Source organism: Stenotrophomonas sp. GD04054, assembly GCF_029836955.1.
GTDB classification, from domain to species: domain Bacteria; phylum Pseudomonadota; class Gammaproteobacteria; order Xanthomonadales; family Xanthomonadaceae; genus Stenotrophomonas; species Stenotrophomonas maltophilia_A.
Genome location: NZ_JAOECR010000027.1, coordinates 1 through 57,228 on the forward strand (window position 1 = coordinate 1; position 57,228 = coordinate 57,228).

Below are 57,228 nucleotides of genomic sequence, written 5' to 3' on the forward strand. Positions count from 1 at the left end.
TACTTGCAGCGTCCTCGCACTCCGACACCACCCCGCCATCCCATGGAAAGCCCGCTGTTGCTGTTGTTGCTCCTGAGGTTGCCGGCCAGCGGCCGGCACTACCGCAGGTGCAGGGCTGCAAGCCCTGCCGAACAACTCCCTAATCGTGACCGCTGTCGTCCAGGCTGATGATCCCGCGCCGCAGCGCCTGGGTCACCGCATGCGTGCGATCACCCACGCCCAGCTTGTCCATCAGGCTCTTCATGTGCGCCTTCACCGTCTGCTCGGAAATCTGCATGCGCTCGCCGATGCGCTTGTTCGACAGGCCCCCGGCCACATGCCTCAGTACCTCGGTTTCGCGCGGCGACAACCGGTCTTCCACCACATGCGCGGCGATGCTGGCCGCCACCGCCGGGGGAATCGGTGCGCGGCGGCCGCCAGCGACCAGGCGGATCGTATCGACCAGCTCATGGCGCAGCATGTCCTTCAGCAGATAGGCGCTGGCGCCGGCCTGCAGTGCCCTGACCGCACGTACGTCACCGCGGTAGGTGGTCAGCACGATGATGCGCGCGCGCGGGTCCATCGCGCGGATCCGCACGATGGCTTCCACACCATCCAGCCGTGGCATCTGCAGGTCCATCAGCACCACGTCGGGCTGCAGCCGCTGGTAGCAGGCGATGGCTTCCTCGCCATCGGCGGCTTCGCCGAGCAGGCGCAGATCGGGTTGTGCGCCCAGCAGCGCCGCCAGGCCGTCACGCAGCAGCGGGTGGTCGTCGACCACCAGCACGCCGATCAGGGCAGGGGACTCAGTCATGGTTTGCTTTACTCCAGGGCCAGCGCCAGCGCGATGGGCGGCGGTGATACAGGCGCCGGGCGGGAACCGCCAGCGCGACTTCGGTTCCCAGTTCGGCGCGGGTCCACAGCTGTAGTTCCGCACCGAGGCGCTGCGCGCGCTCACGCATGCCCTGCAGGCCCCAATGACCATGGCCGGCATTGTGGTCGGCGATGCCGACGCCATCGTCGCGCACGTGCAGCAGGAAGCACCGCGTGCCGTAGGACAGCTCCACTTCGATGGCGCTGGCGTTGGCGTGACGCAACGCATTGCGGATCGCCTCACGCCCGATCAGGAACACTTCTTCGGCCGTGTCGGCCTGCAGCGGTGGGGTTGCACCTTCCACGGTCAGGCGCAGTGGGTTGGTGCCATGCCCGGCGTACTCGGCATGCACATCGGCCAATGCCGAAGCGAGGTCGCGGCCAGCGAACGGTCCCTCACGCAGGGCATTGACCCGCTCGCGGCCCTCGGCCAGGTTGCGCTCGGCCAGTTGCATCGCCGATTCCAGCTGGCCGCGTACCGGCTCCGGGGTCTGGGGTGACTGGCTGATCGCGTGCAGGCGCAGGATCAGGCCCTGGCTGCCCTGCAGCAGGGTGTCGTGCAGGTCGCGTGCGATGCGTTCGCGCTCGCCATTGCGTTCCTGCAGGCGCGCGCGGAACAACGCCGCGAGCTGCCCGCTGCGGATGCGCACTGCCATCACCAGCAGCGCGAGGATCGCGGCCGCGCACAGCAGCTTGAACCACACGGTCTGCATGAAGGTGGGGGCGATGCGGAAGCTGCGGCTGGCCGGCGCGGTGCTCCAGATGCCGTCTTCGTTGGCCGCTTCCACTTCGAACCGGTAATTGCCCGGTGCGAGGTTGGTGTAATACGCGCGGGTGCTGCTGCCGGCATCCTGCCAGCCGTCGTCGACGCCGGACAGGCGATAGCGGTAGCGGTTGCGCTCCGGGCGCGCCAACGACAGCGCCACGTAGTCGATCTGCAATTGGCTGGTGCCGGCCGGAAGGCGCAGGCCATCGCGCAGTGGCTCGTGCTCACTGCCATACAGCACTTCGCCGATGCGCACGCTGGGCGCCATGGTGTTGACGTGCGAGCGGGTGGTGTCCAGCCAGGCCAGGCCCTGGTTGGTGGCCAGCCACAACAGGCCATCGTTGGCCAGTGCGGTGGTGGTGATCGGTCCGCTCTGCAGGGCGATGCCCGGCATGCCATCCACCGCATCGAACAGGCGCGGCGTCACCGGCTGCCCGCTGCGCAGGGCGCGCCGCAGCTGATCGCTCCCCAGCCGGACCAGGCCACGACTGCCATTGAGCCAGAGGTAGCCCTTTGCATCGGCGACCATGCCGGTGATGCCTTCCATGACGCCGGCCATGTCGGTGCTCACCTGGACGAACCGGCCATTGCCCAGGCGCACGGCCAACCCGGCCTCGCCAGCAACCAGCAGCAGGTCCTGATGATCGAGTAGCGCCGTGATCGGCCCGACCGACAGACCGTGGCCGGCGTCGAAGGTTTCGATGCGCGTCGCTCCCATGCGGCGCAGCCGGCCATCTGCATAGCCGAGCAGCAACTGGCCATGGGCGTCCAGCGCCAGTGACGAGCAGGCCTGCTCGGGCAGGCGGCGTTCGCGTTGCCACTGGTCGTGCTGGTAATGCAGCACCCCCCGTTCGCCGGTGCAGACCCAGGCCTGCTCGTCGTCGGGGAACAGCAGGGCATGCAGTGGCTGCCCGGTGAAGGGCGCAGGCAGCGGAATCCGCGTGGTGCGGCCGGCCACGGTGCGCGCAAGGTTGACCCAGTCGAACTGCCAGATCGGGGTGGGTGCCTGGCGCGCGGCGGCCTGCAGCTGCGGGGCACTGCCATCCAGCAGAGTGCGCCGCAGATCGTAGGGTTTGAGGTCTTCGCCATAGCCATACACGCGGCCATCGCTGGCCCGCACCAGCGAGCGGTAGGGATCACTCGGGCCCACTGCCAGGGTGTGCACGCTGCGTGCGCGGAAGCGGTTGAGGCCGAGATTGGTGCCGACCCAGAGATTGCCTTCGCGATCGACGATGATCGGCACCGCGGAGGTGGCGGTCAGCCCGTGCGGCGAATCGAAACGCTCCATGCGCACGGCGCGGCTGCCGTCGAAGGTGATGCGGGCGACGCCGCCGTGCGGGCTCATCGTGGCCCACAGCGCGCCATCGGCAGTGAACTGCAGGCGTGCAGCAACCAGTTCCGGAAGACGCCGCGCTTCACGTTCGCTGGCCGCCAACAGGCCCTGCGCGTTGGCCAGGGGTGAGGTGCCGCGCACCCGGTCGGCCAACCACACTTCACCCTGCTGGCTTTCGGCCAGCGTCGCCATCTGCGAGACCGCGATGCCGGTGTCCTCGAACGTGGTCTGGCCGGCCGCACGCATCCAGATCTTCAGGTCGGCCAGCACCCAGAACCTGCCCCGGCTGTCGTGCAGCACCCACTGCACACGGCGTTCGGGCAGGCCGGCTGCGGCCGGCAATGGCTGCCAGCGCTGTCCATCAAAGCGGCGCAGCCCGCCATTGATCGCCGCCCACAGCTGGCCCTGGTGATCCTGGCTGAAGCGTGGGACCACGCCGACCGGCACCCCCTGCTCGCGGCCGTAGTTGTGCAGCCTCCCCTGTGCGAACCGGCTGATGCCGGCCTGGAAGTAGCCGATCCACAGGGCACCGTCGGCGGCATGCGCCAGCGTGACCATGTTGGTGGACGGGAACTGGCTGCCGACGGGCGCTGCCTGCCGTTCGAAGCGACGGCCATCGAAGCGGTAGAGGCCCGAGCCGGTGGCCAGCCACAGCAGGCCGTCGCGGTCCTGGGTGATGTCCCAGATATCGCCGGGTGCACCCTGGCCGACCCGCCACGCGGTGTGCTCGTAACCGGGCAGCCCGCCGCTCACCGGCGGGCGCTGCACGGCAAGAGCGGGCAGAGCGGTCCACAGCAGCAGGCACGTCAGCAGCGTCGGCAGGCGACGCAGGAACGGGAAGGGGCGGCCACGCATGGCGCGCATTCTGGCAGGTGCGGGGCAGTCCGGGGTGACCCGAACGGGGTAGGCGGCGGCCGCCGCGGTCGGTTATCACGCCGGCATGCCCTGTGGAGCCCGGCCATGCAGCGCCTGTTCGTGATGTTCCCCGACCGCGGGCCGGGCATCGGCCTGCTGTGGTTGCGGCTGTGCCTGGCCGCCGCATTGTGCACGCCGGGTACGCATGCAGGCTGGCTGTCGGCGCTGTGCCTGCTGGCGGTGGCGATGCTCGCGCTGGGCGTATTGACGCCACTGGCGGCGCTGCTGGCGGCCGCGGCCATGTATGCGCAGCAGGTGCCCTGGCCGCTGGTGGCGTTGCCGCTGGCGCTGCTGATGCTGGGGCCGGGCGCCTACTCAGTGGATGCGCGCCTGTTCGGGCGCCGCCTGCTCGGGCGTCGGCCTCCCCCATTCGGGTAGGTGCTGGCCTCGACCGACGGGGGTAGGGCATCGTGCGGCGGCCACGCACCATGGGGCACCCCCTCGCGGCGTCCCGCATGGCCACCGTCTTTTCGCCCGATCCGCCCGCCGTGGCGCTGGCACCGCAGCAGGCCGCCGCATTGCAGCGCGCCCTGCGCTATGTCGATGAGCACCTGTCGCAGCCGCTGCGGGTGACCGAGCTGGCCGCAGCCGCCTGCGTCAGCCGCTTCCATCTGGTGCGCCTGTTCAGGACCGGTACCGGCGCCAGCCCGCTGCGCTACGTGCGCCGTCGCCGCATCGAACGTGCGCGCCAGTTGTTGCCGGTCGCGCAGCTGCCGATGTCCTGCCTGGCGCAGCAGCTGGGCTTCTTCGACCAGAGCCATTTCGTCCGCAGCTTCCGCGCCGAGACCGGCTGCAGCCCCGGCCAGTACCTGGCCGGCGATGCGGCCCTGTTGCTTCCCCCTGATCGTGTTTCCAACGGAGTCCAACCATGAGCCTTGCCACCGCCACGCCCGCCCCGGCCCTCTTGTCGCCCACCGACCATGCCCTGGTGCTGATCGACTTCCAGTCGCAGATGGCATTTGCCACCCACACAATCGATATCTCCGCGCTGCGCAACAACGTGTCGCTGATCAGCAAGGGTGCCAAGGGCTTCAACGTGCCGGTGCTGCTGACCACCGTTGCCGAAGCGTCGTTCTCCGGCCCGATGTTCCCGGAACTGCCGGAGATCTTCCCGGGCCAGCCGGTGTTCGACCGCACCTCGATGAACACCTGGGAAGACCAGCCGGTGATCAATGAGATCAACCGCATCGGCAAGCGTCGGCTGGTCGTTGCCGGCCTGTGGACCAGCGTCTGCATCGTGGGACCGGCGCTGTCGGCGCTGGCACAGGGCTTCGAGGTGTATGTGATCACCGATGCCTGCGGCGATGTCAGCGAAGAAGCCCACGAGCGTGCGATCACCCGCATGGTGCAGGCCGGTGCAGTGCCGATGACCAGCGTGCAGTACCTGCTGGAGCTGCAGCGTGACTGGGCGCGTGGCGAGACCTACGAGCTGACCACCGGCATTGCCCGCGACCATGCCGGCGGCTATGGCATCGGCATCCAGTACGCCAAGCGCATGTTCGGCGCGCAGGAAGGCGGGCACTGAGCATGCTGGCTGGCCATGGCCTCGACCTGGCCCTGCTGATGCTGCGCGTGGCAGCCGGGGGATTCCTGCTGCCACACGCGCTGGGCAAGCTGTTCGGTTGGTTCGGCGGTCCTGGGCTGGCCGGCTTCGCCACCGAACTGCGCGGCTTCGGCCTGCCAGCGGTGGCACCGCTGCCGCTGCTGCTGGCCCTGCTGCAGGTGCTGTCAGGGCTGGCTGTGCTGCTGGGCTGGCAGACCCGCGTCGCCGCGCTTGCAGCGGCGGCCTTCATCGGCTTCACCGTACTGTTGGCCCTGCCCAAGGGCTGGTTCTGGATGCGCGGCGGCAGCGAGTACCCGTTGATGTGGACCACGGTACTGCTGGCCCTCGCGCTGACCGGGCCCGGCGCCTGGGCACTGGACGGCCAACGCCTTCCGGGAGACCTCGCATGAGTCACGATCCACTCGATCACGGCCGCCGCAACGTGGTGCTGGCCGGCAGCGCCGCGGTGGCGCTGGGCCTTGCCGGCCGTGCCGGTGCCGCACTCGATTCCACTTCCAAGGAGCGTCGCATGAGCACGCTGGTCATCCGCAATGCCCGCATCACCACCCTTGACCCACAGCAGCCGCATGCACAGGCACTGGCCGTGCAGGAAGGGCGCATCGTCGCCGTCGGCAGCGACGAGGAGATCATGCGTGGCTGGGGCAATGAAGCGACCCTGATCGACGCCCAAGGCCGGCGCCTGCTGCCCGGCCTCAACGACAGCCATACCCACCTGATACGTGGTGGCCTGAACTACAACCTGGAACTGCGCTGGGACGGCCTGCGTTCGCTGGGCGATGCCTTGGACATGCTGAAGGCGCAGGTCGATCGCACGCCTGCACCGCAGTGGGTGCGCGTGGTCGGTGGTTTCACCGCCACCCAGTTCAACGAGAAGCGCCTGCCCACGCTGCAGGAGCTCAACGACATCGCGCCGGACACGCCGGTGTTCCTGCTGCACCTGTACGACCGTGCGCTGCTCAACCGCGCCGCACTGCGTGCCTGTGGCTATACCAAGGACACCCCGGATCCGCCGGGCGGCCAGATCGTGCGTGATTCGCTCGGCAACCCGACCGGGCTGCTGCTGGCCAAGCCGAATGCGCTGATCCTGTACGCGACGCTGGCCAAGGGGCCGAAGCTGCCGATCGAGTACCAGGCCAATTCCACCCGTCATTTCATGCGTGAGTTGAACCGTCTCGGCATCACCTCGGTGATCGACGCCGGCGGTGGTTTCCAGAACTACCCCGAGGACTACCAGGTCATCGAGCAGCTGCACCGCGATGACCAGCTGACCGTGCGCATCGCCTACAACCTGTTCACCCAGAACAAGGGCAAGGAAGTGGATGACTTCCGCGGCTGGAGCGAGATGCTGCAGCCGCGGCAGGGTGATGACCTGCTGCGCCACAACGGTGCCGGCGAGATGCTGGTGTTCTCGGCGGCCGACTTCGAGTTGTTCAACGAGCCGCGCCCGGAACTGCCGCCGGAGCTGGAGCCGGAACTGCACGATGTGGTGAAGCTGCTGGTCGAGAAGCGTTGGCCGTTCCGCATCCATGCGACGTACGACGAGAGCATCACCCGCATCCTCGATGTGTACGAACAGGTCAACCGCGAGGTGCCGTTCGATGGCCTGCACTGGTTCATCGATCACGCCGAAACCATCACCCCGCGCAACATCGAGCGCATCCGTGCGCTGGGTGGCGGCATCGCCGTGCAGCATCGCATGGCCTATCAGGGCGAAGCCTTCGTCGAGCGCTACGGCGTGCAGGCCGCGCGGCATACGCCGCCGGTCAAGCGCATGCTGGCCGAAGGCGTGCCGGTCGGTGCTGGAACCGATGCCACCCGTGTGGCCAGCTACAACCCGTGGGTTGCGTTGTCCTGGCTGGTGACCGGGCGCACCGTCGGCGGGCTGGCCCTGTATGGCGATGAGAACCTGCTCGAACGCGAGCAGGCGCTGCGCCTGTGGACCCAGGGCAGTGCCTGGTTCTCCGGCGACGAAGCGGTGAAGGGCACGCTGAAGGCCGGCCAGCTCGCCGACTTCATCCTGCTTTCGGCCGACTTCTTCCGCGTGGATGATGCGCAGATCGCCGACATCACCAGCGTGTTGACCGTGGTCGGTGGCCGCATCGTGCATGCCGACGGCGACTACGCAGGGCTTGAGCCGCAGCTGCCGCCGGCGATGCCGGACTGGTCGCCGGTCAACCGGTTCGGTGGCTACCACGTCGGCGGTACCGCCACCGGGTTGGCCGCCGCCCATCGTCACCATCACGGCGTAGCCTGCAGCACTCACGGTGCTCATGGTCATGCTGCACGGCACGCGGCGCCCACCGATGACCTGACCGCGTTCTGGGGTGCGATGGGATGCTCGTGCTTCGCATTCTGAGCCTGGCACTGCTGGCCGTGCCATCGCTGGCGCTTGCCTGCGAGGGGGGCCGCTGCAGCGACGCCGGTGACGGCCAACTGCAATGGGATGCGTCGCTGCGTGTGCGTGGGCTGTACTACGACCCGACCCGGTTCGGCATTGGCGGCAGCGAGGATGGCTATGGCCTGCTGCGTGCCTTGGCATCGGCCACCTATGTGGAAGACACCTGGCAGGCGAAGCTGCAGCTGGGTGTGCATGGTGAGAGTGGCAAGGCCGGCGGCCCGGGTCGCACCGACCGCAGCGCGCTGGATGTGCAGCAGGCGTACTGGCGCTGGCAGCGCGATGGCTTCCATCTGCAACTCGGCCGGCAGGAAGCCGGCTATGGCAGTTCACGGCTGCTGTCGGTGCGCGACGGGCCGAACATTCGCCTGGCGTTCGACGGTGCGCGTGTGGGTTGGAAAGGCCGCCAGGGTACGCTTGATCTGATGGCATTGCGGCCAGTGGAAAACCGACCGGGTGCCTTCGATGATCGCGGCGAACACGGCGCCCATCTCTTTGGCGCGTATGCCACGACGGCGCGCGGGCAGCGGGCGGGCCAGTGGGATCTGTATCTTCTGGACTACCGCCGTGAGGGGGCGCGCTTCGCTGGCGGTGTGGGTACCGAACGTCGGCAGACCGTGGGCGCGCGCTGGTTCGGCCAGGCCGGGGCGCTGGACTGGAACAATGAGCTGGTGGCGCAGGGCAGTGAGCTTCGGACGACCGCCGGCACCCTCGATATCCGCGCCTGGACGCTGGCGACCGATACGGGGTGGCGCTGGACGAACCTGCCGCTGCAGCCGCGGCTGGGGTTGAAGGCAGACATCGCCAGTGGCGATGGCAACCTGCATGACGGCCGCCTGGGAACCTTCAACGCTTTGTTCCCGAAGTCGGCCTATTTCAGCGAGGCCAGCCTGCTGGCCCCGGCCAACCTGATGGACCTCCAGCCGACCCTGACCCTGCGCCTGCACGACGCGGTGACGACGGAACTGGGCGTACAGATGGCCTGGAAGCATCGTCGTGCCGATGCGGTCTACACCACGCCGGCACCGCTGGTGGCGTTGCCAGGCAGCGCCGGTGGCGCGCGCCGCATTGGCAATCAATACAAATCCGAAACACGCTGGCAGGCCAGCGAACACTGGCAATGGCAGCTTCAGCTGGCCTGGGTCGATGCCGGTCCTGCACTGAAGCAGGCCGGAGGCCAGGACACGCTGTTCGCCTCGATCGTTGGAGCATGGCAATGGTGAACGCAACCGCGTCGCAACCTTCCGCACAGGCCGCAGGCGCCTGGTCCCCGCTGAAGATCCGGATGTTCCGCTCGATCTGGCTGGCGATCCTGGCCAGCAACATCGGCACCTGGGTCAACGATGTGGCCGCCGCCTGGGTAATGGCCGAGCGCACCGGCTCACCACTGATGGTGGCGCTGGTGCAATCAGCCACCACGGTGCCGATCGTGCTGCTGGCGCTGGCCGCCGGCACCCTGGCCGACATCGTCGATCGCCGCAGGTACCTGCTGGCCACCCAGGGCTGGATGCTGCTGGTCGCCGCGGTGATGGCGGCCCTGACCGCGATGGACATGCTGACGCCGCAGCTGCTGGTGCTGCTGACCTTCTGCATGGGCTGCGGTGCGGCGATGGCGATGCCGGCACAGGCCGCGATCGTATCCGAACTGGTGCCGCAGCCGATGCTGGCCTCGGCGGTGGCGCTGAACTCGATCGGCATCAACATCGCGCGCTCGATCGGCCCGGCCATCGGTGGTGTGATCGTCGCCCAGCTCGGTGCGGTCTGGGCCTTCGGTTTCAACGCCATCACCTTTGCCGCGATGCTGTTCGTGGTGTGGGGCTGGAAGCGCGACCCGAAACAGTCCAGCCTGCCGCCGGAAGGCTTCGGTGCCGGCCTGAAGGCGGGCCTGCGCTATGCCAGCCGCGCCGGGCGCCTGCAGGCGGTGTTGATCAAGTCGGTCGGCTTCTTCTTCTTTGCTGCAGCAATGAATGCACTGCTGCCGGTGGTGGTACGCGGCCAGATGCAGGGTGGGGCGGGGCAGTACGGCATGCTGCTCGGCTGCATCGGGATCGGTGCCGTGGGTGGTGCGTTGTTGCTGCCGAAGCTGCGCGCGCAGATGGATCGCGACCTGCTGGTGCTGCTGGCCACGCTGTTGCTGGCGCTCAGCCTGGTCGGGCTGGCGCTGACCCGCAGCTGGTACGTGCTGCCCTTGGTGATGCTGATCAATGGCTTTGCCTGGATCACCGTGCTGTCGTCGCTGCAGATTGCCGCACAGACCGCAGTGCCAGCGTGGGTACGGGCGCGTGCACTGGCGCTGTACATCATGGTGTTTTCCGCTGGCATGGCGGCTGGTGGCCTGAGCTGGGGTGCACTGGCGCAGCGCACCTCGCCGGAGCTGGCCTTGCTGGTGGCTGCCGCGGGTGCGGTGATCGGCGGATTGCTGGTGTGGCGCGTGCGCATTGCCGGTACTGAAGACCTGAACCTGCGCCCGGCGGGACACTGGCCGGCACCGGAACTGTCGGTGCCGGTATCCAACGATCGCGGCCCGGTACTGGTCACCCTGGAGTACCGCATCGACGAGGCTGACCGCGCCGCGTTCCAGGCGCAGATGCGCGCGCTGGGCACGATCCGCCGCCGCGATGGCGCGGTGGTCTGGGGCGTGGTGGAGGATGTGGCCAGCCCGGGCATCCACCTTGAGTATTTCGTGACCCCGTCGTGGCTGGAGCATCTGCGCCAGCACGAACGCATCACCGCCGATGACAAGGCGATCCAGGAAGTGCTGCGCGGGCTGCATCGCGGTGAGCGTGCACCGGTGGTGCGCCACTTCGTGGGCGGGCATGACCCGCTGCCGAAGACCGGGGTTCCGCACCACCACAGCGATATCTGACAAAAAAGGGGACGGAGGGGATTAAGTCGTTTGTGCACAAACGACTTAATCCCCTCCGTCCCCTTTTTGCGCGATCAATCCATCCCGATCCTGCGCAGCCGGCCAGCGGCCGGCTCTACCACAGGGGCGGCGGCGCTGGGTGGCGCCGCCGCAGTGCCTCACCCGCGTGCGAACGCCAGCAGGTCGGCGTTGAACCGGTCGGCGTGGGTGACGGTCAGGCCGTGCGGCGCACCGGCGTACACCTTCAACTCGGCGTCCTTGATGATCTGCGAGGACAGCTTGGCTGAGGCATCGAACGGCACGATCTGGTCGTCATCGCCATGCACCACCAGCGCTGGCACATCGATCTTCTTCAGGTCCTCGGTGTAATCCACTTCCGAGAATTCGTGCACGCAGTCGTACTGGCCCTTGACGCCACCGAGCATGCCCTGCAGCCAGAACGAATCACGCATGCCCTGGGTAACGCTGTTGCCGTCGCGGTTGGCGCCGAAGAACGGCGTGGTCAGGTCCTTGAAGAACTGCGAGCGGTCACCGCCGGTGCCCTTGCGGATGCCGTCGAAGACTTCCAGCGGGGTACCGGCCGGGTTGGCATCGGTCTTCAGCATCAGCGGCGGCACGGCGCCGACCAGCACCACCTTGGCCACGCGCTTGCTGCCGTGGCGCCCGATGTAATGGGTTACTTCGCCGCCACCGGTGGAGTGGCCGACCAGGATCGCGTCCTTCAGGTCCAGCGCCTCGAGCACGGCGGCCAGGTCATCGGCGTAGGTGTCCATGTTGTTGCCGTCCCAGGTCTGGCTGGAGCGGCCGTGGCTGCGACGGTCGTGAGCGATCACGCGGAAGCCGTTCTGGCCCATGAACAGCATCTGCGGGTCCCAGGCATCGGACGACAGCGGCCAGCCGTGCGCGAACACGATCGGCTGGCCGGTACCCCAATCCTTGTAGAAGATGCGCGCGCCGTCGGCGACGGTGACGAAGTTGCTCATTGTGGTTTCCTTGACGGAAGGGAGGGAAGGCGCTGGCGTGGATGCCGGTGCCTTCGGCAGTACAGCGCAGCGCCAGACCGACGACTTGCACGGCTGTGCTGGATTACGCCGGATGTGACGTGTATCGCTCTGGCACGAAGCCGTGCCGGCATCGAGGATGGCGGCAGCCCTGACGAGGAGCCTGCAATGTCGAACGCGTGTTGGAGCCCGCTGTTGTACCTGCTGCTGGCCACGGGGGCGCATGCTCAGACCAACGTCTACAAATGTGTGGACGGGCCGCATCCGGTCTACCAGCAGACGCCGTGCCAGGGGCGCGCGGAATGGCGCTGGGAGGTGCCGGCGGAGCCGCCCTCGACAGGTACGAGCGCGGCCAAGGCAGCGAGCCCAGCTTCAATGCGTCCGCGTGTGGTGCAGCAGCGGCGTGCGCGGGCTGCAGTGATACCGATCAGCGCGGATCCCGCCGCTTGTGAGCGCGCGCGGCAGCATCGTGGGAAGGTGCTGGCCAATGGCAAGCGCATGGACTTCGTGCAGCGCCGGCAACTGGACGATGCCGTGCATGAGGCGTGCCGTTGAAATGGAATGGTGCCGGAAACGACAACGGCGCCCGTAGGCGCCGTTGGACGGCACGCCAGGCGCTGGACCTCAGCGACCGTCGCTGGCGGCCGCCGGTGCCGGCGAGGGCACGCTGTCCGGCTTGGGCAGGCTCAGCTCCGGGTTGCCCTGTTCGGCCTGCAGGATCTGGATGCGGCGCTGCAGGGAATCCAGCTGGCTGTTGGTGCTCTGCACGTCGCTGCTCAGGCTGACCGCCTGCTGCTGGGCCTGCTGCAGGGCAGCGCTGACCTGGGCCGACTGTGCCTGCTGCTGTTCCATTTCCTGCTGCAGGGTGCGCAGGCGCTCCTCGTTGTAGGCCACCAGGCGCTCGGTATAGCGCTTGCCGGCTTCCAGTCGGGTGGTGTCGATGTAGACCTGGGCCAGCTGCTCTGACTGCTGCGCGAAGGTGCGGTAGACACGCTCGGCGTTGTCGACGGCATCGGTCTTGATCACCCGCCAGAAGTTCTTCTCCTGGAACAGGGCGACGTAGTAGGTCAGGGTGTTGGCATTGAACAGCAGGCTGGCGCCGTAGTTGCCGTTGTAGGTGGTGCGCAGCTCGGTCAGCTGGCGGGCATCCATCAGCTGCTTGAGCTCGTCAACGGTGTTGCGCACCACCGGTGCGGTACGTGCGGCCGGCTCTGCGGCTGCTTCGCGGTCGCCACGGGCAGCCATCGCCGCCGGTGCCACCAGCATCATGGCCACGGCCAGCAGTGCCGCGCCGCGCGCGTGCCGGGCGAAGACCGCGCCCCCTGAAGTTTCTCGCATGTCTAGACCATCCACGGATGAGTGTGGGTTGAGATGAAGGTGGTTCCCCGCCGGGAGTCTAGCATGTGCGCGGGCGCCGCCAAGGGCGCCCGTCACGGGTCAGTAGACCAGCTGTGCGGGCGTGCACTGGATGGACTGGACATGCACATCCGTACGGCCCAGTTCCAGGCCCAGCACCTGCGCCAGCAGCGAGCGCAGCAGGGAGCCGACGCTGTTGAGCAGCGGCTTCAGGACGTCCAGGGCGGGCTTCAGCAGGAAGCACAGCAGGCCCGAACAACTGACCGGGCCATTGCCGGGGGCGGTGACGCCGTCGCCGGCGAACTGGTCCAGGAAGCCGTCGTGGGCGGTCTGCAGGTAAGACGCGAGGTTCTGCGTCATGCAGTTGTTGTAGGCCTGGTCGCTCAAGGAAATCAGCAGGCTTGCACACCGGTTGACGGTCAGTCCGCCGAGCAGGCTACCCAGCAGTGCCGGCAGCACGCCCAGCCCTTCGCCAGTCACAGCCGTGCGATAGCCTTTCCAGACCGAGCCATCCTCCCAGCATGTGAGCAGGCCCACCAGGCAGGGTTTTGGAACACCCTTGGGTACATCCCACGCGCCCAAAGGCTTCAACCCCCGCGTCTGGTCGCCAAGTTCAAGCAGCTTGATGGACGCATCGACGTCGTAGCGATTGCGACCAACGTTGGCTGCTTTCAGGTAGCGATCGGCCAACTGCGCTGCGGTCGAGCCCTGGCTCATGCCATCGTCGCGCGGATCGAGCATGCCGGACAGTACGCGCAGCAGTTCGCTGACCAGCTCGGACACGGCGGTGCCCACCTCCAGGGAGTTGACCTGGGTTGAACCGGTCGCGCCGGCGGGGAGGGTGAGGCTTTGCGTGTCGGTCAGCGTATTGACCTTGATGCTGTCATTGATCAACGGGGCGCCGAGCAGTGTGAGCATCTGTTCCTTCTGCAGGGTGTCGCCACAGACATTCTGCTTGGAGAACCGCTCGCTGTCGGCCACCTTGCCGACGCAGGCGCGCAGCACGGAAGACTCGACCTTGATCGTCGCCGTGGGAGGCGTGCTGCCACATTGCAGGCTGGTCAGGGTCGCCATTGCATTGGTCACGTCCGCATGGACCGGCAGCTTCAGGCGGATGCCCAGCAGTGAAAGCACGCCGCCTGCAACGGGAATGTTGTTGGTGTCGATGTCGAGGAAGACACGGATCTGCGCGTTGTAAGCGCGCGAGCCAACGCCACCGATGGCGATGGAAGGCGGTTCCACCACAGCGGCTTTGGCATTGACCAGGCCCAGCAGGTTGAGTTCATCGACCGAGACCGCACGGCCGCCATTGGCGATGCTGATGCTGGTGCCGATCAGGTCCAGCACATTGACATCGGCCTGCAGCGCGCTGGAAATCGTTCCATCCGGCGCGACCACGCGTGCGAACAGGCCGCCACCGCTGTCATCGGTGCCGAGTTTCACCTCCAGCTGCTTGAGGTCGATGCCCTTCACGACCAGGGCATTCTCCAGGGCACTCAGGTCCACGTGGGCAACGCCCTGCTGGGTGAGCAGGTCAACGGTCGCCTGAAGGATCTTGCCCAGCTTGACCTTGCGGCCGGCCAGCAGATTGTTGAACTCCGCCACGCCCATGTTGACGTCGATCGGAATGCCCAGTGCCTGCAGCAGTCCGTTCGGGGTGATATGCGCCTGTGCAAGGCCGTCGTAGCCGAGCAGGGTGGTCTTGTCGAGGTCGGCACCCACCAGTTTCAGGACATTTCCCAGTGGCGTGTTGCCATTGATGCGCAGCAGTTGCGAGCCGACACTGAAAACCGCCGTCGGTTCTGCACGGCGCGCCACCGCCTGGGCGGTCACGGTCGGCAGGCTGCTGTTCTGCCCGAAGAAGGGAAGCACCGCGCGGCGGGTGATGACACGGACAGCATTGCGTTGATTCGCTGCATCGACGACCGGGCTGAAGTGCCCTTCGGTGGCGCGGGTCACGTTCCAGTTTCCGCAGCGGATTTCCAGGCTTCCTGCGAAGGTGTTCTGGGTGAGTGCGCTCTGCCGCGCAGCACTGTTGTCGCTGTTGTCCGAGGTGCACAGTTCCAGTCGCTGCGCTCCGGCCAGTGCGGCCAGATCAGCGACTTTCTGTGCATCGCGCTTGGCCCAGAACAGGTAACCGATCTCGATCAGGCCCAGCATCGCCAGCAGTGCCAGCATGACCAGCATCATGGTGATCGACATGCCGCCCCGTGGGCGGCTGAAACTGAACTGGCGTGGGCGTTTCATGGCCTACCTCAGCGTCCGGATGAGGATGATCCCTTGGACTTGGCGACATCGGCTTCAAAGAAGTCCGGGATCTCGTGTTCGAAACTCTTCATGTAGCGGGCGTAGCTCAGCGTCGCCTGGTCGCCGAGGATCGGCAGGTGCTGTCCGGCCTGTTGGCCCGATGCCTGCAGGCGGAACAGATTGCGCGTGGTATCGCCGATCTGGCTGCGGCCGGGCCGCGGGGCTGCAGTGCTGCCGTCGGTGTTGGCCACTGCTGCAGGCGCCGCCTGAGGCACCGGTGCTGGCGGGGCCGCCAGGTCCACGGTGGGCAGTGACTCGGACTGCCGCGGCTGCGAAGCCGACGCAGCCGGCGTGCTGCCGCCAAGCATCTGCCCGGTCAGCGGCTGTTGCTGCGCCTGCACGGCGGCGGCTGGCAGCAGGCAGATCAGAACGGGCAGCAGGCGTCGGGTCAGGGGCGTCGCGGTCATGGTGTGTTCCCGTTCGGGTGGTCGGAGGCGCTGAAGCGTTCCAGCATCGAGGGCGGCAGGCGCTGCGGATCGCGTTCATCGCGGCTGTCGCGGCGCGGTTCCGCCGCCAGTCGCGTGGCGCCGGGCGGGTTGCCGGCGGCATCGCTGGCGAGAGCACGGGCAGCGGCCGGCACGACTGCGGCGGCTGCCGCTGCGGCCTGGCGCTGCTGCAGGCGGGCACGGATGTGCGCCGCCTGCTGCTGGATGCTGAGCCGGGTCTCTTCGTTGAGGTTCGCTTGCTGGGCGAGGCGTTCGGCAGTGGCGGTGTCGCCCCGCAGTACCGCCCAGAGGGCGAGGTTGGCGGTGGCCTTGGCATTGCCCGGCGACAGCTCCAGCGCCTTGGCCAGGGGTTCGCGCGCGCGCTCGAACTGCCCGGCGCGCAGCCGCGCATAGCCCAGGTCGCCGAGATAACTTGTATTCAATGGCTGCAGTTCGGTCGCCCGCGCCAACGCCTGCTCACTGCCGGCGTCGTCGTCGCGGCGCGCGGCAATCAGGCCCAGGCCATGGGCGGCCGCGGCGGCCTGGGGGCCACTGGAAAGATCGCGGTACAGGGTGACCGCGGCATCGGCCTGGCCGGTCTCGCGCAGCGCGTCGGCCTGCAGCAGGCGCAACGCCGGCGGATCGCCGTAGCGCTGGCGGAAGGCGTCGACGTGGGCGAGCGAGGCATACCATGCGCCTTGCTGCTGCATGCGCTCGATCAGCTCCAGGTAGGCATTGCGGCTGTCCTGCGGTGCCGGTTCGGGCGCGGCCAGGCTGGGCGCGCGCAGGTACTTCGGCGTGGTCGATGCACAGCCGCTGGCGCCGGCAACGGCAGCCAGGGCAACAATCAGGCAGGAAGTGCGCAGGGCAGGCATCAGGGGGACCCCATCTTGGACATGGTGGTGGCCAGCGCGACCAGCGCCGGACCGGCAAGGACCAGCATCAACGCTGGCAGCAGGGTCAGCATCATCACCACGGTCATCTTCACCGAGAGCTTGCCGACCTTTTCCTTCAGCGTGTTGCGACGCTGCTCGCGCAGGCGGATGCTGAACTGCCGCAGGGGCTCCTGCACCGCGCCGCCATGGGCGTGCACCTGCAGGATCAGCTGCATCAGGCTGGTCAGGTCATCGTCGGCATAGACCTCGCTCAGCCGGCGCAGCGACTGTGCGCGCGTGCGGCCGTGGGTATAGGCGATGTTGGCCTCCTGCAGCTCGCCGCCGAGGACCGGCAATGCATCGCGCAGCTTGTCGCCGAGCGTCTGCAGGCTCTGGTCCATGCTGAAGCCCACGCCTTGCAGCAGACGCAGCAGGTCGATCAGCAGCGGCAGCTCGTTGTCGACCGCTCGTCGGCGTCGTTTCACCCAGGAGGAGAGAACGAACTTGGGCAGCAGCAGGCCGGCGGCGAGGGCGCCGATGATCACCATGATCCTGGCCAGCCCGGTGACGCTGCTGAATGTCAGCACCAGTACCAGCACCAGCACGGCCAGCAGCAGGCGCAGGCCGAGGTAGATGGCCGTACCGCGGCGGGTGTTCCACCCGGCCAGATCCAACAGCAGCCGGTCTTCATTGGCCAGCAACGCCGTTTCCAGCCGGCCGCCGCTGAGGGCACGGCCGAAGCGTTCCAGCCAGCCCAGCGAATCGTGCCGCGCAGGCTCGGTGTCACGGGACGCCTCGCGCGGCTGCAGGGCGGTCTTCAAGGTGGCCGTTGTACGTTGCTCACGATGGCTGCGCACCCAGCCGCCGATACCGAGCAGGGCGATACCGGCGGCCAGCACGAGCAGGGAGAGGGCGAACCAGGCGCTGGCGCTCATCGGTTGTCTCCGGCGGGGCGAAGGGGGTTCATAGCGACTTGGCCAGGCGATACAGCAGGAAGCCACCGACAAGTTCCATGCCCAGTGCAAGCAGCAGGATCTTGTGGCCGAGCGGATCGTGCAGCACCGGCTGGAAGAAGTCCGGGCTGGTGATCGCCATCAGTACCGCGCAGGCCGGTGGCAACAGGCCCAGCACCCACGCTGACATCCGCGTCTCCGAGGTGGTCGCTGCAAGCTCCTGCTGGGCCTGTTCCAGATCGCGCATGAAATCGCCCATGCGCTGCAGGATCTGGTCGGAGCGCCCGCCGATGCGCACGCTGACACCGATCACCACCGACAACACCTTCAGCACATCCATGCGATAGGGATGCGAGGCCTGTGCGAGTGCACGGTCCAGCTCCATGCCGCTGCGTGCAAAGCGCACCGTGGTGTCCAGCAGCCCGCGCAACGGCGCGCTCGTCTGCATCGACGCAACCTGGAACGCGGCCTGCAGGCTGTTGCCCAGTGCGGTCAGCCGCACCAGGTTGTCGAGGAAGTCCGGCAGCTGATGCAGCAGTTGCGCACGCAGCTTCGTGGTCCGCCGCATCACCCACAGCCAGCAGCCAAGCAGGTACAGCAGCAGGGTCAGCGGAAACATCCATGCGGTGCCCAGCCGCAGCATCGCCACCACCGACAGTATCAGCCCCGGTATCAGCAGCATGATGGGAATTTTCCAGCCGGTCTGCAGCCCTGCGCGCTGCAGCAGGCCATCCAGCGGCAGCACGCGGCGCCCGGCGCTGGCGGGCCGCGCCGGGTCGTTGGCAGCGGTGACGGACGGCCCGGCGGGTGCTCCGCTCGTGGCGCTTCCGCGCGAAAGCTGCTGCTCGGCGTGCCGCATTGAAACCTGGCGCTGCTCACGGCTGCTGGCCGTGCCCCACAGCCAGGCTGCCAGCGCCAGCAGCACCGCGATGATGCTCAGCATGCCCAGCAGCGCGCCGGTTCCCATGCTCAGAAGTCTCCGTAGAGCGATTCGCGCAGCTGCTGGCGGAACGGCTCCAGCTTGTGCGAGTGCGGATGGAAGCCCAGCCCGACCCAGCGATCGATCTCTTTGCCGTTGCCGTCGATCTGCAGTTCGTGGCGGAACATTTCCTGGGTGGTGATCAGGTTGTCGCTGACCCCGGTGATCTCGGTGATCGAGACCAGCACGCGGCGGCCGCTGCCCAGGCGCGAGATCTGCACGATGAAGTCGATGGCACTGGCGATCTGCCGGCGCAGGCTGTCCTCGCTGCCCTGGAAGCCGGCAAAACCGGCCAGCATCTCGATCCGGTACAGGCAGTCGCGGGGCGAATTGGCGTGGATGGTGGCCATCGAGCCGTCGTGGCCGGTGTTCATCGCCTGCAGCATTTCCAGCACCTCGGCACCGCGCACTTCGCCGACGACGATGCGGTCGGGGCGCATGCGCAGGCTGTTGCGGACCAGATCGCGGATGCTGACCGCACCGTGCCCTTCGGCGCCGCCGATACGGCTTTCCAGGCGAACTACATGCGGGTGGTTGAGCGAGAGCTCGGCGGTGTCTTCGACGGTGATCACGCGCTCGTTCGCGGGGACGTAGCTGGCCAGGGCGTTCAGCAGCGAGGTCTTGCCCGAGCTGGTGCCGCCGGACACCAGGATGTTGCAGCGACCCAGTACCATCGCCTTCAGCAAGGCCTGCATCGGCGCATCGAAGGTGCCCTTGGCCAGCAGTTCATCGGGGGTGAACGGGTCCTTGCGGAACTTGCGGATGGACACCATCGGTCCATCCACCGCCAGTGGCGAGATGATCGCGTTGAGACGGCCGCCGTTGGGCAGGCGCGCATCGACCATCGGATTGGAGTCATCCAGGCGGCGTCCAAGCGGGGCGAGGATGCGGCGCAGGATGCGCAGCAGATGCGTATCGTCGGTGAAGCGCTGGGTGGCCCGCTTGAGCTGGCCGCCCTGGGACACGTGCACATCCTTGAAACCGTTGATCAGGATGTCTTCGATGGACGGGTCGTGCAGCAGGTCGTCCAGCGGGCCGAAGCCGGTCAGCTCCTTGACCAGGCCGTCGGCAACCACCTGCATCTCCTCTTCGTTGATCGGGATGCGCCACTCCTGGATGAAGCCCACCGTCTGCACCTGCACCCAGCGGGCGATGGTGTCGGGGGCCCAGGAATCGATGTCGATGCGCTCGTCCTCGATGCTGTTGAGCAGGTGCTCATGCGCGGCCGACAGCACCTTCTGGTACTGCTCGGTCTGCGCGAACGGCTGATGGCCCGGCGAGCTTTCGGGCAGCACCGGCCGGGCAACGGCATGCGGGAACGGGGTTACCTTGTCTTCCATTGCGATCCACCCAGGGCAAGGGAGAGTCTTTCCCGCAGGCCCTGCGCCTGGACCGGGCAGGCAGCCGGATCCAGGCGCGAAACCAGCGGGGCGAGGGCACGCAGGTAGGGGTCGCGCGGCGCATCCTGCAGCAGCAGGTGGCCCTGGCTGGCAGCCAGGCGCACGCGCGGTCGTTCGGGAAGCGTGGCCAGCAGGGGAACCTCGAAGCGGCGCGCGATCTGCTCCGGGCTCATGCCGCTGCTGTCATCGTGGCGGTTGATCACCAGCTGCAGGCGCTTCTCGCGTTCGCGCTGGCCGGCAAGATGCTTCAGTGCCTGGTCGAGCGACACCAGTGTGGCAATGGAGGCATCGGTGACCAGCCAGATCTCGTCGGCCTGGTCCAGCAGCAGCGGCGGCAGCTGACGCAGCGGGCAGCCACCGGCATCACACAGCACGCTGGCGAACACGGTGCGCAGGCGCTGCAGCAGCGCACCCGGATCGGACGGCGGTACCGCATCGCTGCCGCTGGCGCGGTCCAGCAGCACCAGCCCGGAATCGTGACGGGCCATGGCCGTACGGGCGAGGGTGGCGTCGATGCGACTGGCGTTGCGCAGCGCGTCTTCGTAGTGGAAGCGGCTGTCCAGGTTGAGGTACAGGGCGAGGTCGCCCGAAGGCTGGGCCAGCTCCATCAGCAGGCCATCCTGCTGCAGTGCCTCGCCCTGTGCCAGCGCACGGGTCTGCTGTGCCAGCACCGAAAGATGCGCGGCCAGCGTACTGGTGCCGACCCCGGCGCGCACGCCCAGCAGGACGATCAGGCGGGCCTTGTGCGCCTGCTGCGCGGCGGCAGCCGGTCGTGGTGACAGGGCGCGACGCAGCGCGGCCTCGATGCCGACGTTGTCGCTGTCCAGGTCCAGCACATCACGCAGGCCCGCCCGCAATGCGATGACAACGCCTTCCACCTGGCCGGCACTGGTGGCACCGACTGCAACCAATGCCAGATCCGGCTCGGTCTGCTGCAGTTGCTGCGCCAGCACGCTGGAGGCGGCCGCATGTTCCGGGCGGAAGTCGAGCAGGACAAGGCTCTGCGGCCCGCGTTGCAGGTCCTGGGCGGAGGTCGGCGTGCTGCTGTCCTGCCAGTGCAGGGTGGTGGTTGACGGCAGTTTCGCCGCCAGCCGGGGCAGCAGTTCGCGATCCATTCCGTACAGGACCAGGTTCATCGGCGGTCCTTGCGGATGCAGCGGCTGGGCAGTGGCGTAGGGCATGGGCGTGGTATCGCAGGCATCATGGAATCAGCGTGAGAAGCCGGGCACCGGGTCCTGGCTGATAGGACCCAGCAGCCAGGCGCCCCATTCGGGCATGTGCGGCTTGGCCTCGCGGTCGCCGGGCAGCGGCAGCTCGGTGTTGCGTGCCAGCGGCTTCACCAGGCGTGGCGTGACGATGATCACCAGTTCCTTGTCCTGGCGCTTGTAGTCGAAGTTGCGGAAGAACGAGCCGATGATCGGCAGGTCACCCAGCAGCGGGATCTTGCCGACGCTGGAAACCACGTTGGAACTGACCAGGCCACCGATCACGAAGCTCTCGCCATCGCCCAGTTCGACCGTGGTATCGGCGCGGCGGGTGGTGATGGAGGGAATCTGCACGCCGTTGAGCGCGATGGCGTTGCTGTAGTCCAGGTCGCTGGCTTCCGGTGCGACTTTCAGGGCGATGCGGTTCGGTGCCAGTACCGTCGGTGTCACGGTCAGGCCGATGCCGAAGGGCTTGTAGGTGATGGTGGTGGTGCCCAGTCCCTGCGGTTCCAGGATCGGCAGCTCGCCGCCGGCCAGGAAACTGGCACTCTGCCCGGACAGCGCGACCAGTGTCGGCTCGGCCAGCACACGCGCCATGCCATTGCTCTGCAGCAGGTCGACGTCGGCATTCCACAGGCCCTTGGTAGAGCCGAACACCAGGCGGAAGGCCGAAGAAATGGGCGATTCGGCTTCGTTGCCGGAGTTGCCTTCCTTCATGCCGGGCAGGATGCCGGTATTGCCCGGCAGCTGGCCGCCCGGGCGGGCGAAGCCGTAGGCGAAGTTGCCATTGCGGTTCTGGAAGCTGATGCCGATCTGCTTCAGTGCGGTCTTGTTGAACTCGACCACCTTGACCTCGACCTGGACCACGCCGCCGCTGCTCACCGTGGATGCGTCGGCAAGCAGGCCATCCTTGCCCAGGGCCATGGCAGCAGTCTTCTGCGCCTGCATGTGCGACAGCACGCTCTCGGTGCTTCCCTGCAGCAGGCCCTGATTGTCCTGCTGGGTGAATACCAGCCCGTTCGCGCCGGCATCGGCCGCACCCTGCACCGCACTTTGTACCCGCACCTGCAGGCGCTGTGGTTCGGTCTGCTTGCGGTGCCAGAGCAGGAGCGTGGTGGTGCCCGGCGCCTTGCCGACCAGCAGGGCCTGGCGTTGGCCGCGCAGCATCACGATATCGGCCACGCCCGGATCGGCAATGGCGACCCGCTCCAGATCACCCGGCAGGGTCCAGGGGCGCTGCTCACGCGCCTGCAGCACCAGGTCGTCGGCGGCCACGCTTGTCGCCGGTGCCAGCAGCACCAGCAGCAGGGCCAGCCAGCGCTGGCGGGGGGAAGGGCGTGGACTGCGGCGACGTTCGGTCATGGATGCGCTCGATGCAGGTCAAAGGGAACCACGGGGGGCGGAGCTGTCACCTCGGATGATTTCGATGCCCGATGCGCGTGGGGCGCTGCGCCGTGGTGCGGGTACGCGTGCCGGGGCATCCTGGGTGCTGCGCGCGGTTGCGTTGCTGCGGCCGGCTAATGCATCGCCGTCGATGCCGGCGAAGGCGTGATTCTCTGGCCGCTGCAGCGCAAGCTGCTGTTCCGCATCCAGGCCACGCAGGGGATCAATCACCCCGCGTGCCTGCGGGAACAGCGCCAGATCGGGCTGGCCGGAATCGGCAGGGTTGCGCAGGGCGAGGAACAGCTTGCCCTGCTGTGCACCCAGCAGCAGCCGGTTGGCATCGGCCACCGGCACCGCCAGTACCGCGCTGCGTGCCGGCTGGGCGGTCCCGCTGCCCGTGCTCTGGGTGCTGCTGCTTCCGGTGATGTCGGCGGCGCGCGGATCGTTGCGGCCATCGGCCTCGTTGCTGGCAACAGCGTCATGGTTGGCCGGGGCGATGTCCTGCTGGCCATAGCTGAGCACGCGCAGGCGCGACAGCAGCAGGCGCGTCTGTGCTGCGTCGGCCGGGCCGCTGGCAGTGGATTGGGCATTGCGCAGGTTGAGGAACACGTCGACGAAATCACCGGGCAGGATGCGGTTGCCGGCCCCCACCAGCTCGTCGACCGGGACCGCCAGTGCGCGTTCCCCGGGGCGCAGCTGCAGCGAGAATCCCTGCGCGAGTGCGTTGCTGCTGATCGCCGTGCCTTCGGCGATGTCCTGCACCGGCACCTTTCCGACCACGGCGGAAATGCTGGTGGCGGCACCGGCAACCGGGGCGCTGCGCTGTGCGAGACGCAGTCCGTTGGCAGAGATCGGTTCGCCGGCCGGCAGTCGCGCCACCGCTTCCACCACGGTGATCGCCTGGGCTTCGCTCTGCGTCATCGGGGCAACCGTTGCCGGTGCGGCCTGCTTGCGCCCGATCATCAAGGCGATCACCGCCAGCAGCACGGCCAGCCCGATCAGGGCGACGGCAGCAATGCGGGTCAACTTGAGCATGGAACCGTCTCCTGTACCGAACGTCAGTTGCCGCTGCCGAGGTCGAGCTGAGCGACCGCGACGCTGCGGATGGGAGCCCGCATCACCCACTTGTAAAGCGTGGCGGTGCCGGGCAGGAAGGGATGGCTTGCGTAGTCGTAGCTGACCGTCACGGTCATGCACTGGGCGCTGGCCAGTCCGGCGCAGGGGGCCTGCGCGGAAACCAGAATGGCGTTGTTTCCGCCATTGCTGCAGTCGACCGGCTGACCCGAGAAGTTCAGCAGCCACTGCATCGAACTACGCGCTGCAACGCAGGCGGCAGTACGGCGTTCGTTGGCGCTGCCATAGCGCAGCGATGCACGTGCACCCTCGGCCGAGGCGGTTGCCAACGTCTGCTGGGCCGCCATGATCATTACGCCGGAGAACGTGAACAGCAGCAGCGGCAGCAGGCCCAGCATCAACATCAGCGCGAACTCGATGCTGGCCGCGCCACGTTGCCGGCGTCGGTTGTGGATGTTCATGCCACACCTCCGTACGTGCTGATGAGGACCCAGGCGATGGCGGATACCGCCAGGTAGGCGGCGTAGGGAATGCCTTGGCGTCCCTGGCGGGCGCTCTGCATCCCGCGCAGCGCCGGGTGCGAATGCCATTGCGAACTTGCCCGATGCATATGGGCTTGAAGGCCGATGGGCAGTACTGGACCCAACCGTCGCGATACCAGCACCAGTGCGGCATGTGCGCCCGCTGCCAGGCTGGCCGCGATCCAGATCGGCAGCAGTGCCTGCCAGCCCAGCATCAATCCCAGTACCGAAAAGAATTTGACATCACCGGCGCCCATCCAGCGCACTGCATGGAAAGGCAGCAATGCGACCAGGCCGAGCGCCGCGCCGGCAACGTGGGAAGCCCACGGCAGGCGCGGCGCGTTGAACTGTCCGGCGATGAGCACGACAACGGTGATCGCGCATGCGGACAGCAGCCAGGCGTTGGGCACCCGACGGGCGTACAGATCGCTGATCGCGATCCGCAGGCACACACCGATGGCCAGCAATCCCAGCAGTGTCATCGCACCCTCCATTGTCCGTCAGTGGACGCTCAGCAGTTGCTGTCCCTGATCAGCCTGGGACGCGGCTCAGGCCGGCGTGTTGCCCGATGCCTTGTCGGCAAGCTTGGTGAGATTCTCAAAGAGCGTTTCGAAGAAATCCTTGATCTGCGTGCTGCCCAGTGCGATCAGGACACCCGCAATCACAGCCGCCAGCAGGCCGTACTCGAGTGCGGTGACGCCATCTTCTTCCTTCAGGAACTTGCGGATCGATGCGTTCATGACGTTTGTCTCCCTCTACCTGTCTGCTACAGGACACCTGTTGGGCGGTGGCCCGGCTCCGCCGGGATCGTCCGTGGACCTCCGCACGTCCTGGCGGAGGAGGCACGGCGGGATGGACCCGCTGTGCTCAAGCAGGGTGATCGTTTCCAGGCGGGACGCCGTTCGCGCAACCGCGACCGCGCGGCGCGGGGCCGGTGGTCGACGTGTCGAGCGATACGTGCATGGTCATGCTGTCCCCCTGGGTGCGGTCATTATCAAAGACCGGATCACCGTGTTATCGACTTTGCCTGAATGGCGGCCGGCTGCAACCGGAACCTATATGCAAATTCGGCAGAATCCCATTGGCCCTTAATTTTAAAGCCGGGTTCTGTGACGGAAATCCGTTCGTCCGCACAACGATTCATCGACGTGCAGATAATGTGAGGCAGGCTTCAGGTCGCATGCGAAAACTGTGCCAAACGCGACAATCTGATTTTCACCTCTGTATCCATCTTATTCAACGCGGTGCAGATGTTTACCCCGTTGAATTATCGGGCATACTCGCATTCAAGTACTCGCGTTTCTTTTGGGGTGCGCACCTTGGCGGCGCGCATCCCGGTGATGGAAGAGATTCCATGAGAGGTGCGCGCCCTGTCAGGCAGTGGGGGCCGTGCCGCACGGCGGATAATCGGGGGGACGACACTGTCATGGTCGATGGTGGGGTAGGAGACAGCGACGACAGCGGCCTGCGGTCGATCGACCTGGCGACGCTGAGCGGCGTGCTTCGTGTATGTGATGTCGAACTGCTTCTGCTCGATGGCAATGGGCCGCGGGCGGCCTTCGCGTCACGCGTGCACGAGGAGGCGTTGTTCTGCAGCATCAGCTGTGGATTCCATTGCCGTGGACGTTTCATGCTGCCGCCGGACTGGGCGATGCTGGGGTATCTGCATGCGACCGATGAAACCCTGAGCTGGTGCCATGGCGTACCGCTTGCCCCTGGGATGGCGCTGACCGTGATGCCCGAGGGCATCAGCGAGTTCACCCTGAGCCCGGGCACGCACATGACCCTGATGCTGGTGCCGGTGGCACGGGTGCAACGCAAGCTGACCGAACTGAGCCTGCGCAGCACGCCGCCGGCCGGACAGGCGCTTTCACTGTTCAATCTCGCCAGCGAGGCCGCCCCGCTGGCACAGCATTACCAGCAGCTGCACCTGCAGCTGGGCCAGGGCGCGGGCCTGCAGCCGGAAGAAACCGAGCGGCTGCTGCACGAACACGTGCAGGCACTGCTGGGTGCGGGTTCCGCCGAACGCCCGGGTTGCAGCCGTGCGCGGCGCACGCATTATCTGATCGCACAGCGGGCGGAAAACTTCATGCGCCTCAACCTGCGCCGCAATATCTACATGAATGAGATCTGCGACGCTGCCGGTGTCAGTGAGCGTGGGCTGCGCTACGCGTTCGAGGACCTGTTCGGTACGTCGCCCAATCGTTACCTGTCGATGCTGCGCCTGTGCGCAGCCTGCCGCAGCCTGTCGATGGCCGATTCCAGCCGCCGTTCGGTCAAGGCCATCGCCCTCAGTTGTGGCCTGTGGGACCTGTCGCGTTTCGCCGACAACTACCGCAAGGTCTTTGGTGAACTGCCGCGTGACACGCTGATGCGCGCACCCGCGCAGATCGGCCAGCCCGCCTGATCCAGGCCCCATAAGGGTTTCCCGGCGGTTCCTGCCGGAATTGCATATCCGCTTGCCGATATGGTTGCCGCTTCTGCATAACCGGCTGCCGATTCCGACCGTGGATTTGCCGGAATGCGCGATTGCCGTGCCGGAATGAAGTGCGCAGCCGCCGTTGCAAACGCTGAAATGTCAGTCACCTGCCTAACGGCAAGTCCACTGACATTCCAGTTGTTCGCCTACGGGGGAAATGCTCATGAACCGCATCTACCGGCGTGTATGGAACCGCCAGCTCAATGCTCTGGTTGTGGCCTCGGAACTGGCCACCGGCGATAGCGGCGGCAGCGCCGCCCGCGATCCGCGCAGTGTCCTGCTGATGCCGACCGCACTGGCCCTGGCCCTGCTGTGTGCGCTGGCCAGCGGGCATGCAGGAGCATCCGAATCCAATCAGTCGCTGCGTGATCTGCAGGCACTGGCCGCGAAGTACGCGCAGCCGATGCCGGTCAAGGTCGACGCAGAAGTCGCGCTGGCCGCGGCATCGCGCCAGGCGCAGAGCAGTCCGGCGATCAGCGCAGACGCGCGTGTGGGCCTGCAGCTGAGTACGACCTCGCTGCCGATCGTGCGCGACGTGCTGCCGGCTACCGTACAGGTGAAGCTGGCGGCGAACGCCGCGCCGAAGCAGGTCGCGGTTCCTGCACTGGCCGCCGATGTTCGCGCCAATGTCGGGCTGGGGCACGCAGCGTCCAATGTGGCGAAGATTGATGCCTCGCTGGCGGCCAACGTTGCGCCGTCCGCGCATGCGCCGCTCGGTGTGGCTGCGGATGCGCAGGCGAAGGCCAGGGTTGGCATCGCCGGTGCCCAGGTGGCCTCGATCGATACCGGTGCCAAGGCGGCCGCCGCTGTTGCTGGCGCATCCGCTGGCTCGCTGTCCGGCCTCAAGGCGTCCGTTGACGGTAAGGTGGATTCGCAGCTGAAGCTGGCGGGCCACCAGATCGACGGTCAGGGGCAGGTCAAGGCGACGGCAGCGGTCACGTTGCCGGCAAAGGAGGAGCTGCCAGGCGAGACCCATGATCGTGCGATCACCGCAGCTTTCGATACCGGTGTTGCCGGCAAAGTGCGCGTGCAGGCGCCCGATGGCCAGGAAGTCGTGGCCGACCGCAATCTTAAGCTGGCCGGCCAAGCGACTGTGGCAGCGCAGAACAGCGCACTGGGCGTGGGTGGCCTGGTGGGCGGCGTTGTCGGCGCGGCAGGTGGCGCCGTGGGTGGCGTGCTTGATGGCACCGTAGGCAACACGGTTGGTGCGGTGGGCGGAGCAGTGGGCAGCACGCTCAATGGCGCGGTTGGCACGGTTGGTGCAGTCGGCGGCACTGTGGGTGGTGCACTCAACGGCACGGTCGGTTCGGTCGGCAGCACCGTCGGCGGCGCACTCAACGGAGCGGTTGGCACGGTTGGTGCAGTCGGCGGCACTGTGGGTGGTGCACTCAACGGCACGGTCGGCTCGGTCGGCAGCGCCGTCGGCGGCGCACTCAACGGTGCGGTTGGCATGGTTGGTGCAGTCGGCGGCACTGTGGGTGGTGCACTCAACGGCACGGTCGGTTCGGTCGGCAGCACCGTCGGCGGGGCACTCAATGGTGCGGTTGGCACGGTGGGTGCAGTGGGTGGCGCCGTGGGCGGCACGCTCAACACTACAGTGGGTGCGGTGGGCAGCACCGTCGGCGGTGTACTCAATGGCGCTACAGGTGGCAGCACCGGCGGCCTCGGTGGCCTGCTGGGCGATACGCTCGGCAATGTCGGCGGCGCCGTCGGTAACCTGCTCAACGGCAACCTCAATGGCACCATCGGCAATCTCGGCAGCGCCGTGGGTGGCCTGGTCGGTGGCACGCTGAGCGGCCTCGGCCTGACCAAGCCCTCGGCGATTCCGCCGACCAGCCCGAAGGCGCCGGCTCCGGCCGATCCGAACGCGGGCCTGATCATCGGCACCGGTGGCCTGGTCGGCAATGTCGGGCAGCTGATCGGCCCGACCACCACCAGCCTGTTCGGCGGCAACGGCTACCTGAGCAACGGCAACCTCAAGCTCAGCAACGCCAACGTGATGCAGACCTACTCGACGGTCAATGTGCTGGGCCTGCCCGTGGTCAACCTGTCGCCGGTCGGCAGCACCCTCAATGGCCTGGGCGGCGCCGTCACCGGCGGCAGCTCGCACCTGACCCTGATCGGCGGTGTCACCTCCGACAGCTACATCTACAACATCAACAACGGCAATCCCGGCGGCCTGCTCGGGCTGCTGCTGCCGAAGGATTCGCCGGCATGGGCGGCCAAGTGCCTGGATATCGTCCTCGCCGACATCTCCTGCTGGGCCGTCAACGCCGCGCAGGACTACCAGGTGCTGATGGGTGACGGCGCCTTTGCCAACGGTTCTAAGGAAGTGGTGATCGGCGCCAATGCCCGCCACGAACTGCCGAAGGTCGATGCCAACGTGGCCTTCCCGGGTGCAGGCACCAATGACCCGAGCAACCCGACCGGCGTGCCGACCGCGGACTACGCCGCACGCATGGGCCATTCGGTGATCGTCGGCGACAGCGCGGTGGGCACGGCCAACGGGCAGACCCTGCTCGGTGCCGAGGCGACCTCCAACCAGGCCAATTCGGTTGCACTGGGCTACCGTTCGGCCGCGCTGCGCGGTGCCCAGGCCAGCTACAGCGCCTATGGCCTCACTGCGCCGCAGGTCTCGGCCGGTGAAGTGTCGGTGGGTACCGCCGGTGGCGGTGAGCGCCAGATCACCAACGTGGCCGCCGGTAGTGTCAATACCGATGCGGTCAACGTGGCCCAGCTGAAGGGTGCCATCAGCCTGATCGATGATGTGGCGGCCGCTGCGGTGACCTACGATCTGGACGGTGCCGGCAATCCGAACTATCGCCGCGTCACGCTCGGTGCGGGCACCGGCACTACCACCATCGGCAACCTGGCCGGCGGTGCGGTCACCGCCGGCAGCCTGGAAGCGGTCAATGGCGGCCAGTTGGCGGCGACCAATGCGGCCATCGCCAGCTTCTTCGGCGGTCGCGCAGCCTTCGATCCGGCCAGCGGTGCCTTCACCGCACCACTGTTCGAGATCAGCACCATCTCCACCGGCGGTGCGATCGCCAAGGGTCTGTATGAGAACGCCACCGATGCCTTCGCCGCGGTCGATGGTTCGCTGGTCAATCTCAACACGCAGATCACCGACATCCGCAACGGTGGCACCAAGTACCTGCGGGTGAACTCGACCGGTACCGAGGCACTGGCCAGCGGCGCCGACTCGATCGCGGTCGGTACCAACGCCCGCGCCACCACCGCCAACAGCATCGCGGTGGGTGCCGGCAGCCTGGCTGACCGTGCCAACAGCGTGTCCATCGGTGCCGCCGGTGCCGAGCGTCAGGTCACCAACCTGGCTGCGGGTACCGCAGCGACCGATGCGGTCAATGTCGGCCAGCTGCAGGCGTCGGAACAGGGGGCACTGCGCTATGACCTCAATGGCGATGGCAGCGTCAACTACGCCAGTGCCACGCTCGGCCAGACCGGCACGGCCACCACGCTGCGTAATCTCGGCCCGGGCCAGGTCAGTGCCACCAGCAGCGAGGCCATCAACGGTGCCCAGCTGTTTGCGGCCAACCAGGCCGTGGCCACCCACCTCGGTGGTGGCGCGGCGGTCAACGCCAGCGGCGTGCTGACCGCACCGACCTACTCGATCAACAACGTCGCCGCCAACGGCACCGTGACCAAGGGCAGCTACAACGACGTCGGTACCGCCTTCGATGCGGTCAGCAACTCGCTGGCCAACGTTGCCGACCAGACCGATGAGATCGACAAGCTGGCCGTGAAGTACGACGTCGATGGCAGTGGCAACGTGCTCAACAGCGTGACGCTGACGGGTACCGGCACCGGCGCGGTGAAGATCACCAACGTCGCCGCCGGCAGCATCCTGGCCGGCAGCAGTGATGCCATCACCGGCGACCAGCTGTTCAGCACGAACAGCACCATCGCCAACTACTTCGGTGGCACCACCGCGTACAACGGCACCACCAACGTGTGGACCGCGCCGAAGTTCAGCATCTCCAGCATCGCCACCGACGGCACCTTTACCAGCGGCGACTACAACAATGTCACCGCCGCCTTCACTGCGGTGGACGGCTCGCTGAAGGTCCTCAACCAACGCATCACCAACAACAGCGGTGGCAGTGCCTACCTGGCAGTGAACTCGACCGCAGCGCCTGCAACGGCTGCCGGTGCGGAAGCGGTGGCGGTCGGCCCGCAGGCCAGTGCGGCCGGTGCCAACAGCGTGGCGGTCGGCAACGGCGCCAGCGCCAGTGCCGGCAACAGCGTCGCCCTGGGTGCCGGGTCGGTGGCCAGCGTCGGTGCGCAGAGCGGCTACACCGGCGCCTATGGCCAGACCGGCGCCAGCAACTCGGCCGGTGAGGTTTCGGTCGGCAGCACCGGCAGCGAGCGCAAGATCACCCATGTCGCCGACGGTTCCGATACGTACGACGCAACCAATGTCGGCCAGCTGAAGAACGGCGTGAACTACGCCATCGACGAATCGAAGAAGTACACCGACCAGAAGATCCAGAACATCACCAACGTGGCCGGCAGCTTCCGCGCCAACAACACCAACAACCTGGCCGATCCGTCCGCCAGCGGTGCCAACTCGGCCGCAGGTGGCGCAGGCTCCACCGCCGCCGGTGCCAACTCGACCGCGCTGGGCAATGGCTCGCAGGCGCAGGCCGACAACTCGGTGGCGCTGGGTGCGGGTTCGGTGGCGAACCGGGCCAACACGGTCTCGGTCGGTGCCGCCGGTGCCGAACGCCAGGTGGTCAACGTGGCCGACGGTTCGCAGGCTACCGACGCGGTCAACGTACGCCAGCTGCAGGCCTCGCAGCAGGGTACGATCCGTTACGACACCACGGTGAACGGCGCGACCAACTACAACAGTGTCACGCTGGGCAGCACCAACAGCGGCCCGACCACGGTGCGTAACGTCGCCGCCGGCACCGCCGGTACCGACGCAGTCAACGTCGACCAGCTGAAGTCGGGCATGGCGCAGACCCTGGACTGGTCGAAGGCCTACACCGACGAGCGCATGGGTGGCTTCGAGCGCGACCTGCGCAAGACCGACAACCGCGCCTCGGCCGGTATCGCCTCGGCTATGGCCACCGCAGCACTGCCGCAGCCCAGCGAAGCGGGCCGCAGCATGGCCTCGGTCGCCGCCGGCAGCTACAACGGCGAGTCGGGCGTGGCGGTTGGTATCTCCGGTGTCTCCGAAGGAGGGCGCTGGATCTACAAGTTCAGCGGCTCCACCAACAGCCGTGGCGAGGCCGGTGTGGCCGTCGGTGCCGGCATCCAGTGGTGATCCCCGCCGCCGGGCCGCACGCGCGGCCCGGCATCGCGGAAACGTCCAAAGGGGGAATGACATGAAACAGCATCGCATCGCCCGCACCGGCCAGATGGCCGCAGTGCTGGGCCTGGTCCTGGGAATGGGCCTGCTGGCCGCCTGCCGCAGCCATGCGCCGGCCGCCGAAGGTCCTGCCGAAACCACCGCCGTGCAGTTCCCGGAGGCCTCGAAGGCCTCGTTGAAGGAAGGCATCTATCCCGACGTCGCCGACCTGCGCCGCTTCGCGCCGGGCATGAGCAAGCGCCAGCTGTACACGCTGCTGGGCACGCCGCATTTCAACGAGGGCATGTGGGGCGTGCGCGAGTGGAACTACCTGTTCAACTTCCGCACCGCACAGGGGGCCGAATACTTCACCTGCCAGTTCCAGGTCCGCTTCGACAGCAAGGGCATTGCCCAGGGTGGCTACTGGAAGCCTGAATCATGTGCGGCGGTGCTGGACCCGCCGCGGCCGCCGGCCCCGCCTGCACCGGCGCCGTTGCCGGAGCAGCCGTTGCGCCTGTCCGCCGATGCGCTGTTCGGTTTCGACAGCGCGGTGCTCAGTGCCGAAGGCCAGCAGGCCGTGCAGGGCGTACTGGCGCAGGTGCGCGAGGCCAGTCAGGTGCAGTCAATCCGGGTGACCGGGTATACCGACCGTATCGGCAGTGCCAGCTACAACCAGGCCCTGTCGCAGCGACGTGCCGAGGCCGTGCGCAGCGCGCTTGTGCAGGGCGGCGTGCCTGCAGCCAGCATCAGTGCCGAAGGACGCGGCGCGGCCGAGCCGATCGTGCAGTGCGAGCAGCGCAACCGTCGCGAGCTGATCGCCTGCCTGGCGCCGAACCGGCGCGTGCAGATCGCGGGTGTGGCGCAGCCACGCTGAGAATCCTGCGCCGGGGCAAGTCCCCGGCATCCCGAGTCCCCCCTGACCGCCGGCAGGACGTGGCCACGTCTCCCCCGTTGTCCACGCCTGCCGGCGGCTCAGGTTTTCCATGGTGCACGCGATGAACGCCCAATTCCTGCCTCTTTCCATGAAGACGGAAACCACACTGAGTGTGTACGGCCAGCTCGGCAATCATGCGGTGGTGCGCATTCCCGGGCGGCGACTGCCGGGATTGATCCTGCAGGCAGACACCGTGGCCGGCTTCCTGGCCCAGCTGCAGGAAGCCCAAGCCTGCCTGCGCAGTGGGCGCGCGCAGCGCACCGACGCCGAGCTGGACATGCTGATCGACGTGCTGCAGCAGTGGTATGCGCTGATTGAATCGCGCCTGGCGGACGCCGGCGAGGCGCTGTAGTAGAAAAAGGGGACGGAGGGGATTAAGTCGTTCTTGCCCCGGCTGTGCCGGAAACGACTTAATCCCCTCCGTCCCCTTTTTTGTATCAGGCGCGGGCGCGGACCAGCCAACAGGCGGCATCGACGCGCACACGGTCGCCTTCGATGAAGGGCGCGAACGCGGCCAGCGCCTTGTTTCGAAGTGCGTCGGCGCGGTCTTCGGGCAGGTTCCGCAGCGCCAGTCCCAACGGGCCCAGCTGGCCGACATAGGTCGGCAGTTCATCGCGGGCGATCGAGCAGGGCAGGTCGACCGCGACCATCTCCACATCCTTCCAGCCGGCGGCCTGCAACAGGCGCTGCACGCGCTGGCCATCGGCAAAGGCGAACTGGCCGGGTGCTCCTGGCGCGCGTGGGGGTAGATCGAGTTCATCGCCAATGGCACGCTCGGCCGTCGTCATGAATGGGTTCTCCTCTGCGCTGCGCCAGGCGATGAAACGCAGGCCGGCGCCTGGCGTTGCGGCACGATGCAGGTTGGCGAAGGCCGCGCCGGTATCCTCGAAGAACATCACACCCAGCCGCGACTGGATCCAGTCGAAGTGCGCGGAGGGCAGCGGATGCTGCTGCGCATCGGCCACGATGAAGTCCGCGTCCAGTCCTGCCGCCTCGGCGCGCTGGCGGGCCAGTGCCAGCATCGGCGCGGAGATGTCCAGGCCGGTACTGTGTGCCGCCGGGCGAGCGGCGGCTGATGCCAGCAGGCTGGCGCCGGTGCCACAGCCGATATCGAGCAGTTGCGTGACGGTTTGCGGAAGCTCGGCCACCAGCAGGTCGGCCATCGGCTGGAACAGGCCGTCGAGGATGGCCTGCTGGGCGACCCAGATCTGGCCGCCAGGGCCATTCCAGAGCGCATTCTGATCAACGGGGGATGTACTGGCCATGGCCTTGTCCTGCCGGGAAGTTGCCCATAGGTTGATGCTTGAAGGCGACTTGAGGTCAAGCCCATGCGTGAACTGGATATCGGCGAGGTGGTGAAGCGCAGCGGCGTGCCGGCCTCGACCCTGCGTTACTACGAGCAGCTCGGGTTGTTGCAGTCGCTGGGCCGTCGCGGCCTGCGCCGGCAGTACGACGAGCAGGTGCTGGAGCGCCTGGCGTTGATCGGCCTTGGCCAGTCGGCCGGGTTGTCGCTGCAGCAGATCGGGTTGTCGCTGCCGCCTCAGCGCGGATGCATTACGCTGGATCGCGAAGCCCTGCTGGCACAGGCCGATGTGCTGCAGCAGCAGATCACCCAGCTGCAGCGGGTGCGCCGCCATCTACAACGCGCGGCGGCCTGCCCGGAAGCGCAGGATGCGCGCCAGTGCGGTTCGTTCCGCAAGTTGCTGCGGGCCCAGCAGCGCCTGGCGGGTGGGTGAGAGAAGCGCATCCACGCATGGCGTGGATCTACTGCACCACGACCTCGGTAGATCCACGCCATGCGTGGATGAATCAATCGCGGGTACTGACTTCCCAGGTGGCGTGCAGCACGCCCGGCACATGCTCCATCCGCGCCAGCACCACGTCCAGCTCATCGGCACTCACGGCGGTACTGACCAGCACCGCGATCACATCGGTGGGCGCGTCGGCATGCTCGACCACCTGCACATCACCGACCGGATACTGCGCTGCTTCCAGCGCATCGACCAGGCGTTCGCGTACACGTGGCACCGCTTCGGCATCCACACTCAGGCGCACCTCGTAGGTGGCCTCGGTGGCCGTCTCGTTGATCGGGATGCGGTTGATCGCATTCACCAGCGGCCGCAGCAGGGTGTTGCCGGCGATGATCAAGACCGTCAGCAGCACGCCTTCGGCCAGCATGTCCGCGCCGGTACAGCTGCCGACCGCCGCCGAGCACCACAACGTGGCGGCGGTGTTCAGCCCGCGCACGTTCATGCCTTCCTTCATGATCACGCCGGCACCGAGGAAGCCGACGCCGGAGACCACGTAGGAGATCACCCGCACCGCCTCGGCGCTGCCGGCGATGCGCATGCCCAGGTCGACGAAGGCAGCGGCGCCGACGGCGACCAGTACGTTGGTGCGCAGGCCGGCGGTGCGTTGCCGGTACTGGCGCTCGGCGCCGATCAGCGTGCCCAGCACGAAGGCCGCCAGCAGGCTGATCACGGTGTCGGCGAAGGGGCCGGCCTGGAAGGTTTCAATGAAGCGCATGGCCGGAGTCTACCCGGTCGAGGTGACAGTAGATCCACGCCATGCGTGGATTTCGAGGCGGCCAGAAACGACTTAATCCCCTCCGTCCCCTTTTTGCGGGGTCAGTCGGTGTCCTCGACGCGCTCGCCCATCAGTTCGCGCTGGCGCTTGTCCAGTTCCTCGGCGTAGCGCTTGCGTACGAAGGCTTCGGAGACCACGCCCAGCACCTGGCCGTCGGCAGCGACCACGGCCAGTTCGTCGGCCTGGGTGTGGTCGAAGCGCTGCATCACGGTGACCACGTCCGCGCTCGGCAACAGTGACACGTCGCGGTTTTCCGCCAGTTCGCCGATCATGGTTTCGGGCTTCACGCCGTCGCCGTACACGCGCGGAATCTGCACGATCCCGGCGTAATGGCCTTCGCTGTCGATCAGGATCACGCGGCTGCCCGAGCCCAGCGGGAAGCGCTGGCGGAAGGCGGCGGCATCGAGGTCGGCCGGGGCGGTGGCCACGCCCTTGCGCATCAACCGGCCGGCGTTGAGGTTCTGCACCCAGCCGACGTCGCGGGCGCTCTTGATGGTCTCGCCGCGCAGGTGCATGCGCCAGGTCGAGAACGAGTAGCCGAACCACTGCCGCACGAGCGTGCTGGAGACCAGCACCGCGCTCATCACCACGCTGGTCAGCAGGAAGTCGTGCGTGCCTTCCAGCACCAGCATGGCCATGGTCATCGGTGCGCCGACCACCGCAGCGGCCAGTGCGGCCATGCCGGCCAGCGCGGCGGAAGTGGCGTCGATCACCGGCACGCCGGTGGCCATCGCCAGCAGGCCGGCGAACAGGGCACCGACCAGGGTGCCCATGAACAACGAGGCGAAGAACAGGCCACCGCGGAAGCCGAAGCCCAGCGAGATGCCGGAGGCCAGGCACTTCAGGGTCAGCAAGCCGCCGATCCAGATCAGTGGCAGGTGCGTGGTCAGGTCCAGGTGCAGCGCGCCATGGCCGGACGACAGCACCTGCGGACTGGCCAGTGCCAGCGGAATCAGCAGCAGGCCGCCCACCACCGGCCGGCCCCACAACGGCAACGGGCTGCGCTTGACCGTGCCCTCGATCGAGGCAATCAGCCGCATCACCGCGATGCCGACCATCGCGCAGCAGCAGCCGAGCAGACCGTAGATGGCGTAGTCGGCGGCGCGGACATCAATCGTCGAGGCCGCCGGCAGCAGGTAGGCCTCGATGCCGGCCTGGTCGGCCACGAACGCGCCGGCCAGCGCGGCGACCGCGACCGGGGCGAGTGCGGCCGGGGTATAGGCGCCGATGACGATCTCGAAGGCGTAGAACGCACCGGCCAAGGGTGCACCGAAGGCGGCGGCGATGGCACCGGCGGCACCGGCGCCGACCAGGATGCGCACGTCGTTGCGGCGCAGGCGCATCACCCGGCCCAGCTGCGAGCCGCTGCCCGCGCCCATCTGCGTATACGACGCCTCCAGCCCGACCGAGGCGCCGCAGCCGTTGGACAGCAGAGTCTGGGTCAGCACGATCAGGTTGTCGCGCATCGACATGCGGCCGCCGTGCAGGGCATTGGCTTCCACCGCATCGAGCAGGGGCCGCTTGAGCCGGGTCGCGGCCAGGCTGACCAGGCCGACCAGCAGGCCACCGAGCGGCAGTACCAGCAGCGCGGTCCAGGTCAGCGAGGGCAGGGAACTCAGGCGCATGCCGTCGTCCAGCCCGTACAGGGTGCCCTGTAGCCAGCGTGCGATGCCGGACTGCAGCAGGGTCAGGTAGCCGGCGATCAGGCCGACCAGCAGGGCAAGCGCAATGAACCACAAGTCGCTGCCGCGCAGGCGCAGGCGCAGGCCCTGGAAGGCCAGATGCAGGCGCGATGGCGAAACAGGCAATGACATGGTGGCGGCATGATACGCCGCCACCGTGATCGCCGCCGTCACTGCATCGGGCGGTTACTGCGTCAGAAGCGGTAGCGGCCCTGCAGGTAGAAGGTGCGTGGCGCGGCCACCATGCGGCCGGCGTTGCCATCGACGTTGCGGGTGTACCAGCGCTTGTCGGCCAGGTTGTTCACGCCCAGCGCGATCTCGCTGTCACCCAGTCCCGGCACCTGCCAGGCCACCTGCGCGTTCCACAGGCGCACGCCCGGCACGCGGCCCACGCGCGCATCGGCGCTCTCGGCCCAGGTGTTGGCCGCATCGGAGAACTGGCCGCTCTGGTGGGTGCTGGAGACATTGAAGGTCCAGCCGGCCAGTGCATAGCGTGCGCCGACGCTGTCGGTGTCGCGCGAGTAGAACGGCACGTCCAGGCCACGGTTGTCACCGGACTGCTGGATCGCCTTGGTCCAGGTGTAGTTGGCGTACAGCTCCAGCCCGGCCAGCGCACTGCCCTCGGCGAAGCGGTACTCCAGCGCGCTTTCCACGCCCTTGTGGTCGGTGGCGCCGATGTTCTGGAAGGTTGGCGGGGTGATGCCCGGCACCTGCAGGATCTGGTTGTCGAAGCGCATCTTGAACACGGTCACTTCCGCGCGCAGTGCACCGTCCTGCCAGCGCGCACCGAGTTCGGTGGTCTTGGCGATTTCCGGATTCAGCGGGTTGCTGGCGGTCTGTGAGTTCAGCTGGATGTTCTGCACCGGCCCGAACGAGGTGGTGTAGTTGCCGAACACGGTCAGCTGCGGAGTCAGCAGGTAGGCGACGTTGATCGAGGGCAGCGCCTTGTCGTTGCGGCTGCTGAAGGTCGCCGCGCCCCCGGCCTGGCGGCGGTCCATGTCGATCCACTCCATGCGCACGCCCGGGGTAATGCGCCACTGGCCGATCGCGATGCGGTCGTCGATGTAGAAGGCGTGTGCGTCGGTGGCGTTGTCGAAGCGGGTGGTGGCACTGGCCGCGCCGGTGCGGCGGGTGACTGTGTAGCTGCGGTCGTTGCCACGCTCGCGCAGGAAGCGGTAGCCGGCGGTGATGTCGTGCACGCTGGCGCCCCAGTGCAGGCGCTGGGTGTAGCGCGGCTCGATGCCGAGCACACGGTAGTCGCGCGGCTGCACGGTCAGCTGGGTATTGGCGGCGTTGATCAGCGAGCTGGCACGGCTGCTTTCGTTGTAATAGGCCAGTACCTCGAACTCGCTGTTGGCCGACAGCGTATTGGTGTAGCCCAGGTCGATGCCGGTGCGGTGGCCTTTCCAGAAATCGGTGGGGCGCGTGTTCTGGAACGGGTCGGCTTCGTACTGGGCACGGGTCAGGCCACCCGGGGTCAGCGAGCGCACATCGTAGTAGGAGAGCTTGGCGCGCAGTTCCTGCTGTTCGTCGATGGCGTACGTGAACTTCAGCGCGAGGTCGTTGAAACGGTCATCGCTGCCCTGGCGCCAGCCGCGGCCATCCTGGCCGGAATAAAGCAGGGCCGCGCCCAGGCCGTTGTCGCCGGTGCCGCCGAGGAAGGCGTTGTACTGGGTGCTGTCACCGCCGCCATGGTCGTAGGCGGTGTAGCGCACGCCCGCTTCGCCGTGCAGGCCGGCCCCGGTGGGAATGGCACGGGTGCTGAAGTTGATGATGCCGCCCACGTTCTGCGGGCCGTAGCGCACCGCGCCGCCGCCGCGCACCACGTCGATCGATTCGATGTTGGACAGGCTGGTCGGCGCGAACGACAGCTGCGGCTGGCCATACGGCGCCACCGCCAGCGGTACACCATCCAGCAGTACAGTCGAGCGCGGCGAGTAGCGCCCAGTCAGGCCACGCACGCCGATGTTCAGCGAGACCGAACTGCCGGCGGTGCCGGAGTTGTCGGTGACCTGCACGCCGGGGATGCGGCGCATGGCATCGCCGATGCTGGCCGCGCCGCTGGCCTCGATGCGCTGGCGGTCAACCACGGTGCGCGCGCCGGCAAAGCGCTTGACGCTGTCATGCAGGCCGGTGCCCAGCCAGCTGCCGGAGACCTGGATGCTGTCCAGCGTGGTGGCGCCGTCCTGGGCGAAGGTGTTGGCAGCCGGAAGCAGGCACAGGGCGAGGGCGGCGGCCAGCGGCAGGCGGGCCGTTTGCGGGGCGTGGATGGGCATCGATGCAGGTCGTGGAAGGGCGTAAATGAGAATTATTGCTGATTCCATTCGCCAATGGAATGCGCCTCCGGTTCATGCTGATGGGCCGGTGGTAAAGTGGGCGATTGCTTCCTGACTCGCTGAGATCTGCCATGTCCCAAGCCGCTTTCTACCCCGTCGGAACCCCTGGCCAGCCGTGGGGAGCGGCGGAACGGGAGGCGTGGCGTGGCCGCCAGCAGCGCCTGCGTCGCTATGACGAGGAAGTGCTGCCGCGCATCGAGGCGCTGGCCTCGCGCTTCGACAAGGTGGCCTATGGCCAGCTCGACTACGCTGGCGAGACCTACACCTTGTTCGCCCTGCGCAGCCGCGACTGGAACCCGGCACTGCCGGCTGCACTGGTCACCGGTGGTGTGCACGGCTACGAGACCAGCGGCGTGATGGGCGCGCTGGAATTCCTCGAAAAGCACGCCGCCGACTACGCCGGCAAGGCCAACCTGCTGGTGGCACCGTGCGTGAATCCGTGGGGCTTCGAGCGCATCAACCGCTGGAATTTCGATGCGATCGACCCGAACCGCAACTTCCGCGCCGACGGCCCGGCCCGCGAGTCGACCGCGCTGATCGAGCTGGTCGCACCGATCAAGGACCAGTACGTGCTGCACATCGACCTGCACGAAACCACCGACAGCGACGAGAGCGAGTTCCGCCCGGCGCTGGCGGCGCGTGATGGCAAGCCGTTCGAGCCAGGCCTGATTCCGGATGGCTTCTATCTGGTGGACGACAGCGAGGCCCCGCAGGCGGCCTTCCAGCAGGCGGTGATCGCCGCGGTGGAAAAGGTCACCCACATCGCGCCGGCTGACGACAAGGGCGAGATCATCGGTTCGCCGGTGGTGGCGCATGGCGTGATCGAGTACCCGCTGGTGAAGCTGGGCCTGTGCGCCGGCATTACCGGGGCGAAGTACACCACCACCACCGAGGTCTACCCGGACAGCTCGCGTGCGACCCCACAGCAGTGCAACGACGCACAGGTGGCGGCGGTTTGCTCGGCGCTGGATTACGCGCTGGCCCATCGCTGACCGGTAGTGCCGGCCGCTGGCCGGCAACTGAAAAAGGGGACGGAGGGGATTAAGTCGTTTGTGCCACAAACGACTTAATCCCCTCCGTCCCCTTTTTACCCCAACGCGTCGGCCCACCAGAGTGCGGCCGGGCCTGGCGGCGCGTCGCGGCGCCACAGCAGGTCGCTGTGGATGCGCCGCGGCCAGCCGGGCAGTACCAGTTCCACCAGCCGCCTGCGGTCGTAGCGCTGTACCAGTGCGCGCGGTAGTTCGGCCCAGCCGAGGCCGTCCTCGGCCATCTCCATCACCATCAGGTAATCGGTGGCGGTCCAGGCCAGGCCGGTGACCACGCGGGATTGATCGACTTCCGCGCTCAAGCGCACCTGTCTATGCCGCGCCAGCTGTGCGGCGGCGCGACGGCCAGCGCTGGCCAGCGGATGCTCGCGCGCCACATACACCGACAGTTCGCTGTGGTGCGCCAGCGGACGTGCCACCAGTCCGTCCGGATAGTGCTCCTGCCGTGGCAGCAGACCCAGCGCGGCGCGTCCGTTGCTCACCAGTTCCAGCACGTCCTCGCCCTCGGCATCCAGCCATTCCAGCTCGATCTCCGGAAACGCCTCGGCGAAGCGTTGCAGCACCCGTTGTTCCGGGTCCAGTTGGTAGACGTCGGAGAATGCCACGGTCAAGCGCGGCTCGACCGGTGCGGCCAGGCGTACGCTCAACTGCTGCAGGCGGGCATCGGCAGCCAGGATTTCCTGCGCGTGCCCAAGTACCTGGCGCCCGGCCTCGGTCAGCTGCGGGTAGCGCCCGCTGCGGTCGAACAGGCTCACGCCCAGGTCGGCTTCCAGGTGGGCGATGGCGGTGCTGACCGTCGATTGGGTCTTGCGCAGGCGCCGCGCCGCCGCCGAGAACGAGCCCAGCGCCGCGGCTTCCACGAAGGCCTGCAGGGATTCAGGGGAGTAGGGCATTGATCCATCGCTCCTGTCGATGGAATCCATTTTGATACCACCGTAAAAGGCGATGATACTGGCTTCCGTCGCCCCCGTCTGCGGGGCGTTCCGGACCCTCCACGCTCGGCGTGGATCCATTGATGAGGCGGCGTGGTCCCCGCCCTGCAAGGAGCTTCACATGTCCCGTACTGTTCCCGCCCGTGGCGCGCTGGTCGCCTGGGCCTGCCTGACCGTGGCGATCGTCGCCGAAGTGGTCGGCACCTCGTTCATGGCCCATGCCGCTCGCGATGGTGGCTGGACCGGTTACCTGATCATGGCCGGCGCGCTGGCGCTGTCCTACTTCTTCCTGGCGCAGTCGGTGCGCCGCATCGCCGTGGGCGTGGCCTATGCGGTATGGGAAGGCCTCGGCCTGACCCTGCTCACTGTGGTCGGCCTCACCGTCTTCGGTGAAAGCCTGTCGCTGCAGCAGCTGGCCGGCCTGGTGCTGGCAGTGGTCGGCATCGTCTGCGTCACCCTCGGGGAGGCGCACTGATGAATACCCTGGCGTTGTTTTTCGTGATCTGTTCGGCCTTGATCGACGTCGCCGCCAACATGATGGTGGCCAAGTCGGAAGGCTTCCGCCGCTGGCGCTGGGGCGTCGCTGCGATCGTCATGGTCTGGATCGCCTTTGCCCTGCTGGGCCAGGCTGTGCGTTACATGGATCTGGCCACCGCCTATGCGATGTGGGGTGCGATCGGCGTGATCGGTACCGCCACCTGCGGCCGCCTGTTGTTCGGCAACCGCCTGCGCCCGATCGGTTGGGTCGGCATCGGTCTGGTTACTGTTGCGGTGCTGCTGCTGAGTACTGCGAAGTGATGCATCGTTGCGCCAACTAAGGTTGGCGCCTACCAGAACCACGGTTGGCACCTTCCAGAGCGTGAGCCGTCGCAAGCAAGCGCCCCGGGGATGATCTCCCCGGGGCGTTGCTGCTTCTGCAGCACTCAGAAGCGTGCGGTGAAGTTCAGCCGCGTGGTGCGCCCCGGGCCCGGCATCAGGCTCATCGCCAGCGTGTCCATGTAGTAGGTGTTGCGCAGGTTGCTGACCACCAGCTCCACTTCGCTGCGCGGCGTGAACTGCCAGCGCGCATAGAAGTCATAGATCGCGGTCGGCAGGTAGATGTTCTGCAGGCCGGTCGAGCCGGTGGTGTTCCAGGGCTTGTCCAGTTCGTGGGTGGGGCCGCTGTTGTAGGTGCGGCGGATGCCGGTATCCAGCCGTTTGTCGAACAGGCGGAAGCCCAGCGTGCTGTGGATCGAGTACTTCGGCGGGTTCTGTGCGTTGACGAACGAGGTGCCGAAGCCGCCGTCCACGCAGTCCGGAGTGGTGTCCAGCTTGCTCCACTTCGCATAGGGGTCTTCGCGCAGGCGCTTGGCGGTGGCCGCATCGCAGGTACGCGCGCGCTGGTAGTAGCTGGCCGACAGGTCCAGGTAGGCGATGCCGGCGTCATAGCCGGACTGCAGCTCATAGCCGGACACGGTGTAATTGTCGACGTTGTCGACATAGAACGCCCAGTTGCTGGAATCGAAGCGACGGGTGATCGCGTTGTCGATATCGTTCTTGAACCAGGCCACCTTGAACGCCAGGCGATCACCGTCACGCCACAGGTCCTGCTTGAGCAGGCTGAAGCCGATGTCCCACGAGCGGTTCTTCTCCGGCTTCAGGTCGGCCACCGGTGCCGAGGTGCTGTTGCCCAGCGTCGACTCGAACAGGCTGGGCATCTTCCAGCCCTGCGCGTACTTCACGTAGAAGAACATGTCCTGGTCGAGGTTGAAGCGCGCCTCTGCATACGGCGCGAAGCCGTGGCCGGAGCGGCGGATCGCCGGCTTGTAGCCCCAGGTGGTGGGAATCTGCTTGGTATAGAAACCGTTGGCGCCGCGCGGATCAGGAATGAAGCCGTCGAAATCGTAGGCCTGGCCCAGCGTGCTGTCGCCATAGGGCGTGGCGCGCAGCGAGTCGTAGGTGTAGTTGCCCTGTGCATCCGGGTACCACTCCTTGTACCAGCCCGGCAGCAGCTGGCCGCCCTTGCTCAGGCGCGCGAAGGTGTAGCGCAGGTCGCGCGATTCACTGACGAAGGCCACGCGGTTGCGGTCGCGGGTGCGGTAGTCGGTGAAGCGGCCGCCCGCGGTCAGCGACAGCCAGTCCCACGGCTGCCATTGCAGCGAGGCGACGACGCTGGCCTCGCGGCGCGTGCCCGAGCGCAGGTAGCGGTTGTTGTTGAAATCCACCGGCAGCACCGGTGAGTTGGGCGCGGTGTCCTCGTGCTGGAAGGAGGCGCCATAGCGCAGCGTCCAGTCGCCCAGATCATTGCTGAAGCGCGTGGTGTTGCTGCTGTCCACGCCCCAGCGCTGGGTCTTCACGTCCGACTGCAGTCCCGGGCCGTAGGTCTCGCCCAGCGTGTCGGGCATCTGGTCGTTGGGCACGTCCTTGAACAGCGGCGTGTTGGCGATGTTGCTGTTGAACATGCGGCTGGTGGCGGTGGTGAACCACAGCGTGCTGCTCAGGTCCAGCCACGGATGTGCCTCGGGCCGGTAGCGGTGGCGCAGCGAGGTGGCGTTGACCCGCATTTTTCCCGGCTCGAACTGGAACATGGTGTTGGCCTTGTCCACGTAGGTCACCCATTCATTGGACTCACCTACGCGGCCGATCGCCGACGGCATGATCTCGCCGAAACTCGAATTGAAGTAGCGGTGGCTCAGCTCCAGGCGTTGGTCCGGGTTGGGCGTCCAGGTGAATTTAAGCAGTGCGGATTCGTTGTCGGTATGCGTGTTGAGCACTTCATCGCCCGGATGGAAGAGCTTGGACACCGCCTGGCTGGACATGCCGGTACCGCCGCTGGACAGGTGCTGGTTGTCGTAGCGATGCGCGCCGTTGCTGCCGGCGAAGAAGTTGCCCTGGCGGCGCCGCGCATAGGCCGCGACCAGCTGCCAGTCTTCGCCACGCTGGGCGAAGGCCACGCTGCCATTCCAGTCGCGCGGGTCGCGCAGGCTGTTGCGGTTGTCGCTGCCGCGCGCGATCTGCTTGAAGGTGCGGGTGCGGTCGATGCTGTTGTCGGCCACGCCGCCGCGCATGCGCAGGCCCCAGGTCTGGCCATCATCGAGGATGTCATCGACGTTCAACGTTTCCATGTAGACCACGCCGCCGATCGCGCTGGCGGCGTTGGCGGCCAGGCTCGGTCCCTTTTCAATGCTGACCGCGCTGATCAGGTCCGGGTCGAGATAACTGCGCTGCTGCACGCCGGCATAACCGCGGTACACGTCGATGGCCTGCTGGCCGCCGTCGATGATCACCGGCACCCGGTTCTGGCCCTGCAGGCCGCGGATGTTGACGTCCAGCGCACCGCCGTTGCGAACGTCAGCGGTGTGCACGCCCACCGCACCGGCCAGCACGTCGCCGATCGACTGGCCGCGGAAGCGTTCCAGTTGCTGATGGTCCAGGTGCACGCGGGAGCCGCTGTCACGGTAGACCGCATCGGCATCGGCGAGGCCCCACGGTGAAGCGCCTTCGCTGGCCTGGCCAGCCACGCGCAGGGTGCCGATCTGGCGTACCCCGGCTTCAGCGGTGGGTGCCGCCTGCAGCACCACACCGCTGGCATCACGCTGGAAGGCCAGGCCGGTGCCGGCCAGCAGCTGCGCCAATGCGGCGTCAGTACCGAGCGTGGCCTGCACGCCGCTGCTGTGGCGGCCGCGGGTCAGGCGCGCATCGGCAGCGATCGACAGGCCCGACTGCTGGCCGAACGCGGTCAGGGCCTGGTCGAGCGGGCCAGCCGGGATCTGCCAGCGAATGGCGGCCGCAGTGTCCTGTGCATGGGCGGCGGCCGGCAGCAGGCACGGGGAGGCCATGGCCAGGCACAGCGCGATGGCCAGGGGGCGAGGGGAGGGGCAGGGCAGTTTCATGGGGGTGGCAACATCCGCAATGGGTTCCCTTGTAGTGCCCGGTGAGCGCGCAGAAAGGGAACCGCGATTTCAAAGCGGACGCACGACGGTCCACCACGGCCAGCGCTGCTCGACACGGATCGGCAGGGCGCGGGCCAGCAGATGCAGCGCCTGGGTGCTGTCCAGGCGTGGCAGTACCGCCGTGACTTTCAATGCGGCGAGCGCCGGATCACAACCCAGATAGCCCTGATGGTGGCGGGCCAGCTCATCGATGACGCGGATCAAAGGCGTGTCCTGTACCTGCAGGCGTCCGTCCTGCCAGTCACCGCGCAGAGGATCGGCAGCGACCGTTGTGAGCCCGCCCATCGGGCCGATCCGTACCGCGCCTCCGGCAGCCACATCCAGCGCCGCACCGAACATCGGCAGGCAGCGCACCGCGCCCTCGAATACATCCAACCGGCTGTCCTGCGCTTCGCGACCGACCGCGAAGCGGGTGCCGGCAGGCTGCAGGCGTGCGCCCGGCACATGCACGGTCAGCGGCAGGCCGGTGAATGCAGGGTGGTGGCCGGTCTGCAGCAGCAGTTCGCCACGCAGCAGATGCAGGGCGCGGCGGTCGCTGCCGATGTCGATCGTGACTTCACTGTCGGCGTTGAGCCACAGCTGGCTGCCGTCGATCAGCGTCCACTGCCCGGTATACCCGGCAGCGGTGCGCTGTGTCTGCAGGCCGCGTTGTTCGCGCAGCCCATGCAGGCCGAGCAGGGAGACCGCACCGATGCCGAGGGCGCCACCGAGGCTGCGAAGCGCGCGACGGCGGCGACGTCCGGCAGCATCGAGTGCCGTGGCAGCAGCCGGTGCCGACAGGGGAGCAAAAGACTGCCAGACCGTCTCGACCCGGCGCCACGCGTCGGCATGATCGGCATCGGCCTGCAGCCAGGCGTGCCAGCGCCGCTGGTCGCTGTCGCTCCAGCCCTGCTGGCGCAGCGCGAACCACTCTGCCGCCTGCTCCAGCGCCGGGCTGGCCAGTGCGGCATTCATGCCGTGGCGTCGCCGGACAGGCGCAGGCAATGCAGCATCGCCTGCGCCATGTACTTCTTGACCATGCGCTCGGACACGCCCAGTTGCTGGCCGATCTCCGCATAGCCCAGGCCGGACAGCCGGGCCAGCAGGAACGCACGGCGTGGCCGCTCGGCCAGGCCAGCCAGCATGTCGGCGATGGCGTGCAGCAGTTGCAGTGCCTGCGTGCGTTCTTCCGCCGATGGATGCACCGGCTCCGGCTGCGCGGCCAAGGCCGTCAGGTAGGCGCGCTCCAGATCCGCGCGCTGCCAGTGATTGACCAGCAGCGCGTGCGCGATGGTGCTGAGATAGGCACGCGGCAGGCGCAGTTCGGACGGATCGACACGACGGCTGAGCAGGCGCACGAAGGTGTCCTGGGTCAGGTCGGCGGCGCAGTCGGCGTTGTGGGTGCGGCGGCGCAGCCAGCCCAGCAGCCAGCCATGGTGTTCGCGGTAGAACCCCGCCAGCGCAGTGCTGGAGGCGGCGGGCACGGCCATTGGCATCGATCATTAATGAGAATGATTCCCATTATAGTGCGATCGAGCGGTGTACGACAAACCCTGCGCAGGGGGCAACGGCCAGGGCGTTTGCGATGACCGCCGGGCTCGCCGACACTGCGGTCTTTCCGCAGGGAGTGCCCGCATGTTCAGCCACATCACCGTTGGAACCAACGACATGGACGTCGCGCATCGCTTCTACGATGCCCTGTTCACCGCATTGGGCGCCCGTCCCGGTGTCTTCGATGACAAGGGGCGCCTGGTGTATTTCAAGGACGGCCGCATGTTCATCGTCACCGCACCGATCGATGGTGAGCCGGCCTGCCATGCCAATGGCGGCACCATCGGCTTCACCCTGGACAGTGCCGATGCCGTGCGTGGCTGGCAGGACGCAGGCGTAAGCCACGGTGGCACCGCCATCGAAGACCCGGCCGGCATCCGCAACATGGCCGGGCGGCAGCTGTTCCTGGCCTACCTGCGCGACCCGGATGGCAACAAGCTGTGCGCGGTGCATGTGATGTCGTGATTGGACAGTACGCGCGTGGCCGCGATGCACGCGGTCCGCGCGCGGCTGCGCTCGCAGGCACGCTTCGGCGCGCGCGTGATAACACGGAATGGTGGGCCGGGCCTGTGACCGCAGGCCGCAACTTCATGCTCTGTCCACTGCGGTTCAGCCAGAATCGGTCGGCTAACCCTTTGATCTACCGGAGAACGCCGCCCCATGGAAGTACTGGAGCCGCAACAATCCCCGGTGCGCACCCTTCGACCTGTGTTCGCCTTCGCGGCGATCGTTGTCGTGGCGTTCGCGCTGTTTGTCAGTCTGTTCCCGCTCGGTGCGGGCCGCCTTCTGGTCAAGGCGCAGGACTGGGCCGCACTCAATGTCGGCTGGTACTACCTGCTGGCGATGACCCTCTACCTGGTGTTCGTGGTCGGCGTGGCGCTGTCCAAGTACGGTGGCATCAAGCTCGGTGCCGACCATGACGAGCCGGAGTTCAGCTATCTCTCCTGGGCCGGCATGCTGTTCGCCGCCGGCATCAGCATCACCCTGTTCTTCTTCTGCGTCTCCGAACCGCTGACCCATTACCTGCAGCCGCCGCAGGGCGATCCGGCGGCCGGTGAGGCCGGCGCGCGCCAGGCCATGCAGCTGCTGTTCCTGCACTGGGGCCTGCATGGCTGGGGCGTGTTCGCACTCGCGGCGATGGCGATGGCCTACTTCGCCTACCGCCACAACCTGCCGCTGGCCCTGCGTTCGGCGCTGTACCCGCTGATCGGCAAGCGCATCAATGGCCCGATCGGCTATACCGTGGACGCGCTGGGCATTGTCGCCACCGTGTTCGGCATCGGCGCCGACATGGGCTTCGGCGTGCTGCACCTCAACGCTGGCCTGTCGCACCTGTTCAACATCCCGCACTCCAACCTGGTGCAGATCATCCTGGTGGTCAGCATGATGGGCGCGGCGGTGGCCGTGGCCGTTTCAGGCGTGGAGAAGGGCGTGCGCTGGATGGCCAACATCAACATGCTGCTGGCGATCGCGCTGGTGCTGTTCATGCTGTGCGCCGGCCCTACCCAGTATCTGCTCAGCACTCTGATGCAGAACCTGGGCGACTACCTCGGCAGCGTGGTCGGCAAGAGTTTCGACGTGTACGCCTATGGCGGCCGACCGGAATGGCTGGGCGGCTGGACGGTGTTCTACTGGGCCTGGTGGATCGGCTGGGCGCCGTTCGTCGGCCTGTTCATCGCCCGCATCTCGCGTGGCCGCACCATCCGCGAATTCGTGTTCGGCGTGCTGCTGATCCCGCTCGGCTTCACCCTGGCGTGGCTGTCGATCTTCGGCAACAGTGCACTGGACCAGGTGCTGCACCATGGCCAGCAGCAACTGGCGCAACTGGCGGTGGATGATCCACCCACCGTGCTGTATGCCCTGCTGGATGGGTATCCGTGGAGCAAGGCGGTGATCGCGGTGACGGTGTTCGTCAGTTTCATTTTCTTCGTGACATCGGCTGACTCCGGCGCGGTGGTGCTGTCCACGTTGTCCTCGCATGGCGGGGCGCCGGAGGATGATGGTCCGCGCTGGCTGCGCGTGTTCTGGGGCACGGTGATCGCGGTGCTGACCGCCGGGTTGCTGCTGGCCGGCAGCATCGATGCGCTGAAATCGGCGGTGGTGCTGGCGTCGCTGCCGTTCTCGGCGGTGTTGTTGCTGATGATGTGGGGCCTGACCCGCGCCTTCAGTGACGAATCGCACCGCAAGCGCGCGCTGCAGTACCGTCCCTCGCCGCTGATCGGTGACGACCGCCACCACCAGGGCTGGCGCCAGCGCCTGAGCCAGGCCATGCACTTCCCGGTGCGCGACCAGGTCTACCGCTTCATGGACGACACCGTGAAGCCAGCGATGGAGGCGGTGGCCGAGCAGCTGCGCGGGCAGGGCTGGGATGTGGCCACGCGGTTCGAGGCCGGCGACATGGAGTTGACGGTGAATCACGGCGAGCAGCAGGACTTCCTGTACCGGGTGATCCTGAGTGGCTACCTGACGCCGTCGTTCGCCGCGCAGCAGCTGCGCAACCAGCGCTACTACCGCGCTGAAGTGCACCTGTTCGAAGGCAGCCAGGACTACGACCTGGTCGGCTACAGCCGCAAGCAGATCATCAACGACATCATCAGCCAGTACGAACGGCACTTGCAGTTCCTGCACCTGAGCCGCTGATGCACGACCGCCGGGCTGGCCCCGGCGGTCAGTGGTAGTGCCGGCCGCTGGCCGGCAGCACAATTGGGGCGGCGCATCACCGCCGCCCCGATATCGCATCAGAACCGGTAGCGCGCGCCCAGCGAGACGAACTGCCCGCGCAGGTTGTACTGGCTGATGTCGAAGCCGTTGGAACCACCGGCCGGGTCGAACGGCGGGTCCTTGTCGGTCAGGTTCAGCACCGACAGCGACAGCGTGGTGTTGGGAATACCTTCGTAGGCGACGTAAAGATCCAGCTGGTGATACGGCTTGATGCGGTCGCGCAGCCCCGGATTGCTGGTGGCCGTCGCCACACGCTGGTCGTAGCCGCTCACGTACTGCAGGCTCAGCGTGCTGCTCCAGTCGCCCACCGCCCAGTTCAACGACGTGGTGCCGCGGGTGCGCGGCAGTGCGCCGTGGCGGTTGTTGCCGGCCCCGTCATAGGGCGCCTGGCCGGCCACCAGCGGCTGCTTGAAGCTGAGCAGGTGGGTCCAGCTGCCGGCCACGGTGAAGCTGCCCCAGCCATCGGTGCGGAAGGTGTGGTTGGCGTCCAGGTCCAGGCCCGAGGTGGTCAGTTCGCCCTGGTTGGCGTACTGGTTGGTGATGAACGTGATGCGCCCCTGTGCATCACGTTGCACACGCCCCGGGAACAGCGTCGGGTTGTCGACGATGAACTGCGCACTGTCCGGCTTGACCAGGTTGTCCTGCTCGATGCGGTACCAGTCCAGGCCGATGCTGGTGTCGCCATCCGGCGACCACACCGCGCCCACGTTGAAGTTGCGCGAGCGTTCGGCCTTCAGGTCCGGGTTGCCGGTGCGGATGTTGGTCACGCCGCGGCTGCCACCGGGCTGCAGCGGATCCAGCGGATCGATCACCGAGCCGTAGCTGACGGTCTGGCCCGGCGCGATCTCCGGCAGCGAGGGGGCGCGGAAACCACGCGAGAACGAGCCGCGCAGCAGCAGGCTGTCCAGCGGCTGCCAGCGCAGCGCCACTTTCGGCGAGAACGCCTTGCCGAAGTCATCGTAGCGGTCGCCGCGACCGGCCAGCTGCAGTTCCAGCGTGCGATGCAGCGGTACGCTCAGTTCGGCATACGCTGCGCTGACCTGGCGCTCGCCGTTCACCACGTTGATGGCCGGGCGCAGTTCGGTGCCCGACAGTACCTGCGCACTGGTACGTGCATCCAGCGATTCCTTGCGGAACTCGGCACCCCAGGCGAAGCCGACCGTGCCGGCCGGCAGTTCCCACAGCGAGGTCGATGCTTTGACGTTCAATGAGTGCAGCTTGTACCAGCCGGGGCGTTTGGTCTGCAGGCGCAGTGCATCCAGCGCCCCCGGCGTGCTGGACGGGTTGAGGAAGTCGTAGCTGCCATCGCGCAGGATCTGCTCGAATGCGTAGCGGTTGACGAAGTTGTCGACGTACTCGCGCTGTGCACTCTGCGAGGTCAGCGCTGCCACTTCCCAGTCCCAGCGCTCGCCACTGCCACGCACGCCGGCCAGGGCACGGTAGAACACCTGGGTGTTGTCCTTCAGGCGCGGGCCGAGATCGAAGAAGGTGTACTCGAACGGCAGCGGCGTGCTGCCCGGGTTGTTCGGGTGGCCGACCGGCAGCACCGCCGGCACATCGATCAGGGTGCCGGTGGCCGGGTTGTAGGCACGCAGGCCCGGCCCGACGGTCAGTGGCGCGCTGAAGATCTGGTCGGCCTTGTTGTGGCTGTACAGCACATCGGCGAAGGCCTCGACGCTGTCATTGAAGCGGTAGGTCGCACTCAGCGACGCCTGCAGGCGCTCGGCGCCGGGCTGCAGGGTCTTGAACGGCTGCGCATTGAAGGCGCAGGCCTGGCCGGGCAGGGTGCTGCCGAAGTCGCTGTACGGGCGCAGCTGGCTGCCGTCGGGGCAGTTGGCGAACGGTTGCGGCGCACGCGGGTTGCTCAGCCAGTTGCCACCGGCAGTGGACCACCCGGCCAGGCGACCGCCCGGCTTGTCGCGGAAATCGCCGCTGCGGGTATAGGCACGGTCATCGCCATCGAGGCGGTCGCGCTTGAGCAGGTCCAACCCGAACAGCACGTTCCAGCCCTGCTGTTCCAGGTCACCGAAGCCGGCCAGCAGGTTGGCCTTGCGCTCGTCCAGGCCGCCCTGGGTGGCGGTACCGAAGCCGCCGCCGATTTCCACGCCCTGGAAGTTCTTGCGCAGGATGATGTTGATGACGCCGGCGATGGCGTCGGAGCCGTACACCGCCGAGGCACCGTCCTTCAGCACTTCGATGCGTTCGACCGCACTGATCGGCAGCGCATTGAGGTCGACGAAGGTGTCCTGGGTGTTGAGCGCGAAGCCGAAGTTGGAGACGCGGTAGCCGTTGACCAGCACCAGCGTGTTCTTCGGCGACAGGCCACGCAGGCCGATCGAGGCCGAGCCGGCGGCGAAGCTGCCGGTGTACTGTTCGTCGAAGCTGTTGCCGGCATTGGCCGACAGGTTGCGCAGCACGTCGGTGAGGGTGGAGCGGCCGGTCTGCTCGATCTGTTCGCGGCTGACGATCTGCACCGGATTCGGCCCGGCGGTATCGCTGCGCTTGATGTTGGAGCCGGTCACCAGCACGGTGCCGAGGGTGGTGCTGTCCTTGCCGGAATCGGCGGTTTCAGCGGCGCCGGCAGCGCCGGCGGTGAGGCCCAGCGCGATCGCGCCGGCAAGCAGGTTCAGGGTGGTGCGGTACATGGAAGCGACAACGCCGAACGGGGGAGGAGCCGTCAGTACCGCACGCAGCCACGTGCGCCTTCCAATGACGAAAGCGCATTCAGTTATACATCACAGGTTCTTAACGAAAGTCTGTGGCCTCGGTGGGGCGGTCTGTGCTTCGGTGGGTGCGGACCGTTGGTCCGCATTCCTGCTGCGGGTCAGATCCCTTTCCAACGGAAAGGGATCTGACCCCGGTTGTCCGGCCATCACGGCCGCAGCAGCACCTTGCCATTGCGGCCGGAACCGCCACCGGCCTTTGCTGCCTGGGCGATGTCGTCCAGTGCGAAGATCTGCTCCACCGGCAGGGTCAGTTCGCCGCTCGCCGCGCGCTTCAGCAGTTCGCCAACCAGCCGGCGCTTGTCCTCCACCGCCATCGCCTGGCTGACCTTGCTGCCCCAGAAACCCTTCACCGTGGCTTCCTTGTAGATCAGGCCGCCGGCGGGAATGCGCATGGGTTCGCCGCTCATCACACCGAACGACACCAGGGTGCCGTGGTGGCCAAGCAGGTCGACCAGATCGCCGCTGGCGTCGCCGCCAATGGAATCCACCGCGGCCGCGGCCTGCGCTTCGCCGGTCGCCTCACGCACGCGATCCTTCCAGCCGTCTACCGAGGTGTCGAACACATGATCGATGCCCAATGCCTTCAACTGTGCGACCGCATCGGCATTGCGCACCAGGTTGGCCACATGCACGCCACGCGCCCGCGCCAGCATCGCCAGCGATTTGCCCACTGCGCCGTTGGCGGTGTTCTGCACGATCCACTGGCCCGCTTCGACGTGCAGGAATTCCAGCAGCATCAGCGCGCTCAGCGGCATCGCGATCAGCTGTGCGGCCATTTCGTCGGGGATCGCCTCCGGCATCGGAATCACCATGCGTGCCGGCGCGATGAAGGCTTCAGCCCAGGTGCCGTGCACCGAGGCGGCGGCAACCCGCTGGCCGATCTGCAGGCCGTCGACGCCGTCGCCAAGTGCATCGACCACGCCCAGTGCTTCACTGCCCCCGATCGCCGGCAGCGTTGGCTTGTAGCCATACAAGCCGCGCACGGTCAGCAGGTCGTGGTTGTGGATCGAGGCGAGCACGGTGCGGATGCGCACTTCGCCGGGGCCGGGCTCGGGCAGGGCGGCATCTGCAATGGCAAGGACGTCGGCCGGGTCGCCGAAGGAGGGGTACTGGGCAGCGCGCATGGGCGGTGTTCCGGGGAAAGTTGATGTTGTACCGAACTGGGGACGCAGGCGTTGTCGACAAGGCGCCGCAGGTGCAACACGGCATCCTGCGACTGATCGTCGCGACAGGTGCTGATTACCGCATCTTGTGTTGACGGGTTGGAATATCCCCACTATGTTGTGTCCGTCACTCCCGGTCAGCCGCCGCCGCCGGACATGCAGCAAACGTCCCGCGGCCCGCCCCTGAAGGCTTGCCGTGTCGACGCGGCCGCCATCGTGCGGACGCAGGTCGCCCCCACGGCCCGGATACCGGCCGCAGGCGCAGGCAGATGCCGACGACCTACGTTCCCGTGCCCTGGCAATCCACCCGTTCGCCCCGTGCGCCGGTATCGCGTGCAGGGCCGCCATGGCATCGACCGCCAACGCGCGTGCGAGCCTGGAGTTTCACCACCATGACCGACAGTACCTTCCGCGTGGCCGATCTGGCCGGCGCTGGCGACGCCTTGCGCGCCGGTGGCGAGCGCGTGCCGACCTGGATCACCAAGGAGGCCGGCAACCGCCGCCTGCCGTTCGAGGCCGAGCGCCTGCAGCGCAGCATCGACGCCGTGCATGCCGAGTTCCCGCAGCTGGATGTGAGCGACTACCGCCGTGTAGTGCAGTCGCTGGTCGAACGCAAACCGAGCATCAGCGCCGATGACCTGGTTGATCTGCTGATCCGCGAGGCCGAATCGCGCGTGGACCTGGTCGCGCCGGAGTGGGAACAGTTTGCAGCGCGCATCTACCTGCGCCGCCTGTACAAGCGCGCCAGCCGCAACCGCTTCTACGACGTCGGCCTGAAGTACGGCTCCTACGTGGGCCTGCAGGAAAGCCTGGCCGATCGCGGCATCTACAGCAACGACATCCTGCGCTGCTACTCGAAGGAAGAGCTGCAGCAGGCCGGCGAGATGATCGACCCGGAACGCGACCGCCTGTTCGCCTACAACGGCCTGTACCTGCTGGCCACGCGCTATCTGGCCAGCGATCGCAGCCGCGAGGTCTATGAACTGCCGCAGGAGCGCTGGCTGACCATCGCGCTGTACCTCATGCAGGAGGAAAAACCGCGCGAGCGGCGCATGCAGCTGGTCGGCGAGGCGTACTGGGCGCTGTCCAACCTGTACATGACGGTGGCCACACCGACCCTGGCCAATGCCGGCAAGGTGGGCGGGCAGTTGTCGAGCTGCTTCATCGACACGGTGGACGACAGCCTGCAGGGCATCTATGACTCCAACACCGATATCGCCCGTGTGTCCAAGCACGGCGGTGGTGTGGGTGCCTATCTGGGCTATGTGCGCAGCAGCGGCGCGCCGATCCGTGGCGTGGCCAATTCCTCCGGTGGCGTGGTGCCGTGGATCAAGCAGCTCAACAACACTGCGGTGTCGGTTGATCAGCTCGGCCAGCGCAAGGGCGCGGTGGCGGTGTACCTGGACATCTGGCACCGCGATATCGAAGCCTTCATGGACCTGCGCCTCAACAACGGTGACCAGCGTCTGCGCGCGCACGATGTGTTCACCTCGGTGTGCGTGCCCGACCTGTTCATGGAAGCGGTCGAGCGTCGCGCCGACTGGTACCTGTTCGACCCGCACGAGGTGAAGCAGGCCAAGGGCTGGTACCTGCAGGACTTCTACGACGAGAAGCGTGGTTCTGGCAGCTTCCGCGACCGCTACGCCGAGCTGGTGGCCGATGAGCGCATCAGCCGCCGCACGGTGAAGGCCATCGATCTGTTCAAGCGGATCATGCTCAGCCAGCTGGAGACCGGCAACCCGTTCCTGTTCTACCGCGACGAGGTCAACCGCCGGAACCCGAACAAGCACGCGGGCATGATCTATTCCAGCAACCTGTGCACCGAGATCCTGCAGAACATGAGCCCGACGCGGATGATCCAGGAGATCGTCAGCGGCGACCAGATCGTGACTACGCGCCGCGCCGGTGACTTCGTGGTCTGCAACCTGTCCTCGATCAACCTCGGACGTGCGATCAGTGCGCCGGATGACCTGCTGGCCACCGACGTGCTGGAGCGCCTGATCCCGATCCAGGTGCGCATGCTCGACAACGTGATCGACCTCAACGCATTGCCGGTGCCGCAGGCCACGATCACCAACCGCAAGTACCGTGCCATCGGCCTGGGCACGTTCGGCTGGCACCACCTGCTGGCGCAGCAGTCGATCCAGTGGGAATCGCCGGATGCCGAAGAGCTGGCCGACCGCCTGTACGAGCGCATCAACTTCCTGACCATCCAGGCCAGCGCGCAGCTGGCGAAGGAGAAGGGCAGCTACCCGATGTTCGCCGGCAGCGATTGGCACAACGGACGCTACTTCAGTGACCGCGACTACAACGGCGCGGCCTGGGACAGCCTGGCCCGCGAGGTCGCCACGCACGGCCTGCGCAACGGCTGGCTGTTGGCGGTGGCGCCGAACATGAGCACCGCGCAGATTGCCGGTTCCACCGCCTCCATCGACCCGATCTACAGCGCGTTCTACTACGAGGAAAAGAAGGATTTCCGGCGTCCGGTGGCCGCTCCGGGTTTGTCGCTGGAGACCTGGCCGTACTACGAGAAGGGTGCCTACAAGGTCGACCAGTTCGCCAGCGTGCGCCAGAACGCGCGCCGCCAGCGCCACGTCGACCAGTCGATCAGCTTCAACCTGTACGTGCCAAGCACCATCCGCGCCAGCACCCTGCTGGAGCTGCACCTGAGTGCCTGGCGCGAGGGCCTGAAGACCACCTACTACGTGCGCTCCAACGACATCGACATCAGCGAATGCGAGTGGTGCTCCAGCTGACCGCCGGCGGCCCACGGTAGTGCCGGCCGCTGGCCGGCAACCCCGCGATCCACGGTAGTGCCGGCCGCTGGCCGGCAACACGATAGAAAGAGAACGAAGGCAGAAACCCATGGCAACCCCCCTCGACCGCATCAAGATCCTCGAACCGCGCCATCCCAACCGCAGCACCGGCATCATCAACGGCCGCACCAGCGGCATCCTCAACTGGAACGACATCCCGTACCCGTCGTTCTATCGGGCCTACAAGGAGCTGTCCACCAACTTCTGGATTCCCGACGAGGTCGACATGAAGCTCGATGCCCGCCAGTACGGCGAGCTCAACGCACGCGAAAAGAACGCCTACGACTCGATCATCGGCCTTCTGGCCACGCTGGATTCACCGCAGACCCGCTTCATCTACAACGTGGCCGAGTACATCACCGACCCGGCCGCGCATGCCAACGCGGCGATCATCGGCCAGCAGGAAGTGATCCACAACGAGAGCTACAGCTACGTGCTGGCCTCGATCACCGACCTGCCGAACCAGAACCGCATCTTTGAAATCGCCCGCACCCACCCGACCATCATCAAGCGCAACGCACCGATCATGGGCGCGTACGACGACTTCATGCGCGAGAAGACCGCCGAAACGCTGCTGAAGTCGCTGATCCAGTCCTCGATCCTGGAAGGCATCAACTTCTATTCCGGGTTTGCGTACTTCTACAACATGGTGCGGCAGAACCGCATGAACGGCACCGGCAAGATCATCAGCTTCATCAACCGCGACGAGCTGGCGCATACCAAGTTCATCAGCGAGCTGATCCGCGCCATCATCGGCGAGAACCCTGAGCTGCAGACCAACGAGCTGACCGCCTACGTGCACCAATCGTTCGAACACGCGATCGAGCTGGAGACGCAGTGGTCGTCGGAGGTGCTGGACGG

46 protein-coding genes (1 of these 46 only partly in view) are annotated in these 57,228 nt (G+C 67.1%); 20 read left to right on the forward strand and 26 right to left on the reverse strand.

Annotation, left to right across the window (positions count from 1 at the left end; translation table 11 throughout):
- Positions 1-139: 139 nt before the first annotated feature.
- Both N7573_RS13485 and N7573_RS13490 read right to left on the reverse strand, forming a co-directional pair.
- Entirely contained in the window at positions 140-793 is a 654-nt protein-coding gene (locus N7573_RS13485; protein WP_279912927.1) for a response regulator transcription factor, read from the reverse strand.
- Positions 786-3,815 carry a sensor histidine kinase gene (locus tag N7573_RS13490; protein WP_279912928.1) on the reverse strand — a complete coding sequence of 1,010 codons (3,030 nt, stop codon included), beginning with the start codon at positions 3,813-3,815 and terminating at the stop codon, positions 786-788. Before N7573_RS13490 ends, N7573_RS13485 begins: the two co-directional genes overlap by 8 nt.
- 96 nt (positions 3,816-3,911) lie before the next feature.
- On the opposite strand from N7573_RS13490, the gene N7573_RS13495 reads away from it, so the two are divergent.
- From N7573_RS13495 to N7573_RS13525, 7 genes are all read left to right on the forward strand, one after another.
- Positions 3,912-4,244 carry a hypothetical protein gene (locus N7573_RS13495; RefSeq protein WP_279912929.1) on the forward strand — a complete coding sequence of 111 codons (333 nt, stop codon included), beginning with the start codon at positions 3,912-3,914 and terminating at the stop codon, positions 4,242-4,244.
- Between the two features lie 50 nt (positions 4,245-4,294).
- Positions 4,295-4,738: an AraC family transcriptional regulator gene (locus tag N7573_RS13500; RefSeq protein WP_053091059.1), complete on the forward strand. Its 444-nt coding sequence runs from the start codon at positions 4,295-4,297 to the stop codon at positions 4,736-4,738.
- Positions 4,735-5,391, forward strand: a complete 657-nt coding sequence (locus N7573_RS13505) for a hydrolase (protein WP_279912930.1) — start codon at positions 4,735-4,737, stop codon at positions 5,389-5,391. Before N7573_RS13500 ends, N7573_RS13505 begins: the two co-directional genes overlap by 4 nt.
- Before the next feature lie 2 nt (positions 5,392-5,393).
- Positions 5,394-5,819: a DoxX family protein gene (locus tag N7573_RS13510; protein WP_049398467.1), complete on the forward strand. Its 426-nt coding sequence runs from the start codon at positions 5,394-5,396 to the stop codon at positions 5,817-5,819.
- A 119-nt stretch (positions 5,820-5,938) separates the two neighbouring features.
- Entirely contained in the window at positions 5,939-7,786 is a 1,848-nt protein-coding gene (locus N7573_RS13515) for an amidohydrolase (RefSeq protein WP_279912938.1), read from the forward strand.
- Positions 7,765-9,048: an alginate export family protein gene (locus N7573_RS13520; RefSeq protein ID WP_279912931.1), complete on the forward strand. Its 1,284-nt coding sequence runs from the start codon at positions 7,765-7,767 to the stop codon at positions 9,046-9,048. The genes N7573_RS13515 and N7573_RS13520 overlap by 22 nt, the downstream gene beginning before the upstream one ends.
- Positions 9,042-10,691, forward strand: coding sequence for an MFS transporter (locus tag N7573_RS13525; protein WP_277778507.1), 1,650 nt, complete (start codon positions 9,042-9,044; stop codon positions 10,689-10,691). Before N7573_RS13520 ends, N7573_RS13525 begins: the two co-directional genes overlap by 7 nt.
- Positions 10,692-10,849: 158 nt before the next feature.
- Here N7573_RS13525 and N7573_RS13530 read toward each other — a convergent pair whose 3' ends face one another.
- Positions 10,850-11,674 carry an alpha/beta hydrolase gene (locus N7573_RS13530; protein WP_279912933.1) on the reverse strand — a complete coding sequence of 275 codons (825 nt, stop codon included), beginning with the start codon at positions 11,672-11,674 and terminating at the stop codon, positions 10,850-10,852.
- 186 nt (positions 11,675-11,860) lie between these two features.
- Here N7573_RS13530 and N7573_RS13535 point away from each other — a divergent pair, with 186 nt between their 5' ends.
- Complete coding sequence (locus tag N7573_RS13535; protein ID WP_107432189.1) at positions 11,861-12,247, forward strand: hypothetical protein; 387 nt, start codon at positions 11,861-11,863, stop codon at positions 12,245-12,247.
- A 69-nt stretch (positions 12,248-12,316) separates the two neighbouring features.
- On the opposite strand, the gene N7573_RS13540 is transcribed toward N7573_RS13535, so the two are convergent.
- The 13 genes from N7573_RS13540 to N7573_RS13600 form a co-directional block, all read right to left on the reverse strand.
- Positions 12,317-13,030, reverse strand: coding sequence for a DUF2968 domain-containing protein (locus tag N7573_RS13540; RefSeq protein ID WP_043402505.1), 714 nt, complete (start codon positions 13,028-13,030; stop codon positions 12,317-12,319).
- A gap of 99 nt (positions 13,031-13,129) precedes the next feature.
- Positions 13,130-15,295 carry a TadG family pilus assembly protein gene (locus N7573_RS13545; protein ID WP_279912934.1) on the reverse strand — a complete coding sequence of 722 codons (2,166 nt, stop codon included), beginning with the start codon at positions 15,293-15,295 and terminating at the stop codon, positions 13,130-13,132.
- Between the two features lie 8 nt (positions 15,296-15,303).
- Positions 15,304-15,762 carry a DUF3613 domain-containing protein gene (locus N7573_RS13550; RefSeq protein ID WP_279912935.1) on the reverse strand — a complete coding sequence of 153 codons (459 nt, stop codon included), beginning with the start codon at positions 15,760-15,762 and terminating at the stop codon, positions 15,304-15,306.
- Complete coding sequence (locus N7573_RS13555) at positions 15,759-16,655, reverse strand: Flp pilus assembly protein TadD (RefSeq protein WP_279912936.1); 897 nt, start codon at positions 16,653-16,655, stop codon at positions 15,759-15,761. Before N7573_RS13555 ends, N7573_RS13550 begins: the two co-directional genes overlap by 4 nt.
- Positions 16,655-17,590 carry a type II secretion system F family protein gene (locus N7573_RS13560; protein WP_032128078.1) on the reverse strand — a complete coding sequence of 312 codons (936 nt, stop codon included), beginning with the start codon at positions 17,588-17,590 and terminating at the stop codon, positions 16,655-16,657. Before N7573_RS13560 ends, N7573_RS13555 begins: the two co-directional genes overlap by 1 nt.
- 28 nt (positions 17,591-17,618) lie before the next feature.
- The gene (locus N7573_RS13565; RefSeq protein ID WP_279912937.1) at positions 17,619-18,575 is read right to left on the reverse strand and encodes a type II secretion system F family protein; all 957 of its coding nucleotides are present in this window, start codon (positions 18,573-18,575) and stop codon (positions 17,619-17,621) included.
- Between the two features lie 2 nt (positions 18,576-18,577).
- A complete protein-coding gene (locus N7573_RS13570) occupies positions 18,578-19,927 on the reverse strand; it encodes a CpaF family protein (RefSeq protein WP_049398477.1) in 1,350 nt (449 codons plus the stop codon).
- A complete protein-coding gene (locus tag N7573_RS13575) occupies positions 19,912-21,168 on the reverse strand; it encodes a fimbrial protein (protein ID WP_345781982.1) in 1,257 nt (418 codons plus the stop codon). Before N7573_RS13575 ends, N7573_RS13570 begins: the two co-directional genes overlap by 16 nt.
- Before the next feature lie 27 nt (positions 21,169-21,195).
- Positions 21,196-22,554, reverse strand: coding sequence for a type II and III secretion system protein family protein (locus N7573_RS13580; RefSeq protein ID WP_201116484.1), 1,359 nt, complete (start codon positions 22,552-22,554; stop codon positions 21,196-21,198).
- An 18-nt stretch (positions 22,555-22,572) separates the two neighbouring features.
- Positions 22,573-23,610 carry a Flp pilus assembly protein CpaB gene (gene cpaB / locus N7573_RS13585; protein WP_279913715.1) on the reverse strand — a complete coding sequence of 346 codons (1,038 nt, stop codon included), beginning with the start codon at positions 23,608-23,610 and terminating at the stop codon, positions 22,573-22,575.
- 23 nt (positions 23,611-23,633) lie between these two features.
- Entirely contained in the window at positions 23,634-24,110 is a 477-nt protein-coding gene (locus N7573_RS13590; RefSeq protein ID WP_049398481.1) for a TadE/TadG family type IV pilus assembly protein, read from the reverse strand.
- Complete coding sequence (locus tag N7573_RS13595) at positions 24,107-24,652, reverse strand: A24 family peptidase (RefSeq protein ID WP_032128071.1); 546 nt, start codon at positions 24,650-24,652, stop codon at positions 24,107-24,109. The genes N7573_RS13590 and N7573_RS13595 overlap by 4 nt, the downstream gene beginning before the upstream one ends.
- A 66-nt stretch (positions 24,653-24,718) precedes the next feature.
- Positions 24,719-24,910 carry a Flp family type IVb pilin gene (locus tag N7573_RS13600; RefSeq protein ID WP_019337868.1) on the reverse strand — a complete coding sequence of 64 codons (192 nt, stop codon included), beginning with the start codon at positions 24,908-24,910 and terminating at the stop codon, positions 24,719-24,721.
- A gap of 686 nt (positions 24,911-25,596) precedes the next feature.
- On the opposite strand from N7573_RS13600, the gene N7573_RS13605 reads away from it, so the two are divergent.
- From N7573_RS13605 to N7573_RS13620, 4 genes are all read left to right on the forward strand, one after another.
- A complete protein-coding gene (locus tag N7573_RS13605; RefSeq protein ID WP_279913714.1) occupies positions 25,597-26,577 on the forward strand; it encodes a helix-turn-helix domain-containing protein in 981 nt (326 codons plus the stop codon).
- 235 nt (positions 26,578-26,812) lie between these two features.
- Positions 26,813-31,939: a YadA-like family protein gene (locus tag N7573_RS13610; protein WP_279943193.1), complete on the forward strand. Its 5,127-nt coding sequence runs from the start codon at positions 26,813-26,815 to the stop codon at positions 31,937-31,939.
- Between the two features lie 61 nt (positions 31,940-32,000).
- Complete coding sequence (locus N7573_RS13615) at positions 32,001-32,837, forward strand: OmpA family protein (RefSeq protein ID WP_012511335.1); 837 nt, start codon at positions 32,001-32,003, stop codon at positions 32,835-32,837.
- A 121-nt stretch (positions 32,838-32,958) separates the two neighbouring features.
- Positions 32,959-33,249 carry a hypothetical protein gene (locus tag N7573_RS13620; RefSeq protein ID WP_019659952.1) on the forward strand — a complete coding sequence of 97 codons (291 nt, stop codon included), beginning with the start codon at positions 32,959-32,961 and terminating at the stop codon, positions 33,247-33,249.
- Positions 33,250-33,334: 85 nt separating this feature from the next.
- Here N7573_RS13620 and N7573_RS13625 read toward each other — a convergent pair whose 3' ends face one another.
- Positions 33,335-34,162 carry a class I SAM-dependent methyltransferase gene (locus N7573_RS13625; protein ID WP_279912740.1) on the reverse strand — a complete coding sequence of 276 codons (828 nt, stop codon included), beginning with the start codon at positions 34,160-34,162 and terminating at the stop codon, positions 33,335-33,337.
- 63 nt (positions 34,163-34,225) lie between these two features.
- Here N7573_RS13625 and N7573_RS13630 point away from each other — a divergent pair, with 63 nt between their 5' ends.
- Positions 34,226-34,633, forward strand: coding sequence for a MerR family transcriptional regulator (locus N7573_RS13630; protein WP_049423068.1), 408 nt, complete (start codon positions 34,226-34,228; stop codon positions 34,631-34,633).
- A 73-nt stretch (positions 34,634-34,706) separates the two neighbouring features.
- On the opposite strand, the gene N7573_RS13635 is transcribed toward N7573_RS13630, so the two are convergent.
- The 3 genes from N7573_RS13635 to N7573_RS13645 form a co-directional block, all read right to left on the reverse strand.
- Positions 34,707-35,423 carry an MgtC/SapB family protein gene (locus tag N7573_RS13635; protein WP_257471776.1) on the reverse strand — a complete coding sequence of 239 codons (717 nt, stop codon included), beginning with the start codon at positions 35,421-35,423 and terminating at the stop codon, positions 34,707-34,709.
- A gap of 101 nt (positions 35,424-35,524) precedes the next feature.
- Positions 35,525-37,297: a chloride channel protein gene (locus N7573_RS13640; RefSeq protein ID WP_279912739.1), complete on the reverse strand. Its 1,773-nt coding sequence runs from the start codon at positions 37,295-37,297 to the stop codon at positions 35,525-35,527.
- Between the two features lie 62 nt (positions 37,298-37,359).
- On the reverse strand, positions 37,360-39,441 hold the full coding sequence (locus N7573_RS13645; protein WP_279912738.1) for a TonB-dependent siderophore receptor: 2,082 nt from the start codon (positions 39,439-39,441) through the stop codon (positions 37,360-37,362).
- Between the two features lie 131 nt (positions 39,442-39,572).
- Here N7573_RS13645 and N7573_RS13650 point away from each other — a divergent pair, with 131 nt between their 5' ends.
- Complete coding sequence (locus N7573_RS13650; RefSeq protein WP_279912737.1) at positions 39,573-40,493, forward strand: M14 family metallocarboxypeptidase; 921 nt, start codon at positions 39,573-39,575, stop codon at positions 40,491-40,493.
- 95 nt (positions 40,494-40,588) lie between these two features.
- Here N7573_RS13650 and N7573_RS13655 read toward each other — a convergent pair whose 3' ends face one another.
- Entirely contained in the window at positions 40,589-41,440 is an 852-nt protein-coding gene (locus tag N7573_RS13655) for a LysR family transcriptional regulator (protein WP_279912736.1), read from the reverse strand.
- 160 nt (positions 41,441-41,600) lie between these two features.
- On the opposite strand from N7573_RS13655, the gene N7573_RS13660 reads away from it, so the two are divergent.
- A complete protein-coding gene (locus tag N7573_RS13660; protein WP_010485170.1) occupies positions 41,601-41,954 on the forward strand; it encodes an SMR family transporter in 354 nt (117 codons plus the stop codon).
- Positions 41,954-42,277, forward strand: a complete 324-nt coding sequence (locus N7573_RS13665) for an SMR family transporter (protein ID WP_014037506.1) — start codon at positions 41,954-41,956, stop codon at positions 42,275-42,277. The genes N7573_RS13660 and N7573_RS13665 overlap by 1 nt, the downstream gene beginning before the upstream one ends.
- 125 nt (positions 42,278-42,402) lie before the next feature.
- Here the strand turns inward: N7573_RS13665 and N7573_RS13670 are convergent, their stop codons facing one another.
- The 3 genes from N7573_RS13670 to N7573_RS13680 all read right to left on the reverse strand — a co-directional run bounded on the left by N7573_RS13670 (position 42,403) and on the right by N7573_RS13680 (position 46,880).
- Entirely contained in the window at positions 42,403-45,351 is a 2,949-nt protein-coding gene (locus N7573_RS13670) for a TonB-dependent receptor (protein WP_279912735.1), read from the reverse strand.
- Between the two features lie 69 nt (positions 45,352-45,420).
- Complete coding sequence (locus N7573_RS13675) at positions 45,421-46,365, reverse strand: FecR domain-containing protein (protein WP_279912734.1); 945 nt, start codon at positions 46,363-46,365, stop codon at positions 45,421-45,423.
- Positions 46,362-46,880 carry a sigma-70 family RNA polymerase sigma factor gene (locus N7573_RS13680; RefSeq protein WP_197613774.1) on the reverse strand — a complete coding sequence of 173 codons (519 nt, stop codon included), beginning with the start codon at positions 46,878-46,880 and terminating at the stop codon, positions 46,362-46,364. Before N7573_RS13680 ends, N7573_RS13675 begins: the two co-directional genes overlap by 4 nt.
- A gap of 145 nt (positions 46,881-47,025) precedes the next feature.
- Here N7573_RS13680 and N7573_RS13685 point away from each other — a divergent pair, with 145 nt between their 5' ends.
- Together N7573_RS13685 and betT are read left to right on the forward strand one after the other, a co-directional pair.
- Positions 47,026-47,406, forward strand: a complete 381-nt coding sequence (locus N7573_RS13685) for a VOC family protein (protein WP_006372781.1) — start codon at positions 47,026-47,028, stop codon at positions 47,404-47,406.
- Between the two features lie 195 nt (positions 47,407-47,601).
- Positions 47,602-49,581, forward strand: a complete 1,980-nt coding sequence (gene betT, locus N7573_RS13690; protein WP_049400600.1) for a choline BCCT transporter BetT — start codon at positions 47,602-47,604, stop codon at positions 49,579-49,581.
- Positions 49,582-49,679: 98 nt separating this feature from the next.
- Here the strand turns inward: betT and N7573_RS13695 are convergent, their stop codons facing one another.
- Positions 49,680-52,307 carry a TonB-dependent receptor gene (locus N7573_RS13695; protein WP_279912733.1) on the reverse strand — a complete coding sequence of 876 codons (2,628 nt, stop codon included), beginning with the start codon at positions 52,305-52,307 and terminating at the stop codon, positions 49,680-49,682.
- 227 nt (positions 52,308-52,534) lie between these two features.
- Positions 52,535-53,512: a zinc-binding dehydrogenase gene (locus N7573_RS13700; RefSeq protein ID WP_279943194.1), complete on the reverse strand. Its 978-nt coding sequence runs from the start codon at positions 53,510-53,512 to the stop codon at positions 52,535-52,537.
- 431 nt (positions 53,513-53,943) lie between these two features.
- On the opposite strand from N7573_RS13700, the gene N7573_RS13705 reads away from it, so the two are divergent.
- Complete coding sequence (locus N7573_RS13705) at positions 53,944-56,307, forward strand: ribonucleoside-diphosphate reductase subunit alpha (RefSeq protein WP_279943195.1); 2,364 nt, start codon at positions 53,944-53,946, stop codon at positions 56,305-56,307.
- A 109-nt stretch (positions 56,308-56,416) separates the two neighbouring features.
- Positions 56,417-57,228, forward strand: the 5' portion of a protein-coding gene (locus N7573_RS13710) for a ribonucleotide-diphosphate reductase subunit beta (RefSeq protein ID WP_024957408.1). The gene runs 229 nt beyond the window's last position; only the first 812 of its 1,041 coding nucleotides appear in the window; it begins with the start codon at positions 56,417-56,419; the stop codon falls past the right edge of the window.

Excerpts from the sequence above, each read along its gene's own strand:
- N7573_RS13485 (WP_279912927.1), bottom strand. The coding sequence starts at position 793 with ATGACTGAGTCCCCTGCCCTGATCGGCGTGCTGGTGGTCGACGACCAC.
- N7573_RS13490 (WP_279912928.1), bottom strand. The coding sequence starts at position 3,815 with ATGCGCGCCATGCGTGGCCGCCCCTTCCCGTTCCTGCGTCGCCTGCCG.
- N7573_RS13495 (WP_279912929.1), top strand. The coding sequence starts at position 3,912 with ATGCAGCGCCTGTTCGTGATGTTCCCCGACCGCGGGCCGGGCATCGGC.
- N7573_RS13500 (WP_053091059.1), top strand. The coding sequence starts at position 4,295 with ATGGGGCACCCCCTCGCGGCGTCCCGCATGGCCACCGTCTTTTCGCCC.
- N7573_RS13505 (WP_279912930.1), top strand. The coding sequence starts at position 4,735 with ATGAGCCTTGCCACCGCCACGCCCGCCCCGGCCCTCTTGTCGCCCACC.
- N7573_RS13510 (WP_049398467.1), top strand. The coding sequence starts at position 5,394 with ATGCTGGCTGGCCATGGCCTCGACCTGGCCCTGCTGATGCTGCGCGTG.
- N7573_RS13515 (WP_279912938.1), top strand. The coding sequence starts at position 5,939 with ATGAGCACGCTGGTCATCCGCAATGCCCGCATCACCACCCTTGACCCA.
- N7573_RS13520 (WP_279912931.1), top strand. The coding sequence starts at position 7,765 with ATGCTCGTGCTTCGCATTCTGAGCCTGGCACTGCTGGCCGTGCCATCG.
- N7573_RS13525 (WP_277778507.1), top strand. The coding sequence starts at position 9,042 with ATGGTGAACGCAACCGCGTCGCAACCTTCCGCACAGGCCGCAGGCGCC.
- N7573_RS13530 (WP_279912933.1), bottom strand. The coding sequence starts at position 11,674 with ATGAGCAACTTCGTCACCGTCGCCGACGGCGCGCGCATCTTCTACAAG.
- N7573_RS13535 (WP_107432189.1), top strand. The coding sequence starts at position 11,861 with ATGTCGAACGCGTGTTGGAGCCCGCTGTTGTACCTGCTGCTGGCCACG.
- N7573_RS13540 (WP_043402505.1), bottom strand. The coding sequence starts at position 13,030 with ATGCGAGAAACTTCAGGGGGCGCGGTCTTCGCCCGGCACGCGCGCGGC.
- N7573_RS13545 (WP_279912934.1), bottom strand. The coding sequence starts at position 15,295 with ATGAAACGCCCACGCCAGTTCAGTTTCAGCCGCCCACGGGGCGGCATG.
- N7573_RS13550 (WP_279912935.1), bottom strand. The coding sequence starts at position 15,762 with ATGACCGCGACGCCCCTGACCCGACGCCTGCTGCCCGTTCTGATCTGC.
- N7573_RS13555 (WP_279912936.1), bottom strand. The coding sequence starts at position 16,655 with ATGCCTGCCCTGCGCACTTCCTGCCTGATTGTTGCCCTGGCTGCCGTT.
- N7573_RS13560 (WP_032128078.1), bottom strand. The coding sequence starts at position 17,590 with ATGAGCGCCAGCGCCTGGTTCGCCCTCTCCCTGCTCGTGCTGGCCGCC.
- N7573_RS13565 (WP_279912937.1), bottom strand. The coding sequence starts at position 18,575 with ATGGGAACCGGCGCGCTGCTGGGCATGCTGAGCATCATCGCGGTGCTG.
- N7573_RS13570 (WP_049398477.1), bottom strand. The coding sequence starts at position 19,927 with ATGGAAGACAAGGTAACCCCGTTCCCGCATGCCGTTGCCCGGCCGGTG.
- N7573_RS13575 (WP_345781982.1), bottom strand. The coding sequence starts at position 21,168 with ATGCCCTACGCCACTGCCCAGCCGCTGCATCCGCAAGGACCGCCGATG.
- N7573_RS13580 (WP_201116484.1), bottom strand. The coding sequence starts at position 22,554 with ATGACCGAACGTCGCCGCAGTCCACGCCCTTCCCCCCGCCAGCGCTGG.
- cpaB (WP_279913715.1), bottom strand. The coding sequence starts at position 23,610 with ATGCTCAAGTTGACCCGCATTGCTGCCGTCGCCCTGATCGGGCTGGCC.
- N7573_RS13590 (WP_049398481.1), bottom strand. The coding sequence starts at position 24,110 with ATGAACATCCACAACCGACGCCGGCAACGTGGCGCGGCCAGCATCGAG.
- N7573_RS13595 (WP_032128071.1), bottom strand. The coding sequence starts at position 24,652 with ATGACACTGCTGGGATTGCTGGCCATCGGTGTGTGCCTGCGGATCGCG.
- N7573_RS13600 (WP_019337868.1), bottom strand. The coding sequence starts at position 24,910 with ATGAACGCATCGATCCGCAAGTTCCTGAAGGAAGAAGATGGCGTCACC.
- N7573_RS13605 (WP_279913714.1), top strand. The coding sequence starts at position 25,597 with ATGGTCGATGGTGGGGTAGGAGACAGCGACGACAGCGGCCTGCGGTCG.
- N7573_RS13610 (WP_279943193.1), top strand. The coding sequence starts at position 26,813 with ATGAACCGCATCTACCGGCGTGTATGGAACCGCCAGCTCAATGCTCTG.
- N7573_RS13615 (WP_012511335.1), top strand. The coding sequence starts at position 32,001 with ATGAAACAGCATCGCATCGCCCGCACCGGCCAGATGGCCGCAGTGCTG.
- N7573_RS13620 (WP_019659952.1), top strand. The coding sequence starts at position 32,959 with ATGAACGCCCAATTCCTGCCTCTTTCCATGAAGACGGAAACCACACTG.
- N7573_RS13625 (WP_279912740.1), bottom strand. The coding sequence starts at position 34,162 with ATGGCCAGTACATCCCCCGTTGATCAGAATGCGCTCTGGAATGGCCCT.
- N7573_RS13630 (WP_049423068.1), top strand. The coding sequence starts at position 34,226 with ATGCGTGAACTGGATATCGGCGAGGTGGTGAAGCGCAGCGGCGTGCCG.
- N7573_RS13635 (WP_257471776.1), bottom strand. The coding sequence starts at position 35,423 with ATGCGCTTCATTGAAACCTTCCAGGCCGGCCCCTTCGCCGACACCGTG.
- N7573_RS13640 (WP_279912739.1), bottom strand. The coding sequence starts at position 37,297 with ATGTCATTGCCTGTTTCGCCATCGCGCCTGCATCTGGCCTTCCAGGGC.
- N7573_RS13645 (WP_279912738.1), bottom strand. The coding sequence starts at position 39,441 with ATGCCCATCCACGCCCCGCAAACGGCCCGCCTGCCGCTGGCCGCCGCC.
- N7573_RS13650 (WP_279912737.1), top strand. The coding sequence starts at position 39,573 with ATGTCCCAAGCCGCTTTCTACCCCGTCGGAACCCCTGGCCAGCCGTGG.
- N7573_RS13655 (WP_279912736.1), bottom strand. The coding sequence starts at position 41,440 with ATGCCCTACTCCCCTGAATCCCTGCAGGCCTTCGTGGAAGCCGCGGCG.
- N7573_RS13660 (WP_010485170.1), top strand. The coding sequence starts at position 41,601 with ATGTCCCGTACTGTTCCCGCCCGTGGCGCGCTGGTCGCCTGGGCCTGC.
- N7573_RS13665 (WP_014037506.1), top strand. The coding sequence starts at position 41,954 with ATGAATACCCTGGCGTTGTTTTTCGTGATCTGTTCGGCCTTGATCGAC.
- N7573_RS13670 (WP_279912735.1), bottom strand. The coding sequence starts at position 45,351 with ATGAAACTGCCCTGCCCCTCCCCTCGCCCCCTGGCCATCGCGCTGTGC.
- N7573_RS13675 (WP_279912734.1), bottom strand. The coding sequence starts at position 46,365 with ATGAATGCCGCACTGGCCAGCCCGGCGCTGGAGCAGGCGGCAGAGTGG.
- N7573_RS13680 (WP_197613774.1), bottom strand. The coding sequence starts at position 46,880 with ATGGCCGTGCCCGCCGCCTCCAGCACTGCGCTGGCGGGGTTCTACCGC.
- N7573_RS13685 (WP_006372781.1), top strand. The coding sequence starts at position 47,026 with ATGTTCAGCCACATCACCGTTGGAACCAACGACATGGACGTCGCGCAT.
- betT (WP_049400600.1), top strand. The coding sequence starts at position 47,602 with ATGGAAGTACTGGAGCCGCAACAATCCCCGGTGCGCACCCTTCGACCT.
- N7573_RS13695 (WP_279912733.1), bottom strand. The coding sequence starts at position 52,307 with ATGTACCGCACCACCCTGAACCTGCTTGCCGGCGCGATCGCGCTGGGC.
- N7573_RS13700 (WP_279943194.1), bottom strand. The coding sequence starts at position 53,512 with ATGCGCGCTGCCCAGTACCCCTCCTTCGGCGACCCGGCCGACGTCCTT.
- N7573_RS13705 (WP_279943195.1), top strand. The coding sequence starts at position 53,944 with ATGACCGACAGTACCTTCCGCGTGGCCGATCTGGCCGGCGCTGGCGAC.